Below are 56,391 nucleotides of genomic sequence, written 5' to 3' on the forward strand. Positions count from 1 at the left end.
GGTGAGCCAGGTGGCCTGATGCACGCCGTCCTTGAGGTAGGCCAGCACCATCAGGCCGACGATTACAGTGGGAATCGCCTCGATGACGAACATCCACTGCCAGCCTGCCCAGCCATGAAAACCTGCGAAGGTGCCCATGATATAGCCCGACAGCGGCCCGCCGATCATCCCGGACAATGGGATGGCGATGAACCACAGCACGGTCATGCGGGCACGGCGATAGGACGGGAACCAGTAAGTCAGATAAAGCAGCAGGCCCGGTGCCAGACCGGCTTCTGCGACGCCGAGCAGAAAGCGCAGTGCATAGAATTGCCAGGCGGTTTCGACGAAGGCGAAGAGGGCGGAGATGATGCCCCAGGAAATCATGATGCGTGCAATCCAACGCCGTGCGCCGACGCGATGCAGGATCAGATTGCTGGGCACTTCACAGAGGAAATAGCCGATGAAAAACATGCCGGCACCGAGGCCGTAGACGGCTTCGCTGAAGGCCAGGTCGTTCATCATGGTCAGCTTGGCGAACCCGACATTGACCCGGTCCAGATAGGCGCACAGGTAGCACAGCATCAGAAACGGCATCAACCGCCAGGCGGTCTTGCGGTAGGCGTTGGCACGGGCGGTCGAAACCGCGTCGAGGGGCATGGTGGTGATCATGATGGTCTGATCTCTTGTTTTTATAGACCGCCAGGCAAACCGGCCTGGCGTGTCATCGATCCAGAGCAAATACGGGCCGTAACAGGTCTGATCGGCCCGCCGATGGGCTATCAGTGAATCAGCATGCCGCCGTTTACATCCAGCGTAACGCCGGTCAGGTACGAAGACAGGTCGCTGGCCAGAAACAGCGCGGCATTGGCCACGTCCTGAGCCGCGCCCAGGCGACCCAGCGGGATGCCTTCGATGATCGCGTGGCGTCGCTCGTCCTGCATCAGCCCGCCGGTGATATCGGTATGGATCAGGCCTGGTGCGATGGAGTTGATGCGAATCTGGTCCGGCCCGAATTCCCGCGCCATCGCTTTGCCCAGGCCGAGCACGCCGGCTTTCGCGGCGCTGTAGTGCGGCCCGCCAAAAATGCCGCCACCGCGCTGGGCCGATACCGACGACATGCAAACGATGCTGCCCGACCCTTGGGCGCGCATGGTCGGAATGACCGCCTGCGACATCAGTAGCGTGCCGCGCAAGCTGACGTCCAGCACCTTGTCGTAATCGCCCGGGCGGATGTCCAGCGTCTTGATCGGTTGGGTGATGCCAGCGTTGTTGATCAGCACGTCGATGCGGCCGAAGTGTTCGATGATTTTGGCAATGGCCTGTTTGACTTGGGATTCATCGGCGACGTTGGCGGCCAGGCCCAGATGGCCTTCACCCAGCGCGGCAGCAGCGTCACGTGCGGCGGCTTCATCGAGGTCGAGAATCACGACGCGTGCGCCGTGTTGCGCGAAAGTGACAGCAGTGGCACGACCGATTCCGCGTTCGGAGGCGGCACCGGTGATGATTGCGATTTTGCCTTGAAGCAGCATGAGGGGAGTCCTCTGATTGTTTTTATGGGTTCGATTCAAGTGATCGATGGGTTCAGAGTGTTCCCGGTGCTACCTACGAGCAATAACGCAGCCATCACTGGTCGATGAAAAAAATTCACCTCTCGTCAATTCTGCTGACCAGTGCTTGAATGCCAAAATCTCAATCTGCCTGATGCTTCGGAGCCACCATGCGTGTCGATGACGATCCACATTCCAACCTGCCACCCCTGAAAGCCATTCAGGCCTTCGAGCAGACGGCACGTTTCGGTAACCTGGCCCGCGCAGCCGAAGTGCTGGACCTGACGCCCTCGGCGGTGAGTCATCAATTGGCCAAACTGGAAGCGATGATCGGACGGCAACTGTTCGTGCGTGCGGCACGCGGCGTCACGCTGACGCCCGTAGGTGAGCAGTACCTGAAGGAGGTCTCTGGTCTGCTGCACAGCCTGGCGGTAGCAACCGAGCGGGCGGCCAGCGATGTCAGCCTGGATTGCCTGCGCCTGCACTCGTCACCCAGTTTCGGGCTGCTGTGGCTGATGCCGCGTCTGGAAGCGTTCCGGCTCAGCCACCCGGATATCCAGATCAACCTGTCGTGCTCCTACGAATCGCTGCACTTCAGTCGCGACAAGATCGATGTCGATATCCGCCACGGCCGGCCCAACTGGCCGAGTTATGAAGTGCGCACTGTGCGTCACGAAACCTTCGCAGTGCTGGCGTCGCCGAAGCTGCTGGAGCGGTATCCGGTCAACGGCGCGGCAGACCTGCTCAAGGGCGAGCTGATTCTGTCCGAAGCCACGCTACTGAAGTGGCCGGAGCTTTTCGCTCAGCATGGGCTGGCCCGCCCGGAAAAACCCTACACGCTCAGCTTCGACCGTTCTTACATGACCCTTGAAGCTGCCAGCCACGGCCTGGGCTTTGCGCTGGAAAGCACGCTGCTGGCTCAGAAATACCTGGAGAGCGGCGCGCTGGTGGAAGTCGCGCCGCACCTCTTGAGTTCACCGGTCGCGGCGCACCATCTGGTGTTTCCCAAGGCCCACTCCAGCTTTCCGAGGGTCAGGCGCTTCTTGGAATGGATGGAAAGCGAATTGGGCCACGGGTTCGTGTTCTGAGCCGGGCGTCAGAGGGCGTGCAAGGCGTCCTCGTGATGCATCGCCAGATGCCCGGTCTTGTCGCTCTTGACTTCGTATTGCGGGCTGTCTTTCGAGGCGGGCCGGTGCTTGCTCATGAACTCCACGTCCTTGACATGCACCTTGGTGACCTTGCCCTTGATCTCGCCTGCTTCCGAGTTCCAGCGCACGGCATAGCCAACCTTGAATGAAGTGGTCATGGGGTTCTCCTCCGGCACGGTTTCTGATGTGCTACTTAGAGCCAGGTCCTTTGGGAGCGTTCACAAGATAGTGGTAGGCCCACCACGTCTTCGCCGTAGCGCTATCACGCAGCAAGGGCGGACGAGTCCGCTCCCACGTAGTTCAATTGAGGATCATCCTGCGCACGCGACCACATCACGCCGTGACCTGCCTGGCTGATGGAGCAATCGGGCCGATCAGTGCTTTCAAATGCGTCAGCAATGGTCCCTGTTCCGGTTCGTTGTACATCGAGCACAAATTCTTTTCGATGTTCTTGCACAGGTCCTCCATTCTGATCCGGTGCTGGCTATTGCCGAAGGGTGCCTGTAAATCCGTGCCGATGCGTTCCATCGCCAGCAGCATGCAGCCCACTACCGTGGAGATGATCGGGGTAAACCAGCCCAGGGTCGTCACCATACTCAGCGGCATGATCACGCAGAACAGGGCGCTGAACAGCCTGGGGAAATAAACGTAGGGGTAGGGCAGCGGCGTATTGGCGATGCGCTCCATGCCGCCCTGGCAGTTGGACAGATCGACCAGCGTGGTTTCAAGACGGGAAAACCGGATGCTGTCCAGCCGTCCCTGGGCAAACTCTTCGGCAATGATTGCCGCCGATCCGCTCAGGATGTCATTGGGAAAGTTATTGCTGTCACGCGCACGCTCGATTTCGACATCCGGGACCAGACCATCGAGCTCTGCTGTACTGACGTCGCCTTTCAAATGCGCACGCAGTGCGCGCAGGTAGGCCACATGCCGACGAAACAATAGCCCTTTAACCGGGTTTTCCCGGCGTGCGCCCTCACCGTCGATCAGGGTCAGGACCTGGCGGCCGTAACTGCGTGAGGTATTGACCATCGCGCCCCACAACGTCCGCGCTTCCCACCAGCGGTTATAGGCACTGCTGTTACGAAAACTGATCAGTACGATCAATGCCGAACACAGAAGCGTCAGCGGCATCAGCGGCAAATCGATGCCGATGCCGTCCATCAGCATGAAATCCGTGGTCACACCGATGTCCCACAACAGCAGCCACAACAGCGACCAGCCGACGTACGTCAGCGTCCGTTTGAAGCACTTCCATTTTTTTTCAAAAAGACCGGTCATGGCGACACTCCTGCCCAAGGTTGGAGAATGGCTGTTTACCGAGTTGTAACAAGCCGTGACACAAACCTACGCAATCCTCCTTAACACTTGCTTAATTGGCGTAATCATCCGGCGACTGCCGCGACGTTCTCCTTCATCCCTCGTGAAGCTCTCCTGCGCCCGCTCATTCGGGAACCGCGCGCTCATCCGGGACCACTCAGACGATGGCGATCTGTCCAGAGAGCAAGCCTTCACCTTGGGCGCTCGCCGCCTCATGTCTACCGCGCGTCGCCTGCCCTGGCTGACAACGGATTTTCGGGCGCATCCGCCCGGCAATTCGTCGCGCACCTTCATGCAAACGAAAAGGAAGATGTCATGGAAACGAGCTATGTGAGCCACCATTCTCCGATGCATCAAAGTATGCGTATCCACTCTGATCCCGAGTCCGAAGCCAGCAGCGCGGTGCAGGCCACGAGCCCGCCCTCACAGGCTCATGAGCGGGCAATGATCGACCACCTGAAAGGCTACTTTGACGTACACAAAATGCCTGCTACAGCGTCTTCTGCAGAGATCGGCATCGAGCAAATCCGGGCAAACCAGACGCATAACGAAGCAATCGATGCGCTGATCAGCAGCCGTGCCAGAGTTCTGCTGGCACAGGGAGAAACGCCTGCAACGATCGGCGATACCTTTGCCAAGGCAGAAAAGCTCGATCGACTGGCGACCACAGCGTCCAGCTCGTTAAGGGCGATGCCTTTCGCGGCGGCGTCCGTACTTCAGTACATGCAGCCGGCGATCAATAAGGGAGACTGGCTGCCAGCACCGCTCAAACCCCTCACACCGCTGATTTCCGGGGCGGTGTCCGGTGCAATGGACCAGGTTGGCACTGCCCTGATGAACAGGGCGACTGCTGATATTCACTACCTCAAGACGGCACCGGAGAATCTTCACGACGTCATGGCCGCGTCGGTTCAGCGCCATGCACCGGGGCTTGCCCGACAGACAGTGGATCTGGGCATCGCTGTGCAGACGTACACCGCGCGCAATGCAGTGCGTACTGTTCTGGCGCCTGCGCTGGCCTCCCATCCCCAGGTGCAGGGCGCGGTGGATATCAGCGTTTCGGCGGCGGGCGGTCTGGTGGCCAACGCAGGTCTGGGTAATCGCATGCTCAGCGTTCAGGCACGAGACCACCAGCGAGGTGCGGCGTTCGTGCTGGGCCTCAAGGACAAGCAGCCCAAGGCCACGCTGGATGAAGAAACCGACTGGCTTGCGGCCTATAACGCGATCAAGTCCGCCAGTTACTCCGGTGCAGCGCTCAACGCCGGCAAGCGTCTGGCCGGTCTGCCACTGGATGTGGCCACTGACGGCACGAAAGCGGTCGCCAGTTACATGACCGGGACCAGCCTGATGAAAAACGGTCTGGCGCTGGCCGGTGGCTTTGCCGCTGTCGGTAAGTTGCAGGAACTGGCGACCCAGAACATTAAAAATCCGGCGGCCAAAGCGTTTGTCAGTCAGGCGACCAACCTCGTTGGGTCCGCGCCGGTCTTTTCAGCCTGGACCACCGCCGACGTGGTGGGTGACACGGCAACGGATAAGGCCGAGGCGTTCATTCAGGACACGGTCAAGTCAGCCGTCTCAAGCGCAACAGGCCGTGTTGCCAGGCAAACTGCAGACCTGGCTAAAGGCTCGGCAGACGTGGCGATGGAGGGTATGCGCATGGGCGCAGAGGCTGTCACGACCACGGGCGCGAGGCTGCGTGAGCAGTTCGATACGTTGCGCCATCGCACGGTGCGCGCGCCAGATATCGAGGAAGGCGGCATTCCGAGCGGGCTGGCCTTGGAAACCAGGCGTTCTTGATGATTGCCAACGGTCAGTGATACAGGAGCGCACTTCGAAAAGTGCGCTCCTCGTTGCAGGCCGGGTTTTGTTCCGTGCTTAGAGCTCGGTGTGCTGGGTCGAGGCCTTGGTCTTGTCGTAGGCGTGTTTGACATCGGTCATGGCGATATTGCCGGTGGTCAGCTTGAGGTCTTCGCTGTCGCTTTTCACCAGGGCGAACTTGCCATGATTGGCGTCGATATTGTTTAGATCCAGCGCCATATCGCTGAACTGTTTGCCACCGTTGGTGCGGCATAGTGTGCCGAAATCGTCTGCTTTGAACCCGTCCACATGCAAGTGCGTGTTGGCGTTGAGCTGGATGATTTTGTCGTCGGCACCTTTGGCGCTGCTGTCAAGAATATTCAGGTTGGTGACTTTAGCCCCGCCTTCGCCTTTGACGGTAATCAAGTCTTCACCGACGTTGGCAGCATGAAGGTTTTGAATGGTCACAGGTTTGTCATTGGCGGCGTTGACGTGAATGCCATCTGCTTCATTCTCGCCCAGGTTGACGTTCTTCAATGTGGCCCCCTCGGCCAGCTCGAACAGCGGCTTCTGGTTTTCGCTCTGGTCCCCGTTGCCTAAGGCGCTGCCTGCGGTAAAGGTTTTGCCGCCACCGTCAAAGGTTTCGCCTGGGCCGACCTTGATGGTTTCGTTCACTACCACTGTCTCGCCGGAGGTTTTAGGCATGTGTACGGGGTTGACGCCTGATGTTGCACCTGTGCCTGAGGTGCTGCTCGGTCCGCTGGACGGGTTGGTGACTGAGGGTGAGTTGCCGTTCTCATTGCCGGTCGCTGAAGGCGTATCGCCACCTGCATCGCCCGTAAGTTCTCCTGTGCCGTCACCTCCGCCCGGGGCCTCAGGTATGCCACCACCATCACCGCCCGTGGCTTCAGGCGTGCCGCCGCCATCACCGCCCGTGGCTTCAGGCGTGCCGCCGCCATCACCGCCCGTGGCTTCAGGCGTGCCGCCGCTATCACCGCCCGTGGCTTCAGGCGTGCCACCACCGTCACCGCCGCCTGTTGGCTCAGACCCCAGTCCCCCGTCGTTCTGGAAGTCATTGGGGTCTTGGGTCGGGTCATTGGCGTTGTCTTGCTTGTTGAGCAGTTTCGCCAGCATTTGGAACAGGGATGAAATCGTATCCTTGAACTGCTGAAGCATATTCTTCAGATCGTCAGCGGATGTGCTGCCTTCCGGTGAGTCCAGAGGATGTGTTTCAGGTTTACCAAAGTCGACATTGCGCTGAGTGCCTGAGTTGAACAGCAAGGCGCCAGCGTCTATCGACGGGTCCTCATTCTGACCCGCCTGCGGACTGTGCTGGAGGCCGCTACCGTTCAGCGCCGAAAAGTCCAGCGCCTGGGGCGAGTAGGACTGGGATGAAAGACCGATGCTCATGATGCTTACCTCCTGGAGAACAGGTTCGCTGACTAACGTCCTGAATCCATCAGGCGCGAGTTCAGCGTCGTCGTTGTTTCAATCGCGATTGAGTGCGTAGGGTTGACGTTGCGACAGTGAGTGGCGCAGGGCGGATGAGGGGTTCCGTTTTGGCTGTGCCGTTGGGCAGTCAGTACGCGCGCGTGTGATTGACGATGGTTCGGCGAAAGCAGGGAACCGAACGCGTGCATTTGCGACTCAGTGCGCGCACGTCGGTATTCGGCTGGCGTCGCAGCAAACAAAATGAGAGGCCAGGCAATGGACAACTACGCCGCACAGTACACATCCCTTATTGATGAAATCTGCACGCTGAGCCTGATTGCATCACCCGAGCGGTTCTACGAATCTGCCAACTTCACCCTCGACGGTGTCGACTTCACCCTCCAGTATCAAGACCGCGATCAGGGCCGTGCCGTGTTGATCTACGGCGACATGGGCCCGCTGCCCGAGCGCAATCGTGATCAGGCACTGCTGTCCTTGATGGACATCAATTTCCACCTGTTTTCCGGGGCACATAGCCCTGCGTTCTCGTGGAACTCGCAAACCGCCCGGGTGCTGTTGATGGGCTCCGTCGCGCTGCAGATGGCGAATGCCGAAGGCGTTCTGCTGATGATGAGATCGTTTGCCAATCTGGCGAGGGAATGGCGTGAACATGGATTCGTCGGCAAGGCCGTTGGTGATGACGCGCGCGGCGGGGCCAGTGTCCCGCCATCAGAGCGGCGTGAGGTGCGTTCGGCGCAAGGAAGGGTCCAATGATCAATTCTCGGGTAGGAGGATCCGGCGAGATACAAATGGTTGCGCAGAGGAGCGAGGAGACTGACCCTTCCGTCACCTCGGCTCACCCGAATGCGGTAACCCCTAGCAGTAATCCTGCGCTTCTGTCCGGGCAAATAGGCCAACGTCTGGAGCCCTCTCTGGAGTCTCATGCGGCGCACATGGGTGTAGCGTTGCGCCACACTGAGCTGTTGGCGACTTTTCAGGTTCAGCAGGCGAGCATACGACAAACCAGCGGCCGCAAGGTCAGTGAGCATGCGGCGCTCTTGATTGGAGGCATGCTCGAACAGGCCAACGGTCACGCGTCTGAAAACGCAAAGGTGGGGTTTGAGGTCATGGCAGGGCGCTTGTGCGGGCCGCGCTTTGCGTTGGAAAGTTTCCAGTCCAGTGACGTCAAGTCAATGCTTGAGAAGCTCACCAACAAGGATGATGTGCCGGATAAGGATGAGGTCGGGCAAGTGCTCAAAGGCCATGCCGGTGCGATCGCCGATCAACTTGAGCACTTTCAACTGATGCACAACGCTTCCAGCGTGCACCTGGGGGAATGTTCGGCTCGCGACCGAAAGACCTTCGAGGTCAGCCAGGCGGCCTTGGGCGAATACGCTGGACATGCGAGCAAAGCGATTTCTAGTGTGTTGAGCGAAAAATCTACGGATCTGGACAAGCGACTGGCTGATCTGGACAAGCAGCTCAAGGGTATGGCTGATGGCGAGGAAAAGTCCGCGCTTTTAATCCACAAAGAAACCCTTGGCGAAGCCAAAGCCATGCTGGCCGGTATTCAGAGCGATTTTTCCAAGTCGCCTCAGGCAAAGCATTTGAAATCCGTGGCTGCCCATGCGCAATTCGATACGCAGCTCAAAGAACTGAACGAGGATCGTGCCGGGATCGGATTTCTGCAAGGCGCAGGCCGTATGACTGCCGCTGCGATTCCGCAATTTCTATCATCGATGACGCATTTGGGGTTTATCCGCTCGGCTACCAACGATGAGTTCAGAGCGGCAGTGCCGGGTTCAAGCAGCGACGCCAGCATGCTGGAAGCCACCGTGATAGGACTGGTCGCAGGGATTGCTCATGAAGGCGTTACCAACCTGGTGAAGCCGATGCTCCAATCCGGCTTGCAGGTATCAGGTCTTGATAAGCGTCTGGGCATGGCGCCGCTCAGAGGCGTCGATACCGAATCGGTGATTCCTGATCCGCTTGAGTACAAGTCGCAAGACGGTGTAATGGTCAAAAAGTCCGACGAGGAACTGGCTGCCGAGAAAGCGCAGGTCAAAGCGCAGCGCGCGGTGTTTGAACAGAAGAAGGTTCAAGTTTCTTCTACGCATCCGCTTGGCGAAATGATCCCTTACATGAGCTTTGGCGGCGGTCAGGCGATTCGCCAATTGCTGCATGATTTCCATCAAATCAACGGGCAGACGGTCACCGCCAGGGCGTTGACTTCGGGGATGGCTGGCGCAGTGTCGGCATCGGCTCAGGCGCTTTATCAGATGAAAGCCACCTACACCGATCCGCAGGGGCGAAATATTCCGGTGTTCACTACCGACAAGTCCACCAGTGAACTGGGCAAGGATCTGGCCAAGGGATTGGACCCGCGCGATGCCGCCGTTCGGACTTCGTTCTACAGCAAGGCGGTTTCGGGTATCCAGAGTGTTGCATTGACCGCAGAGCTGCCTGCCGTAGCGCAGGCAGGCATCAAAGGCGGGCTCAGTGCCGGCAGGATTGTGGGCAACATGGCGCTGGCCGCGTTGGGTTCTGTGTCGTACTTGTCCACGCTGTACGCCAATCAGTCGGTTACGGCTGAAGCAAAGGCTTTGAAGGCCGCTGGCGAGGGCGGAGCGACCCCGATTCTGGAGCGCACCGAAACCGCGTTCACCAACATTCGTCGTCCGAACAGAGACTCACTCCCGCATACGTTCTCTCCCGATCAGCTCGCAGGCTTGCCTCGTATGGCAGAGAACACCTACCACAGGGCCAGGGGCGTGTTGCAAGTACCGAGTCAGGTGGCTGTCGACGTGCTGCGCACCGTTGACGATGGCGTGCGCAGTAGCTTGTCGTCGTTGCAGGATAAACTTAAAAGCCAATTTCAACGCCAGACCGTGGCGACTCCGCGTCCAGACGAAGAGGCTGTCGAGAGCCCGGTCGTCACAGAGCCCGTTGTGCCGCCTGATACTCAGCTACGGCCAACTACGGTGAGCGTTGAGCGGCCAACAAGCGTTGCGATGGACGATGAGACTTTAAGGGCTCTTGAAGAGGGGCTTCTGCCGCAGGCAACACCGCAGCCACAGCGTGCCCCTCAACAATCTGTTCCTGTAACACCTTCATATGCACCCACGCTGGAGGCGATGGAGGAGGGCCTGTTGAAGCCTGACCAAAGCACGATTCCTTCACGTTGAACGCTTCCCCGCGCGTCGGTTACCCCGCACTGATGCGCGGTTTTTCCTGCACAAAGACCCCGTTAAAGGACGCTAACGATGAACAACTCACCGACTGATTTTTCCCGCCTCATCCACTCGCTGGGGGCGCAGCTTGGCACTTCGCTCACGGCACAGAATGGCGTCTGCGCCTTATACGACAGCCAGGACAATGAAGCGGCCGTGATCGAATTACCGGATCACAGCGAGATGGTCATTTTTCATTGCCGCGTGGGTCGCTGCCCGGATCGATCTGACGATTTGCAGAAACTGCTCAGCCTGAACTTCGACGTCGCGCGGATGCACGGCTGCTGGTTCGCGGTTGATAAAGGGGATGTCAGGCTGTGTGCCCAGCGTGAACTGGCGTTGCTGGATGAGCCTCAGTTTTGTGATGTGGCGCGTGGCTTCATCGTTCAGGCGCGCGAGGCGCGTGCGTTCCTGCAGGCTTGATCGTCTTGGGCATCAACAGAGCACCGCATAAACGCGGCGCTCTGTGCGTGCGTGTGGTCAGGTTTTCAGTTCGAAGCCTTGTTTCTTCAGCAGATCGGCCGCTTCCTTAAGTGACTCCGATGGCCGTGACAACTCCCCGTCAAACGTATAGCCAATCGGCGTGTCCTGATCTTCACCGTAGACAAAATTGATACGCCCCAGGACTTTGGTGATATTCAGCGACGTGCCGCTGTTGTAGCTGGCCAGTGGCGACGGCAGCGTGAAATTTTCAGCCTGGGTAGCCGTGTGGAATACCACCAGACGCTTGATGCGCATCTGGTTGCGGTCTTCGAGCAGCCCGGAGAGCTCTTTCTGGGTCATGTCGCCCTTGAGACTGCCTTCGTCGATCCTGTCGATCATCGAGTCCTTGGGCTCCAGGCGCACCCGTGCCAGCGTTCCGTCACTGGCCTGCATGGCGTTGAGCATGGCGCGGAGTTTGGGGTCCTTGCGCATGAAATCAGCCACCCTGGCTGCGTTCCCCGGGGCGCTGGCATCTCTGATGCTGCTCATGATTTTGGTGAGGATGCTTTCCGAGTCCAGTCCTGACAGGTCGGTCTTGCTGGTCTCGAAACGGGCGTTGTCCAGCACGCTGTGTTTCTTGAGCGATGCCTGGTGTTGAACGACTGCGCGCTTCAGATCACGCAAGGCCTTGTATTGCTTGTCGTTCTGCGAGCGATAGGTGTCGAAGAATGTCTTAAGCTCGGTGAGGCGTGTCTGAACCGCTTCCTCAGCGTTTGTGCCGGGTGTGGGGGTGGTCAGTCTGGCCAGTTCGGCGAGCCTGGTTTTGGTGGCTTTATCGTTGAAAGCAGCCCCCAGGCTGGTGGACAGCTTGTCCAGACTTTTGGCGGTCATCGGCGTGGCCACGTTATAGCGGAATTTGACCCGCTTGACGGTTCTCCTTTCCACCGACACGGTAACGTTGGCACCCACGTTATTGGCGGCCGACTGGGTGCCCGGTGTCGGGCCGGGGGCAGAGGCAGGCGTTGAGGTCGCATCGGTATGAGTGCCGCTCAGTTGCGCTCTTCCCTGGATGCCTGCGAGGAAACTGTTGAACCAGCGTGGACGGTTTTTTCCTCCCTCGCGCAATTCGGTCTTGTCGTTTTTCTGCGTCAGAGAGTAATCGGTGTAGGACAGCAGGTTGATGGTGACGTTGGCCGCGACCCCCAGACGCGCCACCGCAGACAGCGGCTTGCTGTCCTGTACGGAAAGGCCGAAGCCGATACGCATATCTGCCGTGCCGCCAGCGGTGATATCAAAATTGAATCGGCGAGCCTGATAGGTTTCATGGTCCACCGCCTTCTTCATGACTTGCAGAGGGTTCAGTGCGCCTTCGAAGAGATCGTCGACGAACTCGTCTATGTTCTCGTCCGCCACATTGAAGACCACGCCACTGCGTTGGCTGCCCGCAGCGGTGGCGACCAGCTCCCCTCCCAGGCGAAAGTTGGGGGTCATCCTGCGGTTGTTGCCGATGTTGACGCTGCGTGCCGGGTTATTTTCATCAACGAGTACCGGCCAGTAATCCTTGCCTGCGCCGACGCCGCCACTGAGGTTGCCGGCGGCTTCACTCAGCAGATACAAGGTGATGCCGCCCTCGGTACGCTCGGCATTGAGGATGTAGTTGCGGTTGCCCGTGGCACCAGCGGTGGGCCAGGGGCCTGTTCCCATGTCGGAAAGAACAGTGAGCGGGCTGGTCAGGTTGCCGCCATAACTGCGCGTCAGGCCTATTTCGTCATCGCCATGTTCAAGCTGTTTGAGCATGGACTTGAATTTGTCGGCCAGCTCGCTCTGGTCTTTGCTGCCGGTTGCCGCCCGCATGTTGACGCTGACAGCGTGGTCGGGTTTTTTGAAGACCTTCAGGAACGTCTTGACCGAATCATAGGAAGTTTCCAGTGCGCCGTTGTCGGTAAAGCCCATGTCGGTAACCAGCTTGATCGGGTTCTCGCCATAGGTCTTGTCGCGCAGCGCTGTAAGCTTTTTCTCCAGTACGGAAAGGTCGTTCTGTGGCGTGAGCAGTTCGGCCTGATCCAGCAATTTGCCCAGTTCATGGAGCGTCACCAGATCCAGCGCCAGGCGTGCCTTGCTAAGGCCCTGATCTTCGCCCGCGTCGCGACGTCGGCCCAAGGGGATGTCGATTTTCTGGTGGGATATTTTCACGCCGTTGTCTTTTAGCGTTTTGAGCAGTTCGGCGGTCGGGCAGTCAGGGGATGGGGCAATGATGGCGAGGGCATCATCCAGTTCCTTGACCAGATCATGGCCGGAACTCTTGAAGTTGAACGCTTCACCCAGTTGCGCAAGCTTTTTGCCCAGTTGCATGCGACTGGAAGCTTTTGCCAGTTCACCGTGCTGGTTGAGTACGCCGTCCTGCTGGCGAAGATTTTTGACACTGCCGTAGCTTTGACCGATGGCAATCAGCGCCGTGTGGCTGTGCTGTTCCAGTTCGTCGCGTAACGCCTCCAGCGCCTTGACGAAAGGTTCGCCTGCCGGCCCCAGGGTTGTCAGGCGCTCGATACGCGACTTCAGATCCCTGCCAGCTAAAGGAGGTGTACCTGCGGACTCATGGATCAGCTCCAGTTGCTTGAAGACGATCGATTCTCTGCTGTAAAGCTCTGCGAGCCCTTCGCGACCACGGTAGCGATGCTGAATGTGGTAGCCCGCGACCTTCATCCAGCGTGGCACTTCCAGCGTGTTCTTCCAGATATTGGCCCGTATGAATTCGCGGGTAGGGGCGCGATGGCTTTTCTCCATGCCGCCGCGCCCGCCTGTGTTGACGTCCACCTTCGCAGTCAGCCCGGAGAAGGGCAGCCGCCATGTGGTGTGCGCGCGCTTGATTCGTTGATGTGTGTCGTTCAGCCCGTTCTCTTCCACCGGCCGTTGGGTGAACGGCTGCCACTGGCCACCCTTGAGTCGCATCAGACCCTGATCCGCTGCGTCCTCGACTTGCGCACTCAGTACGTTGTCGTCGTTGCTGAACAGCGCTTTGATGGGTTGCCCGTTGGGCGTGGATACCGGGGTCCATTTGGCGTTCATGACATCTGCCAGCCGGGTGGATTGCCAGGATTGCCGAGGCATGCAGAACAACCCGCCGGTGTCGGTCAGTGCGTAGAGGTTGTGCTTCTCGTCCAGCGAGAGGGTCTTGATCTCGCCTTGCAGGCCCTCAAGCGCCAGGTTCGAGGGCTTGCCGTCTTTTCGGTGGGCAGTCAAGCGGTTCTGATCGTCAAGCGCAACGAACCGCTTTTCGCTGACCATCGCAAAGGCGGTGATGACCCGGCCTTCGAGCCCTTCGATTTCCTTGCCCAGTTCGACCTTGGTGGAGCGGGCCGTCTGAGCCAGTGATGTATGGGGCCCGAACGCGACATTGGGGTGCTCCGGGCTGACCTTCAGCGTGTGAAGTTTGCCGCCCTTGAGCGCATACGCGTTGCTGTCGGCGCCTCGTTGCAATTGTTCGACGTCCTTGATTCCAGCGTCTTTCCAGCACTGGGGCGTTGCATCCCAGCGCTGCAAGCTGCCGGCGCTGATCCCCACCAGTCCCGAGCGGTCAAGGTTCAGCCGCCCGGCGGCTTCGGGGGCAGCGACCGTTGGCAGGCCGGTGGTGTTGTCCAGTGCCAGTGCTTCGGTAAGGTTCCAGCCGCTCTCCATCTGCGAGCGTTGCGGGTCAAGCGCATGTGAATGCACCTCCCCCTGACGGTTCTTGACCAGTGCGTGTACGCGACCATCGTTTGCGCTGATAAATCCGGTGACACTGTGGTGTCCGCCGAGGGTTTGACCTTGGCGCTGATAGCGCGCTCGCTCCGGCTCAAGGCTCAGCTGTGGATCGTCGCCTTCCAGCACGGTTCTGGGTGTCGAATACAGCCTGCCTTGAGTGTCTGCGATGAAGAGATGGTCAGCGCTCAATCCCACCGACGCCGCCTGCGCATTGCCGTCGTCCAGTTTCAGCGTTTTCTGATGGCGCGGGCCGCCAGTGCCGGGGCTCATGTCTGCGATCAGAAGCGTTTGGGTGTCTGTACCACTCAGACAGGCAACGGTGCTGTCCGGCGCGACTGAAAAGGATTGAAGGTCGTCTACCTGCAGGTGGGGCATCTCGTTGCTTGAGAGGTCAACGACTACGTCATCGCTTTTCGCGTAGATCAAGCCATTGCCACCCGTCGTCAGGCTGTTGAAGGCGTTCTCTTCGTTCCCTTCCGGTATGTTCCAGCGCAGGCTGGCGGTATCGAAATGGTAGAGCCGGTCTTCATGAACGCGCAGTTGCTCGCCATTGGGATCACAGTGAACACCGGTGATGTGCGCGATGTGAGCCTTGCCGGGCAGCTCCAGTGTCGCGTTGTTACCATTGACGTTAACAAGGGCATGGCCCGCGTTCGCTTCCAGGTTTACGTCAGCGTGCCTGTCAGTGTCGGCTGCAGGCGTCTGTTGGCTGCTACGAATGACCGCCAGCGATACCGTGTTCTGTGTCATGTTCAGCAGGTGCCCGCTGGACTCCAATAGCAGGTGATCCTGATCGCCGGGTGGGCTGTGTACCGCCAGATAATGCTGTTCGGGCTTGCCAAGAATAGTGTCCAGCAGCGGCGCCATGCCAGGGGTCGAGAATGTCGAGAAGTCGGGTTTGCCGTTCGCATTCAGTGTGATTGACGGCTGTTCTGGTGTGTCACTTTCCAGGTTCGCGAGCTGTTCATCAAACCGTCCGGCATTGCTGCGTGTAAGACCGCTGGGCCGAGCTGCGGAAGCATCGCTTGAGGCGCTAGGGGAACTGCGGCTCTCATTGACCCCCGGTCGCCTGACTGACGGGCGCGGCGTGTTCGATGGCTGTTCCTGCCTGAGGCGTTCCAGATTCCCTGACTGGCGATCAAACCGTCCGGCGTTACTGCGTGTAAGGCCGGACGGCGGCGCTGCCGAGGTGTGGTGTGCCTCTCGCGTCGACGGGTTGCCGGAAGCGCTGCTCCCATCGGATCGAACTCGCATCGTTGCGGCATCCGGTCTGTCGGTGCCACGACTGCCGCTCGTGGCCAGTCGCCCGTCAGTCTGCCTGTTTGAGGTGGATCCGGGCGGCGTAGGGGTGACATTTTGGCGGGGAGATCTGTTTTTCTGAAACAACTTTCCGACGCCCTTGGCCATCCTTCTGCCAATGCTGCGCAGCGAATGAGATGCTCGCTGGCTCGGTTGTTCGCTGCGCTGCTGCAACTCGGCTGCGTGGGTTGAAGTCGCAGTTGTTTGAGTCGGTACGGCGATTCCGGTTGCCCGGTTGATGGGGGGTGTTTGCACGTTACATCTCCCTGTCCATGTGTCGGATCGCCCAGCGTTCTGGACGAATCCTGAAAATCCAAACTGATAACTGGGTGTCCGGACCTGACGGTCGGTTCCATTGCTTGTGTGACTGGCTGAAATGATTCACCCAAGGCTTTTATGCAACGCAAGGCACCTTTGCTGGGAACCGGAACGGCGGCTGCGCCACGTAGTGGGACACGCTCAGGACGTCGCCGCTCATGTCAGCCTTTCATCCATCCGCGAATCGCCGCTCGCTCTCCCGCTCGATTCAGATCGCTGTTCTGGCGTTCGGAACGGTGTGTGCAGGTTGTCAGTCCACGAACTACTCGCAGCCACAGGGCGTGCGCGGGCCGCGACTGGTCGGTGGATGGGGCTATGAGGCGCACGCCCCTGAAGCGAAACCACGGCGCGGTGAGACGATCAGTGATTTGCCTCCTTATAACGGTGACGACGTCTGGAGGCGGGTTGCCCAACGCTGCATCTTGCTCAAGGATCAGCAGGTCAATGAGCGGATCGCCCGGCAGCGCGACTGGTTGCTGAGTAACCGGGGCTTCCTGCGGGGGGCCAGCGAGCGAGCCAGCCCTTATCTGCATTTCATTGTCGAGCGTCTCGATGAGCGACAGATGCCGATGGAGCTGGCGCTGCTACCCATGATCGAGAGCGCCTATAACCCAATGGCCAACTCGTCGGCCGCGGCGGCCGGCCTGTGGCAGTTCATTCCGTCCACAGGACGAAACTTCAACCTTCATCAAAGCGCGTCCTACGATGCGCGTCGTGATGTGGTTGCGTCCAGCAAGGCGGCAATGGATTACCTGGAGCGGCTACATGGCCAGTTCGACAACGACTGGTTGCTGGCGCTGGCGGCCTACAACGCTGGGGAAGGCACCGTGGGGCGCGCGGTCGAGGCCAACAGACGCCGTGGCCTGCCAACCGACTACTGGCACCTGTCATTGCCCAGGGAAACCCAGGATTACGTTCCGCGGTTACTGGCCCTTTCGCTGTTGGTGCGTGATCCGGATGCCTACGGTGTGAAGCTCACTCCCGTGGCGAACACGCCTTATTTTGACGTAGTGGAACTCAACCATTCCGTTGACCTGACCCAACTCGCAGCGACGGCGGGGGTGGACGAAGGCCAGTTGCTTCGGCTGAACTCGGCCTTTGTGCGCAAAAAGACGCCTGAGGGGCCCGGGCACCTATTGATCCCCAAGACTCAGAGGCAGGTGCTGACGGCAGGCATCACGCGCATCACGGGCGAGGCTCCCGTCATTCCTGCCGTTCAGCAGGGCACACAGCGGCAAGTGGCTGAGCGCCTCCCACCAATCAGCACCGAACGCCCCGTACAGGTTGCCGAGCGAGTGCCTGTGATCAGGGCGGTTCAGCCCGAGCAGGTCAGCGAACGCAAGCCACCACCTGAAGCCTTGGCTGTCGGTGAGGCGTCTGCTGTTCAACCCAAACCGGCTGCTGTGCAACCGGTCCGCAACGACGAAACTGCTGTACAGCCTGAGGCGGGTGCGAGCGCGCCTGTCATCGCCCAGGCTTCTATAACAAAACCGACGCGCATCATTCAGACGTTTGAAGACCATTCGTCGCCTCGGAAACGTGACGACAGCGAATACCGCACGGGGCCACGTGAGCTTCCAACCGGTCCACGGGTTGTCGTGTTCGCCAGCGATCCACGCCAATAAGCGTTTGCCTCTCGCCTCGAAAAAATTGAAAAGTCCTGAAAATGCACTTTTTTGGTGCTTTTTCGCGTGTGCATCTCAAAAAAACCTATCTAAATCGATGTATTTTCATCCAATCGATCAGCTTTTATGTGGGCAGCGGATGGCAGGACGCCATATTTCTTTCTGGCAGGTTTCGTATTTTCTCTGAACTTTTGTAACCATGTGTAAATGAATATTTACAAATATTTAGAAACATTTTCAGTGATGTCCCGGTATCACCGGGCTTTATGGATCCGGATTGGGTATTGCCATTATCGGGATCGTTGGATTGTCCTACGCTGAATCATTTCCGCTGACTGTTTAATCCCTTTTTCGATGACTTTCGTCAAACAATCAGAGCGTCGTTCGGTTTGCCGAATGGGCTTTCAACCCGGCTTCAGTGCCAAAGAAGTCGAAAAATCGGGACCTCTAGGGGCCTTCTCGATCCTTCAATGCTGCAGCGTTCGGAAATCCGAACCGCGAGCAAAGCCTTATCGGGTTTTGGATGGGGATGTACTGTTACCGTAATTTTTTATCAAAAGTTAAAGAAAGTTGGTGTAAGTAGGGAGTCTCTGTTAGTTGTTTTTATACTGTTTAAGTGGAGCGGGTTGTTATAAATCTTCGTGGTGCGGCGTATGGCGGTGCCGTTATCACTGTGCGTGGAGTTAATGATTTTTAGTTGAGCTGTTTCCAATAATAGGAAAGGTGTTTGTTAAATAGGCTGCTCGCTTTTGGAGCGCCTGAACTGTCGGATTTTTCTCGGGTTTGCGGCGAGCCGGAAGTGCAGGTGTCTATTAACTGCATGAAAATAAAGGATTTTTATGATTTTATGGGTAGGGCTAGACAGGTTTATGGCCACGGAAGAATGCTGGCGATAATCATTCCTAAGAATGAAATTTTCTTCAATAAGCGCTGTTGTATGATGATGCTACTATGACAGTAATTCTCAAGTTTGTGATCTTTTTCTCATGTGTCGGGGAACTAAATTAGTCATTGTGTGCCTTGTAGTACGTGCTATTAATGTTCCACTTGGCATTCACGGTGAGAGTGATCGATGAACACTACAATTATTACAGATGTTCGAGAGCGTTTAGGCGTCACCACGCTGTCGGAGGGTCATCAAGTCGCCATGAATAGCGCATTTCTGGACATGGATCTGCTGTTGTGCGGGGAAACCGGCACGGGCAAAGACACCTTGGCCAATGCCGTTCACGAACTGTCCAGTCGCTCAGGGCCTTTCGTTGGCATGAACTGCGCAGCCATCCCCGAAAGCCTGGCCGAAAGCCAGCTTTTCGGCGTGTCCAATGGCGCCTTTACCGGCGTTTGCCGTTCGCGTCAGGGGTACATCGAGGCCTCCAGCGGCGGCACGCTTTACCTGGATGAGATCGACAGCATGCCGTTGAGCCTTCAGGCCAAGTTGCTGCATGTGCTCGAGAATCGAGGCGTCGAACGTCTCGGCTCGACCGAGTTTATCCCCGTGGATTTACGGGTGATTGCTTCTGCCCAGCGCCCGCTGGATGAACTGGTGGAACAAGGACTTTTCCGTCGCGACCTGTTTTTCAGGCTCAATGCATTGACGCTCCAGTTGCCCGCTCTGCGCATGCGTCGCGAACAGATCTTGCCGTTGTTCGACCAGTTCACCCAGGACATTGCCGCCGAGTTCGGTCGTAGCGCTCCCGTGCTGGACAGCAGGCGGGTGCAGATCTTGCTCAGCCATGACTGGTCCGGCAACATCCGCGAACTCAAGTCTGCCGCCAAGCGGTTCGTGCTGGGCTTCTCGTTGCTGGGTGCCGAGTTGCTCGAATCGGAACAGCTTGATACCTGTCTGCGTACCCAACTGCGAGTGATCGAAAAAAGGCTCATCCAGGATGCGCTCAAGCGGCATCGGCACAACGTCGACGCGGTGCTCCAGGAGCTTGAGCTGCCGCGGCGCACGTTGTATCACCGTATGAAAGAGTTGGGGGTTGCGGCGCAAATCGCCGTCGCTTCCTGATCGGATTCTCTTGTGTTTATGCACCACTGCTTTGTAGAGGCTATGGATGATTGTTCAAGATGGATTCGATGATGATCTGGACCACGAGCGTGTTCCAAATCTGGGAATCGTGGCCGAAAGTATTTCTCAACTGGGCATCGATGTGCTGCTGTCGGGGGAAACCGGCACCGGTAAAGACACCATTGCCAAACGCATCCACGGGTTGTCCGGTCGCAAAGGCCGTTTCGTTGCGATGAACTGCGCGGCCATTCCCGAGTCGTTGGCAGAGAGTGAGCTGTTCGGCGTAGTCAGCGGCGCGTACACCGGCGCTGATCGTTCCCGGGCGGGCTATATCGAAGCGGCACAGGGCGGTACGTTGTACCTGGATGAGATCGATAGCATGTCGCTCAGCCTGCAGGCCAAGCTGCTGCGTGTTCTGGAAACCCGGGCGCTGGAACGATTGGGGTCGACTGCCTCGATCAAGCTGGATGTCTGCGTGATCGCGTCGGCCCAACGCTCGCTGGACGACGCGGTGGAAGAGGGCGCCTTTCGTCGCGACCTGTACTTCCGCCTCAATGTGCTGACCCTGAAGTTGCCACCCCTGCGTGCTCAGCCGGAACGCGTCGTGCCTCTGTTTCTGCGTTTTGCAACGGCCGTTGCAAGGGAGCTGAATGTGCTGGTTCCCAAGCTTTGCCCACAGTTGCAGCAAGTGCTACTGGACCATGACTGGCCCGGAAACATTCGTGAGTTGAAGGCCGCAGCCAAACGGTTCGTGCTCGGTCTGCCGTTGCTTGGCGTCGGGCCTGCCGAGGAGGAGCGTCACGGGTGCGGGCTCAAGATGCAACTGCGTGCAATCGAAAAAGCGCTGATTCAGGAGGCTCTCAAGCGCCACCAGAACTGCGTCGACTCGGTGAGCCAGGAGCTGGATATGCCGCGCCGTACGCTGTACCGACGCCTCAAGGAATTGCAGATCTGATTTTTTTTGCAAGCACGCTGGAACCGATTCACTGGCCGTCGCCACCTAGCTGTACCAAGCAATTACGCTTGTTTAGACGAAGGGGCACAAGGTTATGACAGTCACTAGTTCACTTTCCGGCTTGGCAAACAAAGTCATCAACACTGGCGGTGGCGTGGCCCAAGGTATCAATAGCGGCAAAAGCGCCATTGATCGCAACGTCGCGCTGACAAAGAACACTGGCAGCACCGACAGCATCGACGCCACCCGCGACACCATCCGCAGCGGTGACAAGAAAAGCGCCGAACTGGACAGCACTGCTGACAGCGAAAACGGGCTGCTGCGTGAGACGAGCATGATGGCAGGTTTCGAGGACAAAAAAGAGGCACTTTCAAACCAGATCGTTGCGAGCAAGATCAGAAACTCTGTCGTTCAGTTCTGACTTTTGAGTGCCCCTTCGCAGTGAAGGGGCTGCTACCTTGAGGGGAATGTGATGCAGAGTCTAAGTCTTAACAGCTCGTTGCAGAGCCCGACCATGTCGCTTGTGTTGGTACGCCCTGAAGCAAGCGCAAGTACGTCCAGCAAGGCGTTACAGGATGTCATCGCGCAATTGGCTCATGAGCTGATGCAGAACGGTCAACTGGACCAAAGCTCGCCACTGGGCAAAATGCTCGCCAAGGCGATGGACGCGGATGGCACTGCTGGCGGCGGTCTTGAAGACATAAAAGCCGCGCTGGACAAGCTGATCCACGAAAAGCTGGGCGACAATTTTGGTGCCTCCGCGGACAGTCCTGCCGCAGGCGCCGGACAGCCCGACCTGATGACGCAAGTGCTGAACGGTTTGGCAAAGGCGGCACTTAACGATCTGTTGACCAAGCAGAGCAACGGAACGAGTTTTTCCGAAGATGATATGCCGATGCTGAAAAAGATCGCGCAATTCATGGATGACAACCCCGCCCAGTTTCCCGCTCCGGATGCAGGCTCATGGGCCAAGGAACTCACCGAAGACAATTTTCTGGACGGTGATGAAACCGCTCAGTTTCGCTCCGCCCTGGACATCATTGGTCAGCAATTGGGTAGCCAGCAGAACGAAGCCGGTGGCATGAGCGCAGGCGGTGGTCTGGGCAGCCCGACGGATTCGTTCCAGGATCCCGCGAGCGATTTGACGACCAGCTTCAATGGCGGTTCGTCGGGGGAAGGTGCTTCCAGCCTCGGCAAAATGGTGGGGGAAATGGTGGATTTGGGGTTGCAGTCGGTCTTGTCCGGCGGCGGTCTGGGCTCCTCGTCTTCCCCGGTCCGGCAGCCCGGCAGTCAACCCGACAGTGTGGCGACGGACTTCGACATGGGGCGGTTATTGGGCGGCCTGTTTGAAAAAGGGCTGGAAGTCTCGCTTCAGGGCAGCCTGGGCAGTAATGCAGGCGGTGATCTGAAGACCAGTGCCGCAGACATCGCAGGCATGCTCGTCCAAACCCTCATGCAAAACCGTCAGAACCAGGCTGTTGCCTGACTGATATCCGCCTGGAGAAGAATCACGTGACCATTTCCCATCTCAGTAAAGTCAAAAGCCTCTCGCCAGAGCTTGAGCAGGAGGTGCCCCAAGGTCTCGTTGCAGAGCCTGACCAGGCGGATGTCGATTTATTCAGCGCCGCCATGCGGCCCGATGCGGTGTCTAAAGGTGCCCCGCTTTCCGAGCATATCGCCAGTGCGATTTCCGGTGGGTTGGGCGAAACCGAAAAAATGTCTCAGCAAGCCATGCGGTCTATGAAAAAGGCAGCAGGCAGTGCCGATGCAATGGACATCGCGGCGATGACCCGAACACTCTCGCAATGCTCACTTCAGACTGCGTTCGCAACCAAGGTCGTAAGCAAGACCGCGCAAGCGGTCGATAAGCTGACCAACCTGCAGTAGAGGTTCTCCGTGAGATTTCTGAGTGCAGGGCTGCTGCTGTTGTGCATGCTGATGCTCGGCGGGTGCAGTGACGAAACCGATCTGTTCACCGGCATGTCCGAGCAGGATTCCAACGAGGTGGTCGCACGCCTCGCCGATCAGCACATCGATGCGCGCAAGCGTCTGGAGAAAGGCGGCGTTGTGGTGACGGTCGCAACCCAGGACATGAATCGGGCCGTACGCGTGCTCGATGCGGCGGGGTTACCCCGCCAGTCACGTACCAGTCTGGGGGAGATCTTCAAAAAAGAGGGGGTGATCTCCACCCCTCTTGAGGAGCGCGCACGTTACATCTATGCACTGTCTCAAGAGCTGGAAGCGACCTTGTCGCAGATTGACGGGGTGATCGTGGCCAGGGTTCACGTTGTCCTGCCTGAACGCATTGCGCCAGGGGAGCCGGTCCAGCCTGCATCCGCTGCGGTGTTCATCAAACACTCGACGGCCCTGGACCCCGACAGCGTGCGTGGACGAATCCAGCAAATGGTTGCCAGCAGTATTCCCGGCATGTCGACACAGGCTGCGGAGTCGAAGAAGTTCTCCATCGTCTTCGTGCCCGCGTCGGAATTTCAGGAAACCACCCAATGGGTCAGTTTTGGCCCGTTCAAGCTGGACAGCGTCAATCTGCCGTTCTGGAACCTCATGCTCTGGCTGGTGCCGGGGGCTGTCGCACTGGTGCTGTTGATCGTGGTCATGCTGTTGCGCGGTGACTGGCGCGCCGCTGTATTGCAGCGGGTTGGTCTGGGCCGGCGTGGCAGCTCGAATCTTCCGGCACGCACATGACGGGCTCTACCGCCCAGGATCTATGGGCCCACTGGTGGTGCAATCCGTGGCGGTGGGCCCATCCGTCCTGGCAGCAACGGTTCGCCGAGCAGCAGGGCATCCCGATGCAGGCGTGTGACTCACTGATGAGCAGTCGACACACGGTGTTTCTCAAAAGCGTGGGCATCGAGCCCAGCCAGCCGCCCGAACCGGTCGAGCCGTTGATGAGCTGGATTGCCTTGTCGCCTGCGCAGCGGGACAAAGCACTGGTGCTGGCCCAACTCATCTGTTTCTCCCGGACTCAAACCGAAGGTGTTGACGGGCAGTGGTGCTGGGGCTTGACCAAAGCATTGCGGCCCGGTGTCTGGCTGGCTCCCGAGGTGGTCGATATACGCACCGTGTTGGGCGCCTGGCTGGGCCACGCTTACTGGTCGCGGCTGCGCCTCGCCTGGCCGGCAGAAGCGGTCATCGACGACCTTTGCGAAGCACCGGATAACAAACTTCAAACGTTGTGGCAGGCCGTTATGTGGCGTGTCTCGGCGGCCTGAATTCGATTTTTTTCCTGAATCATCCGCGCCGGAGTTTCCCATGTTTGCCAAACGCAGTATTGCGCTGACGACCGCTGCGCTGTTGCCGGAACCGATCGTGCGCCGTGAAACCATCGCCGAGAGCCTGTTGGCCCAAGACATTCTGGCTGAGGCACAGGTACAGGTCCGAGAAATGATCACTCGCCAGCAGGCGCAATCAGACCGACTTCAGCAACAGGCACTGGCCGAGTTCTGGGTATCGGCCAATGTGTTTCTGGCTGATCTCAAGAGGCAGCGTGAAGCGCTGCAGCAACAGGCGATGGAAACGGTTGAGCAGTTATTGAGCGACTCACTGAAGCAGTTACTGGACCAAACCTCGCTCGCCGAGCGGGCCCGGGCACTGGCCAGAAATCTGGCGGCCAGCCAGCTCAATGACGCGGTGGCCACGTTGAGCGCGCATCCGGACATTGCCGATACGGTCGCCGAATGGTTGGCGGCCAGTCGGTTTGCCCAGCACTGGCAGCTCAAGCGCGATGCTGCGATTGCGGTCGAGAGTCTGCGTCTGAGCGACGCCAATGGTGCGTTCGACATCGAGTGGACGACGCTGCGCAATGGGTTGGCAGGTGAAGGGTCACCTGCCTGAAACCACTGTTGCAGCAAAATTGGAACCGCTCTAGGGGTTTGCTCCACTCAAGGTTTGAACCTTTTTGCTGGAGCATCCGTGCATGATCAGTTTCAAGTCATTGCAAAATAACCTCGACACCACCACGACCCGTGCCATGTCCCAAATCGATGACGTTCTGGGCGGGGGTAACGGACCTATCACTGCCGACGATATCGATGCGTTCAGCGAAGCCAGCCAGCAGGTGGCTGTCGCCTCCAACGTTGCTGACCAGTGCCAGCAAGCCAGCTACAAACTGACCAAAAATGTCATCGATGGATTTCAGTGATTTTGAGGCGGTCCTCGGGCAGTGGTGTGCTCAGCGTCCGCTGACCCCGCTGGACTGCTGGGTCGACGACGCCAACGTGCGCCTGGAAGTGCAGGGCGACGGCGTGCGCTGCAGCATCGAATTGCTCGATCCATTCGATGCCAACGATCCCCAGCGCATCGAGGCGTTACTCAGTCAAGGTGGCGCAAGCCTGGCTTGCGCCTGTGACGGCGCGCTCGCCATTGACCCGCAGACGGGTTGCATGGTTCTGGTCTGCTGGATTCCCAACCCGTGTGGCCTCGATGATCTGCTCAATTATCTGGAAAGCCTGGCCAACCAGCGTGCGGCCTTGCTCAGCCTGATGCATACCACCCTCGTCACTAACGTGTCCGCCTTTTCCGGGCGCACGACCCTCAATCACCGGCAACCGGGAGTGTGAAATGCGTAAGGCCTTGATGTGGTTGCCTTTGTTGTTGATCGGGATGGTCCCACCGACATGGGCGGCCATCCCCGATTCCTGGAAGCACACGGCCTACGCCTATGATGCTCGGGAAACTGAATTGAGTACGGCTTTGAGCGACTTTGCCAAAGAGTTCGGAATGGCGCTGGATATGGCACCGATTTCGGGGAAACTCGACGGCCGGATCCGCGCCCAAAACCCCCAGGAGTTTCTTGAGCGGCTCGCTCAGGAGTATCACTTCCAATGGTTTGTCTACAACGACACGCTGTACATCAGCCCGGCCAGTGAGCACACCTCGGCACGCATCGAAGTGTCCTCCGATGCCGTGGATGACCTGCAGACCGCCTTGACTGATGTGGGCCTGCTGGACAAGCGCTTCGGTTGGGGCTCGCTGCCCAACGAAGGGGTCGTGCTGGTTCGCGGCCCTGCGAAGTACGTCGACCTGGTGCGTGACTACAGTAAAAAAGTCGACTCGACCGACAAGGGCGAAAAGCAGGACGTGGTCGTGTTCCCGCTCAAGTATGCGAACGCCGCGGATCGCACCATTCGGTATCGTGATCAGCAACTGACCGTCGCCGGTGTGGCGAGCATTCTTCAGGAGTTGCTGGACACCCGTTCTCGCGGCGATTCCATCAACGGCGTCAACCTGTTGGGGCATGGTCGTCCAGGCGGTGGATTCTCGGAGGGCGGCGGTTCGGATGAACCCAATGTGCCTTACAACCTGAGTGCCAACGGCATCGACACCGGTGCCCTGCAGCAAGGCCTTGACCGGGTCTTGAGCTACGGCAGCAAGAAGTCTGGCAAAGGTAAAGCCGGGGGTGGTCGTGCGAACATCCGCGTCAGTGCCGACGTTCGTAACAACGCGGTTCTGATCTATGACTTGCCTGACCGCAAGGCCATGTACGAGAAGCTGATCAAAGAGCTGGACGTCCCGCGCAATTTGATTGAAATCGATGCGGTGATCCTGGACATCGACCGTAACGAACTGGCTGAGCTGGCCAGCCGCTGGAACTTCAAATCGGGCGGCGTCAATATGTTTGACGCGGGCACCACCTCGACACTGTTCATTCAGAATGCTGGCAAGTTCTCTGCCGAACTGCACGCGCTGGAAGGCAATGGCTCAGCGTCTGTGATCGGCAATCCGTCGATTCTGACGCTGGAAAACCAACCCGCCGTGATTGACTTCAGTCGAACCGAGTACATCACCGCGACGTCCGAGCGTGTGGCCAATATCGAGCCCATCACCGCTGGCACCAGCTTGCAGGTCATTCCACGCTCGCTGGATCACGATGGCAAACCTCAGGTGCAGCTGATTGTCGACATCGAGGACGGTCAAATCGATGTCTCGGACATCAATGCCGACCAGCCGAGCGTACGCAAAGGAAACGTCAGCACCCAGGCGGTCATCGCCGAGCATGGTTCACTGGTCGTCGGCGGATTTCATGGCCTTGAAGCCAATGACAAGGTTCACAAGATCCCGCTGCTGGGCGACATTCCCTACATCGGCAAACTGCTGTTTCAGTCGCGCAGCCGTGAAATCAATCACCGTGAGCGGTTGTTCATCCTGACGCCGCGACTGATTGGCGATCAGGTCAACCCGGCGCGCTACGTACAAAACGGTAACCCGCACGACATCGATGCCCAGATGAAAACCATCAAGGAGCGTCGTGACGGCGGAGACCTGCCTACCCGGAACGATGTTCAGAATGTCTTCACGCAAATGGTCGACGGTGTTGCGCCACCCGGTATGCATACGGGCGAAACCATGCCCTTCGAAACCGACAGCCTCTGCGATCCGGGCGAGGGGCTGACACTTGATCAGACGCGTTCGCAGTGGTTTGTCCAGAAAGGTTGGGGCGTTGCGGTAGTGGTGGCGCACAACAACACCAACAAGCCGGTGCGTATCGACGAAAGCCGATGCGGCGGTCGCTGGGTGATCGGCGTTACTGCTTGGCCTCATGCATGGGTACAGCCGGGTGAGGAAAGCGAAGTGTACATCGCTATGCGCCAGCCTCAGCTATCGAAAATGGCCAAGGAAAGCAGACCTTCGCTGCTCAGGAGAACCGCACCATGAAAAGCCGCAGTGTTGTCATATTGCTCGTTCTGCTCGCGACCCTGGCAGGATGCACGACCAATGGCTGCAAGGGTTACGCCTGTAAACGGCCTGACTCCACCAACCGTGAACTGGTGATCTGGTGGCCGCCAGACATGCGTCAGGGGGTGGATGAAAGCGATCACGAGCAGGACTATACCGTTGTGCAGTTAAGGGACTGAAGATGATTGAGGTAACGGAAAAAGTGGCGTTCTACAGTCAGGTCGCCGCTCAAAATCCTGCCGTATGGCCCGTGGCAAGTGGGGTGGCTTTCGTCAGCCGTCGTGAATACCACGACTGGGGAATTGCACTTCACATCGAAGGCCGGGCGCTGCGCCCCGAACAATTGCGAGAGGCACTGCAGCTCAGGTTTTCAGAGGCAGAGCGGTTTAATAACTACTTCCTGTTTCTGGATGTACAGCGTGATTTTGTGGTGTGGCATGCGGTCAGCGACGCGCCTGATTCAGTCACCAACCTGGATGACATCCGACGCAATGAGCTGATCCTGGCGGGACTTGTTCATTTGGCCTAGCCCCGTGAGGACGTCTGCTTGACTGAAAAATGACCGCTTCCGCCATGTGGAAGCGGTTTTTTTTGCATTGGCGTTCGCTGCGATAGCTTCGTCCGGTTGCCCCACGGTTTTGAGCCTGCCCGTAGGAGCTCACGGAGGTTACGACGGCAGCGATGGGGTGCGCATCAGACACTGGGTTTTAACTGACACACCGCGTGTACCGGTTTTGCTGCCGGTGCCCGGCAGATCGCGGGCAAGCGCGCTCCCACGGTTTTGAGCCTGCCCGTAGAAGCTCACGGAGGTTACGACGGCAGCGATGGGCTGCGCAGCGGACCCTTGTTTTTGTCTGACACACCGCGTGTACCGGTTTTGCTGCCGGTGCTCGGCAGATCGCGGGCAAGTCCGCTCCTACGGTATCGAGTCCGCCCGTAGGAACTCACGGAGGTTACGACGGCAGCGATAGGCTGCGCAGCAGCCTTGGGGGGGTATCGGATATACAGGCTGCGAGGTGGTTAAGGAGAAAGGATCTACAGCTCGACTTCGACCTGAATCACTTCATCGGTGACTTCGTCCAGTTGGCGAACCACTTTGTAAATGTGACCGACGGCCTGCAGGGCAGGGCGGGGGATGTATTTGCCGACCTGGACGCGGTACAGCGTGCGGGCCAGCCAGATGCTCTGAACCACTGGAATGCCGGCTCTCTTTGCCCGGGCGATCAAGTCCAGCGCGTCCTCGTCTTCGCCTTTGCAGTGAATCAACGGCAAAGGGGTTTCGCCCGGACGGTAATACAGGGCTACTGCGTAGTGCGTGGGGTTGACCAGCAGCATGTCGGCGTCTTCCACCGGTTTGGACGCAGCCGTGGGTTCCTGGTTGAGAATTTCGTGAGAAAGCTGGCGGCGATGGCCTTTGACGTGCGGATCACCCTCGGACTGTTTGTACTCTTTCTTGATGTCCTCATGACTCATGCGCAGCTTCTTGGCGTGGAAGTATTTCTGCAGCGCAAAGTCAGCCATTGCAATCACCAGCAACAGACCCAGGATGACCCTCAGAACATGCCTGAACAATTCGACCAAGGCATGCCAGTAAGTGACCAGATCGCTGTTGGCCAGGATGATCAGGGTGCCCAATGCCGGTTTTACCTGACTGTACAGCGTTGCCGCGATAGCGACGGCCTTGAGAATACTCAGCAGCAAAGTGGAAATGTTCTGTCCCGAGAACATCTGTTTGGCGTGGGAAAAGGGATTGATCTTGTTGATATCGATCTTCAAGGCTTTGGGCGCGAACAGAAAGCCGATCTGCGCCCAGCTGCTGATCAGGCGCATGAGCATCGCCAGGCCGACGCTGCACAAGGTGAAGCTGATGAGTACCGACAGACCTTCACTGGTCAGGTGTTCGACGGCCGACAGGAAGGAGCGGTCGATGCCTTTGAAGGACAGGGCCAGCAAGGCTTGCAGACGATTGACACTCTCATCGGCCAAGCCAAGTGTCACCTCGCTCACGGCCATCAGCACCAGCAGCTTGCCCAGGTCCTGACTCTGCCCGACCTGGCCCTTTTCCCTGGCATCACGTATCTGTTTGGGCGTGGCCTTTTCTGTTTTTTCGCTCACGGCACATGCACCAGCAGGCCGAACAGGGACTTAAGGTCTGCCAGCTTCAGCAACTGACCGGTGCCCAGTTCCAGCAGTGTCGGTAGGTAGACCAGAAGAAACGCCAGCCCGGCCATGCTCTTGGCCGGCATGGCGAGGATGGACACGTTCAACTGTTGTGCGTACAGGCCGACGATTGCAAACGCGGCTTCGATCAGCAGCAGCAGCGCAATGAAGGGCGCTGCATACAGCATCATGTGCTGCATGGTCTGATTCAACTGCTCAAGGAAAACATCCAGGCCTTCGGCGGTCATGCCCGGCAGCCAGGCGGTGGGTGGCCAGACGGTGTAGCTGTCCCAGATGACTTGAGTGATCAATGACAGCCCGCCGGTGAGAATCACCAGCATGATCATGGTTTCCTGGAACAACTCGCCCAAAGGCGTTGCATCCGGGCCCAGGCTTGGGTTGATCTGCCCACCGCTCAATGCGCCGCGCTGGCTGTCCAGCAATGCACCGACCGAGGCGAACATCCAGAAAGGCGCATACAGCAGCAACCCCATCAGCGTGCCCAACACCGATTCCTTGATGATCAGGCCACCGATTTCAAACCAGTTACCGTCCATCGAGCCCAGCGCACGGCTGATGGCGGGCGCAGGCACCATCGAGATCGCCGCCAGTATGGCGTAGCGAAGCGGGCCCTTGAGGTACTTGAAACAGAAGGCGGGCACCAACATCATGCAAGGCAACAGACGCGCCATTGCCAGCACCATGCCCATCATGAGCTCATAAATGTATTGCGCGTCGAAGGGCATCTAGTGACTGACCCCGGACCGTGCGATCAGGTCGAAGGCCATGTTGATGAACTGGATCAGTTCGACACCGATCCAGCGACCGGTCATGGCCAGCGTCAGTCCGACTGCGCCCAGTTTGATGCCGAACGGCAGTGTTTGATCCTGGATCTGCATCAACGCTTGCAGCAACGAGGTGATCACCCCCACCAGCACCGCCACAGCCAAAGGTGGGGCGGTGAGAATGACCACCAGAAACATGCCTTGTTTGAACAACGCCAACGCTTCCATGACTGCCTCACATGTACGAATAGAAGAGGCTGTCGAGCAGGCGGGACCAGCCCGACACCAGCACGAATAACAGCAGCTTGAGTGGCAGGGAAATGGTCATGGGTGAAACCATCTGCATGCCCAGCGCCAACAGCAGGTTGGAGACAATCAGATCGATGACGATGAACGGGATGTAGATCAGAAAGCCGATCTCGAAGCCTGCCTGCAACTCCGACATCACGAAGGCCGGGATTGCCAGAAGCAGATCGTCCTTGGTCGCCTGGTCTGCCATCTCTTTGGGCCACATGCGCTGGGTATTTTCCAGCAGGTGAGCCACCACGTCCGGGTCGGTGTTACGTGTCATGAAGCGTTGTAGCGGTTCGATTACGGTTCTCAGGCTGGCTTGCAGTTTGTCGGCGCTGCCCAGTTCCAGGGGATGATCGTGGACCCGTTGCTGAATGTCATGAGCGACCGGGGCCATGACGAACATCGTTGCGGCCAGCGCAATGCCGTACAGGGCCATGTTGGGCGGCACCTGCTGCACCCCTATGGCGTTGCGGGTGATCAGCAGTGTCATGGCAATCTTCAGAAAGGCCGTGCAGACAATCAGCAGAAACGGTATCAGCGACAGCGAACCCAGAAACAGCGCCAGCATGATCGGGTTCGTCCCGTCCATGATCATGGCTGGGTCACCATTCGGGTGATCTGCAAACCAAGCCTGCCGTCGACATCCACCAGTTCACCTTCGGCCACGACCCGTTCGCCGTGGCAGAGGGTGGCGTGTCCCGGCGCAATGCCTGCGACTTCAAGGATCGTTCCTGCGTCCAGGCGTCGAAGCGCGGCGAGGGTCAGCGTGAGCTCACCGCAGCGTAGCGTCAGGTCCAGCGTCAGGCTCTCGAATGCAGCCGGTTCGGTAACAGCCTGCGATTGTTCGTCATCAGCTGTTTCCGAGTTCTGCCAGGAATGTTCATTCAAGGGGGCGGCATGATCGTCTTCGCTGAACTCGCCTGCCGTCTCGTCATCGTCGTCCAGGTAGTCGACCTCTTCCTGGTAAAGATCCTCAGTACTCATCGTGACCATGCTCCTCGTGGCTGAGCCGCAGAAAAAGTTGTTGCGCCTGGCTGTCGACGTGCGCGGCCCATTGCCGTCCGCCCAGTGCCAGACGACCTTGTCCCGCGCTGTCGAACTGGCAACGGGCAGGCAACACCACGTCTCCAGGGCGCAGCGATGCCAGTTCATTGAGCGTGAGTACCAGCTCGCCGATAATCAGCGGCGTCGTCACTGGCCAGGTGTCATCCACAGGCTTGTATCGAGCCTGCCAGGGCGCTGAGTGCAACAGCCTGAGCAACGTGTGCGATGGGCTGTGCAGGTGCGCGTGGAGCGACTCCCCACCTAGACGAACCTGAACCCGGCAGCCAAACGAAGCGTCGTCGGGCGCATCGAGCAACGGTTCGAGCGGGGCCAGCACGTCGGCAATGGACGGGCTCAGACGCTGGTTGAAAAACTGCCAGTACCAGTCCTGATGTTCGCCGCCCAAGGTCAGTGGCGCATCGCCCAACAGGCTCAGCACAGCTTCGGCGTCGCTCAGGCACATGGGCCCTGCGGCGCTGTCGAGCCAGATGCCATTGGCGGGCGCTTCCTGCCCGTTCACCAGCGGCAGAAGCGTCAGCTCGCCGCGCTGGCCCTGTGCTTCGAAGGCGAGGGACTGCCCGGCACCCAGCGCACGCGTGGCTTGAGCGAGCAGCGGGTCAACCTTGCGCAGGTGCAGCGCGCTCATGCCTGGAGGTCTTCGTGAAAGTCGAGGTCGACGTCTTGGCCCAAGGCTTGCGACAACGCATCACGACAGGCCCGCGAGTGGCCGTTGACACGCTTGAGGACGTCACGACGGCTGAATCCCACCTGGATGCTCCAGCGATTGTCGGTCTTTTCGGCATTGACGCGGACCTTGCCCAGATTCTGCATCAGCAACGTGAAGTTGAGCGGACCCGGCGGTTGCTCAGGCAGACGCTGCGCCAGCTCATCAATCAGTTGTGTCGGCACCGGCTCGGTTTTTGCCGAAAGGTCCAGACTGCCGCCAGCAAAGCTCTGCGCGTCGGGCTCTTCGCCCACCGGCGGTATCAGCAATTGGGAAAAGAACAGACCGTCGGCGCTGATCGGGTCGTCTTCAAGGAATCTGCTTGATGATCGACCGGAGAGCGAATCGCCACGGCCGAGACCTCCCGAAGCCAGACGTTTTTCAACCGGCCCGGCAGGTACGCGACAGGACTGCACCGGGCGTCGTGGCGATACCGGTGCCTCGTGTACTTCAGTGTCCTGGCGTTGAGGCGTGGGCGGTGCTTTTGGTGCATGTTTGATCGCAGTGGACATCGGCGCTTAACCTTCTTCGTTGAGTGCCTCGCTCATGCAGGCCAGTTTTTCGACTGCACGCTGAGACGCCTTGGCTTGTCGCTGTCGCTCGTGTACCAGGGCTTGCTGTTCATCGATCCGCAGTTGCTGTTGCTGAATGTCCTGGCGGATGGCGGCCAGACAGTCGAGCATGGTGTTCTCGCGCGCATGCCATCGATCCACATCGTGACGGCTGATGGTTCTTTCCAGATGGGCTTGCGCCAGTGTTTCGCGTTGCTGCTTTTGCTGGTCACGTTCCCGGTCCAGCGACGCTCTGGTTACTGATAAGTGGTCGAGCATGGATTTCAGTTCCACCTGTGCCTGGCGTTGCGCCCGTTCTGCACTGGCCTGACGGTGTTGACGCAATGGAGTGAGCAGGCCGATCACCTGCTCGAATGCCGCCCGCTGCGGGTCTTCTTCAAGCGAGTCGTCCATCGTTTACTCCGGCAACTGTGAAGTGATCCTGAGCAACGCATTCAGCGTTTCCTCCAGCGGCACCGGTTCACGCAGGTCCTGGCGCAGGAAGGCATTGATGTCCTCGTTCAGCTTCACGGCGCAATCGGTGACGGGGTCTGAACCTGCCTGGTATTCGCCCAGACGCAGCAGCATTTCCACCTGTTTGTACGCCGCCAGCATTTGGCGCAGACGATTATTGGCGCGCTGATGCTCACGACCGGTCACGTTGCTGAGGATCCGACTGATGCTGGCGGAGACGTCGATGGCCGGGTAATGACCGCGCTCGGCCAGTTTGCGTGACAGCACGATGTGGCCGTCCAGCAGCGAACGCACTTCGTCCGCCACCGGGTCGTTCATCGAGTCTTGCTCAATCAGCACGGTATAGAGCGCAGTGATCGAACCGTTCTCGCTCATGCCGGCGCGTTCCACCAGGCGCGGCAGCAGGGTGTACACCGACGGCGGCAGGCCGCCGCGTCCCAACGGTTCGCCGGAGGCAATGCCAATCTCCCGTTGCGCGCGGGCAAATCGCGTCAGGGAGTCGAGCAGCAGCAACACTTTCTGGCCCCTTGCACGGAATGCCTCGGCGATAGCCGTGGCGGTGAAAGCGGCGCGTGCCCGCTCCATGCTGGAACGATCAGAGGTGGCACAGACCAGTACCGAGCGGCTGCGCAGGGTTTCATCCAACTCGTGGTCTAGAAACTCGCGCAGTTCCCGACCCCGTTCGCCGATCAGACCGAAGACGATCACATCGCAATCCATGTTGCGGGCCAGTTCGGCCATCAACGTGGTCTTGCCGCAGCCTGCTCCGGCGAACAGACCCACACGCTGGCCTTCGCCCAGCAGGATCGCGCTGTCAATGGCTCGCACACCGGTGGGCAAGGCTCTGCTGATACGCGGGCGTTGGGTCGGGGGAAGGGCGTCGGCAATGACGGGCAAGGTCGGGCGACGGTCGTCGGGGCCTGCAAAAGCGCCCAAGGCGTCGCCCAGCAGAGGGCGGCCAAAACCATCCAGCACGCAGCCCAACAGGCTGTCGTCGACGCCAATCCGGTGGGCGATGCCCAGCGGGCGAATGGTCGCGCCGACCTGAATCCCATCGGGAGCACCCAAGGCACTGAGCAGTGTGCAGTCGGGCGTGAAACCTACGATCTCGGCGAGCAAGAGGCTGCCATCGGCCTTGTTCACTTCGCACAGATCGCCCACTTTGGCAGCGGGCAGTTTGCACTCCAGCAAAATGCCCCGCACAGCACTCACACGGCCACTGACGCGCACCGCGCTATAGGTTGAAAGGCGTGCCGCCTGAACCGCTTTCCACTGGTCCAGTGCCGCGTTCACCACGTCACCTCGACATGGCGATCACCGTCGAACTGCAGGCGGTGCTCATCGATTCTGGACAGGCGCAAACCGTCCACATCATCGCCGACGTAAACGCGACGGCCGTCAGCGGTCACCAAGTGGGCGTGGGGGCCGGTCATGATCTGTACCACCACGAAGGGGAGTGTGTTGTGCGCACTGGACACGTTATCGAGCACTGTCACGGGCGAGTTATAGCGGTTCTTGAAGCGTTGCAGCATGCGCTGGTAAACCAGCAGGGCCTCGTCCTTGGCGTCACCATTGAGCACAAGGCCTTCCGGTGTTTCGTCAATGCTGATATGGCTGAGCATGCGGTCGCTGAGCATGGTGTTGAGCTGATGCCGCACGGCATCCGCATCGGCCAGACGGATGCGCGTGTCGGGCACCTCTCTGACGGATGTTGCAGGCGTGCCCGCAGGTTTTTCCGGCTCCTTTGCCGCAGTCTGCTTCAGCGCTGCAACCTGAGCGACTTCAGGATCAACGGCAGTGGGGCCGGGGCGGGTCAGGCTCCATGCGCTGCCGATAACGCCGATCAGTAAGCCTGCGATGATGCCGGTGGTACGGTTCAGCAGTTTTTGCGAGCGCGACGGTACTTTCTGCAGGGGGGCAGAGTGACGCACCGGGTCGGGCTCGGGCTTGGGGGGAATAACCGCAGGCACCTCGGGCCATTCATCGCCGGCGGGCGAGACGCACAGCCAGACCGAACCCAGCATGAAGGCACGATTGAGGGTCAGCTCGATGCTGGCCTGAACAGCGCCTTCTTCGTCGCACACCTGTCCTTCTTCTCCGTTCAGGACCCAGCTGTCGCCCAGGCGCTGCAGTTGACCGTGCAGGCTCTCGATACCTGGATCGTCCAGGGCCAGATCCTGCTGTGGGGCTGAACCAATCGACCATTGCTCACCGACCAGCGGCAGCGCAGCCCCCTGGTGATGACCGTTCAGTACGCGTAATTCAAACATCCGATTTTCTCCCTGTGCCCAAGCCCGTCAGGCTCAGGCCGCATGCTCGTTATCCAACGGCTCGAGATCATCTTCCAGGTCGAAACGACCCATGACTTTGACCTTGGCCGCATTGCTGATTTCGGCGAAAGACAACACCGGGACGTGGTAGAACTCTTCCTTGAGCAAGTTGCGCAGCGGGCTGCGCAAATCCTGCGCGACCAACAAAACAGCCTGCTCGGGCGCCCGCAAAGGGAACGCCATGTGCAGTTGTTGCACGAGCATCTGGCTGACTTCGTTGCCCAGCGCAAAAAAGGTTTCGGTCTGTGTCTGGCGCAAGCCGTCGCGCAGCAAGCCTTCACTTTCCGGCGTCAACAGCCAGACCAGCAGACCGTCGGTGCCGCAATATTGGTGGTAGATCTGCGACTTGAGGGCGATACGCACGTAGTCGGTCAGCACGCTGATATCGCGCTCGTGCTGGGCATGCTCGATCAGGGTTTCGGCGATCACCCGGATGGCGCGCAGCGGTACGCATTCCGCAGCCAAGCGTTGCAGGACAGCAGAGAATCGCGTCAGGGTCAGTACCCGCTGCATCTCCTGGGCCAGCTCCGGCTGCTCGTTCTCCAGCCAGCCGAGGATGGCCTTGGTTTCCTGCAAGCCGATGAACTGCGGCCCGCAAGCCTGCAACGCGCGCTCCATGCGTTCGATGATCAGCGTCATGGCGCTCACGCCATTGAGTGGGCTGTCTTGAAGTTCAGGCGCGTCGGCCGGTATCCAGATCCACTGTTCCTCTTGGCGGTCCGTGCTGCCGGGAATAGCGAAGGGCATGTTTTCGCCGTTCACCTGGCGAGCACTCACCGCTACGTGGCTCTGGCTGAAGGTGGCTTTAAGCAGCGGCACTTCATACACCGTGAAACGGAATTCGTCCGGTTGCAGATGCTGTGACTGTTCAATGATGAAAGAGGGCAGGGTGAGGCCGTAGTTGATCACCAGTCGATTGCGACGCTGTCTGATCTCGCTGACCAGCGCCTCGATCTGCTGCAGGTTCTGGCTCGGGTGAAACTGCAGGACAAACTGGCGGCTGGGTGCAAACGTGCGCAAGTCTTCCTTACCGTTCATCTCTGGGGCCACGGCCACCGCACCGTCCTGCGCTTTCTTGGGTTTGGCCCGTTGTAATTGCAGCAAACCACCCGCGCCGCAAATGATAGCGATGGTGATGAACACCCCGGTCGGCATACCGGGCAGCGCAGCAAAGCCGAGCATGGCCACGGAGGCGATAATCCAGGCTTTTGGCTGGCTGGTGATCTGCTCGGCGATTTCGCGGCCAATGTTCGCTTCCGCACCCGCGTCAGCGTTGGGGACGCGGGTAATGATCATGCCGCAGGTGACCGAGATCAGCAGCGCCGGGATCTGCGCGATGAGGCCGTCGCCGATGGTCAGTACGGTGTACAGCTGCAGCGCGTCGCCCGCCGTCATGCCGTGCTGCACCACGCCGATGGAGATACCGCCGATCATGTTGATCGCAACGATGATCAAGCCGGCGATGGCATCGCCGTTGACGAACTTCATCGCACCGTCCATTGCACCGAACAATTGGCTCTCTTTGTTCAGTTCGGCCCGACGTTTGCGCGCTTCCTGGACGCTGATCAGGTTGGCGCGCAAATCACTGTCGATGGACATCTGTTTGCCGGGCATCGCGTCCAGAGTGAAGCGCGCACCGACTTCAGCGACACGCTCGGAACCCTTGGTGATGACCAGGAAGTTGACCACGGTCAGGATCAGGAAGATCACCAGACCCACCGCAAGGTTGCCGCCCACCACGAACTGGCCGAAGGCTTCGACGATGTGTCCGGCATCCTGGTTGAGCAAAATCAGACGGGTCGTGGAGATCGACAGCGCCAGGCGAAACATGGTGGTCAGAAGTAGCACCGCCGGGAACGTCGAAAACGCCAGCGGCCTGGGCAGGTGCATCGCCAGCATGATGAGCAGGCAGGAGATGCAGATGTTCACGGCAATCAGCACGTCCACCAGGCCGGTTGGCAGGGGAGTGATCATCATGAACACGATGGCGATCACGAAGAACGCGCCGACCAGTTCCGAGCGGCGCATGGCTGCCAGCGCCACGCCGTTCAACAGATTGATGACTCTATTCATCAGGCGATTCCCTTGTACGTCTGCTTCTGTTCCTGTTGAGTGAGATCGCTCATCAGGACCAGCAGGTTATTCAGCGCGGTCTGACGGCTCTTCAGGTCTCGCCAGAGCAAGATGGGCAATTGCATGAGCATCGGGCGCAAACCGTTTAGAAAGGCCAGTTGGTGTTTGAGGTGCTCACCCCCGATATGCTGGGTCAGTTGCAGCGTCTGGTTCACATTCATGCCATTGGCCGTCAGGGTCAGCAGGTGTTTGAGAAACGCCGGAGGATCGACCTTCAGGTCGGGATTCTTGTTGCGCATCCGTCCCAGCAAGTGTTCGCACCCACGCAGCAAGGTGGCCACGTGACGTGCGGTAGTCAGGCCGTGCATCAACGTGCGCAGTTGTTCATGAGAGGTGGATGGCTTGATCGCCGACAGGTCGTCGGCAATCGCGATACGCATATCTCGAAGATTCAGGTCGAACTGTCCGGGTTCTTCCTGCTCGCTGATCAACGCTTCGATCAATCCGGTGATGTTCGGCTGGCCGCTGACCGCGACGCTGTACAGATTGCGCAGGGCTGTGCGGCGTTTGTTATCCGCGTTCTGGCGACCGAAGGCCTTGGCGGTATTGATGCCTGCCCGGGCATGCGTGCCAAACTTGCGTCGCAGCTGTTTAATCCTGTCAGTCAACATTTCGTATTCGTGCGGACTGCCTTCGGACTCAGCCTGCTTGCGTGCGGCCTGGAGCACGACGTACGCCTTGGCGGCGTCATCTTCGGAAAACTCCAGCACCTGCTCGATTTCAGACGAGTCGTCCTGCGCCAGCTTTTTGCGCAACCCCCTGGCGGCGTTATCGAGTCCGGTGTCCTCTTCATTCATCAGCAGTTGATAGAGCTCGCCCAGCTTGACGGCACGTGACTGCAGGGCGTTTCTGCTGGCGATCAGTTCCCGCTGGCGCAGGATCCGGCTCTGTTGCACCAATGCCGCCCTGAACCGCGAAACCTGTTGGGACGATGTCCCCTCGCTGTGAGATTCCGGGACAGGGATCGGCCGCGCAGCAGGCACCACAACACGGGTCGGGACGACCGGATGGGTTGGCAATATGGGCGGGGCAACGATTTTCATAGGAAGGTTCTGAGCCTGATCATGACCGCTGAGTGGGTCGTTGAGTCGGTTCAGTTCCGTGATCAGAAGAGGCACTTCAGTTGTGCCAAAAGCTGCTCTTGAAAACGTGGGGGTTGCGCAAAAAAATGTATTTCAAAGAGTTGCAAGATTTTTAAAGTCTATATAAATCAATTGGTTAATTTGTTTTTTTCGTGTGGCACGGTTATCGCTATAGGGGGTATACACCATTACTCAAGGGTAAGCCCCATGTTCCCACGCGTTGTGATTCTCGATAAGACTCAATCCCGCCAGTCTTCTTCTCACGCTGGTGTGCGACAGATGACCCAGGACCAGATTCAGATGCTCAGGGCCTTCATCCAGAAGCGCGTGATGAACCCTGACGATGTGGACGACATCCTGCAATGCGTCTTTCTCGAAGCTCTGCGCAGCGAACATAAGTTCCAGCATGCGAGCAAACCGCAAACCTGGTTGTGCGGCATCGCGCTGAATCTGATCCGCAATCACTTCCGCAAAATGTATCGCCAGCCTTATCAGGAGAGCTGGGAGGACGAGGTTCACTCCGAGCTGGAAGGGCACGGTGACGTTGGCCATCAGGTAGACGGGCATCGGCAATTGGCGCGGGTGATTCAGGCCATCGGCTGCCTGCCTTCGAACATGCAGAAGGTGCTAGAGGTCTCGCTGGAGATGGACGGCAATTACCAGGACACGGCAAGCACGCTGGGTGTGCCGATCGGAACGGTGCGTTCGCGGCTTTCACGCGCCCGCGTCCAGTTGAAACAGCACATCGACCCGTTTGCCTGAAAAGACACATCTAATGCGGGAGCTGGAACCGACCGGCGTCGTCAGCCACACAGTGATCAAACCCTTCACTTTTGGACGGCGACTTTCATGCGTATAACCGGTTCTTCCAGCTTCAGCGGTAATGTCTCCTCAATACCCACTGGTGAGCTGGCGGACGCGTCGCCGGTTGCCCGAAACCTTAGCACTCCGGGCGCAGGCGTGGAGTTTGGTCAGTCGGGTCAGAGCCTTTCGGACCTGCTCACCAGTGCCGACGATACCGCCTCATCCGTCGCCTCACTCTTCTCTCCAGGCGGTGCGTCTGCCAACAGCGACGTCGGCTCCTTCTCTGATTTCTCAGACATCTCACGCTCCAGCTCGTTTTCGTCGGTCGACAGCACCACCAGCAGCGAAGCCTCTGATTCGGCCAATGCCCCCAAAGCCGATGACGCGGCCTTTCTTGATAACTCCAGATTCTCCTCCCCTGAAGCGCTCGAGCGCTGGGCCCCGATGGTTGCCCACTTGCCCCCGGAGCAGCGCGAGCAAGCGGCCAAGGAGCTGAATCGGCCTATCGCCGCCGCATGGATGGCCAGAGAGGACGGCCCTGATGCGGCGAAAGCGATGGAGTTCATCAACGACAATCCGGCGCTCAAGACCGCAGTGGACACCGCGCAGGGCGGCACGGCCGATGGCAAGATCACCAACAAGGACCTGAAAACCTTCGCCAAGAATATGGAGAAGGCTGCCAAAAGTGCTGACAAGGACGTGGAGAACTACCAGAAGGACAATCCGGACGCGGATCCGCAATCCCTGGAAATGGTGCGTAATGCCGCCGTGATGCGCGCCAACATGCCGCTGGCCCAGGCTGCCGATCCTCACAATGAGCTGGGTGTCGAGGGTCAGACCAAGGTCGATGACAACGTGGGGGCCGACGACCTGAAGAATCTGGCCGCCAATAATCCCGGGCTTTCCGGGGCGCTCAAACAGTCGTGCAGCACCTGGTCGCAAGCGGGCTTTCTTGGCCAGCTCGATGAGGCGGGAATGAAGGGCCGTGCCAAGGCTGCACACAGCCCCGATAAACTGTTCAACGCAAAAAACCTGAGTGAGTGGATCAAGAAAAGCGCCCCCACCAACGGCGGCCAGTTCGCGAGCATGCTCAGTGACGCCGCCACGCTCAACTCGGTGGATGGTATCGACATCAGCAAGCTGAACGCGAACGTGTTTGATAATCCGACAGCGTACACCGGCGCTCAGAAAGCGGCGGTGATGATCAAGCTGCAACAGACACAGCAAAGCGTGATTGCAGGGCGCGAGTTGCGCGATACGGAAAATACCGAGCAGGGGCTTACGGATCGGATTGCGCAGTTGCAGGCTGATCCTGATGTGCAGGCCTTCCTTAATGACAGCGTTCCCGAGGAGGAGCGCAGGCTGGTAAGCAGCGATTCAGCGCTTAAGGACGCGGTCGTCAAGCAGGCTGATAGCGTCAACAGCGGTCAGGCGTTACAGACCGATATGGCAACCGCCGACAAGGCCGTCAACAAGCATAACCCCAACCCCGATTACAGCAGCGCCATCAGTGGCCTGTCCGCCCAGTTGCAGTTACAGCATGACCTTTTCCCCGACACGCAGGTGCCGAACCCTCGTGACGTCGTCAGCAAAAATCCTCAGTTGGAGTCGACGATCAAAGACTCCTACACGAACAACTTTGCAAACGGTGGCGCACTCAAGCAGCTGCTTGGCCAGAAAAAAGTCGATGGCGAACAGGCGATGCAAATGATGGCTGGCCAGAAGGCGGCCTACGACAGTGTGTTGTCCAGCGACGTCACCGACAGTGTGAAAGAGGATTACGCCAACTCCACGGTTCGCGAACTGCAGGACTCCAAGAAAGGGCGCAAGCTGCTGGAAGGCAAGACCGACGAGAGCCAGGCATCCGCTCTGGCGAGCGAACTTCTCGCAGGTGGCGGGCCGAAAATGCTCAGGTCTGTCATGGGATTTATGTCCGTAAAGGACATGCTCGCCCACGGCGACAAATTGGGTGCGGCGCAAGCGATCTACGACAGCACCAAATACGGCGCGGAGGCAATCAAGGGCGGAGTCGACGCCGGTGCCAAGTTGCTGGGCCGCGAAGCCTCGGTCGGGCTTGGTCGCATGGCTGGGCAGATGGTTGGACGTGCAGTGGGCATGGTGGCGGGCGAAGCCGCCGGTATGGCTGCCGGCATGGCCGTCGGTGCATCGATCCCCGTCATCGGCTGGGCGGTCGACGGCGCGATGGCGCTGGGCTTCGGGATTTCAATGATTATCGATGCCGTCAAAAAGCACAAAGCGCAGAAAGCGTTCGACCATAACGTGGATCCGGTGCTGGATCAGTTCGGGATTGCTAAGGCGCATTGATCCGCTGAAAAATCAGAGGCCGAGTCGAATGACGCTGGCCTCTGAAGGACTCACTGTCGCGCCAGATTTCACTCGGATGAAACGTAGAAAACGTCAGTGCCATGCTCAAAAAATGGCACTTTCAACACGTGAAGGCACCCTGAAGCGCACCGGGAAAATCAGGTCTGATGTAGCGAGCAGAAGTTATATTCATCACAGTCAGTTTGTGGTCTCAACCTCACATTAGGTCGCAACGCATTCAGCCGTAGCCTTCCAGGCGAACGATCTTGCCGAACAGGCCCGTTTGGGCGAGAGCTGGCACACGTTCAGCCCTGATCCTACAAAAAACGCTTGCAAGGATAATAAGCTGCCTGCCAATCGGGTCACCGAGTTGGTGGGAAATGGCAAGGCCCTCAATGAATATCTAAAAAGGCAGTCAGATGCCTGACTAAAGGTCTATCTGGCCATGCAGACCGATGGCGATCGACGCCCTGGTCAAGTGTCTTCCAGGTACAGTTTCACGACGCTTCTGGAGGCGGCCAAAGAGGTTGGACTGCGCGTCGGCACTTTGTCAGCGGTAGACGCCCGCCAATCATGATCGAGCGACGTATAACCTCTTTATGAAGAAAAAGCTACAGGGCATGGAGGAACTGGTTTTACCGATCTCGCCACTGACAATCGGGACTGAAAAATGAGGTGACCCTATGCTTACTCCAGCACAACGCGGTTTTACCGCCAATCTATCAAATCTGCAGCATTTGGGCCCGGATGACCGGGTTGCGATGAACGATGTTCTTGAACCCGGCAAGTCCGCCCATGCTTCCAAGTACGTTCCAGTATCGGCGCGGGAAATGACAGCTTTGAAAGCCGCCAACCAAGCCATCAATGACACTTGGGAGGTATTGAACTTTGGCTCCGGTAATCAAAGTGGGCATGTGCGATCTTCGCAAGGTGAGTCCTATAAGCGCACGAACATGTCTTATGGCATTCAGAACGGGACGCATCCTAAATGGGGGATGAATACCGGGCATTCGGATCCTTTGCATCACATGGCGTTTGTAGCCGCCTCTGTTCAAGCGGGTAATTGTGATCAGATGGCAGACGTTAACCTGCTGTTGTTGTCTGCGTCGAATGTCCATACCCGAGTTGCGCTCATGGGCGCAAATGACGTTGGACACGCCTACGTAAGAGTTGGCGATGCTCGAGAGAGCAGCAAGTTTGTGATTTCAGACGCATGGCCTGAATTTGGTCGAGCCCTTCGGGCAAAGGATTTTGCGCTTGGCGGAAGACATCCCAATGTAGTTCGTGAGTACGATGCCAGTTATAACCCCAGTATGCGTCAAGAATTGCTCAACGCTCCAACGTGGTCACAGGCGCAAATCAACGAACACTTTGAAGAGACGCATCCACACTATGGTCATCTTCAGGGAGCGGCATTGGCAGACGCGTTACTGCGCCCCGATTCGGGCCTGAAATTCTATAAGCAGGTGCACGCTTCAAAGAATCTGGGTGCCGTTTATCATGACTCTTCTTCGCAAACGGTGGACCAGTCGTTGTCCATGCGTCAATTCAATGAGCGACTTGTCAAGTCGTCACATCCCCCCGTTGTGCCCGCACAGCCTTCATGGGCTAACCAGGACGTGGAGATGTCTGACGCTCAGTTTTCCAATTCGCTGGACGATATGGACAACATGGACGTCGACAGCTATTTCAATAACGACCCTTACGGCCACGGGTGGTGATGAACAAGACAATTAATCCACGACAGTGAATCATATTTTTCAATCACCTGCTTTTTGAGGTAATGGAGGACGTATGGAAAATCGACTCAAGCTACTTTTGATGCCTGTCTTCAAACTTTTGGCTTTGCCTGTAGATAATCTGGAGGCTTCCGACAGCTATGTCGTCACGCTTGAAGGCGGTCTTGCGATTGAGTTGAAGCAGTCGCCTAATGACTTTCTCACCGTCAGTTGCCTGATTCCGATATCCGCTGAGCGCTTTAAAGACCTTGAAACGCTAGGGATCCTGCTGCAGACAAACTTGCTGGGGCTTGAGCATCCGCCCATCCTGACGGGCGCCATCGTCGAACAACAAAAAGTGATCCTGTGGACGCGACAGGCTTTTTTGCTGCTTGATCAGGCGGCAATCATCCACCTGTTCAAACGTTTCGCCGAGCAAGCTCAAAAGATGCAAGGATGGCTCGCAGTACCCTTGAAAGAGAACGTTGAGAAAGTGCCGCAGTCGTCTTTATCTTCATCGGTAAAAAGCAGCCTCAGCACGGGTTTGAAAGAGGTGCTGGTTTAACGCGGCTTATTGTTGTCTTGGGCGCTAGCCTCGTTCGCACCTGACCGTTGGAAGCGTCTTGCTCTGGTCGAGTGTTAAATATTGATGCATATAGGGGGATCGTTATTCGACTGAAAAAGCGCTATGTGGGACAAGACGGTCTTGGCAATGGGTCAGTTGGCCTCGTGCCTGCGCTGCTGTTGGCTTTCTACAGACGAAAAAAAGGACCTTGAATTTCAAGGTCTTTTTTTAATTCCTGTATTGGTAATGGTATTCGCAGATGGCTGAAAGGGTAGGTTCGGTGTGAACTTGCCGCTTCAGCCCGTTATGTAACCCTACATCGGTGGAACAAGATCCATGCCCCGAGCGGAAGGTATGGCTAGACGTGATTGAACAGGTTGCTCATAGTCTTTTTCGATTAGGCCAACGCCTCGTCTTCCATCCGAGGCGCCACAGACAGCATGTCTAGCATTGCAATCACCGACCTAACAGTGCCTTGGGACGCTGACAGTGTTTCGCGACCCGTTGTGGCATTAAGTGCCACCTCGGTAACAAAGGACTGGGAAACTGCGAGGCATCAGCACCGCAAGGCACAACTGATCTACTCCCTACGCGGCATTCTCAATTGCGAATTGAAGACGGTGTCTGGATCGTGCTGCCGCAGTGCGCCCTATGGATACCGGGAGATCTGACTCCGGATCCACGAAGCTGAGCTATTTCCTGTTGCGGCGGTAACGATGATAAAAACCTTTTGGCGTCATGGTGGAGAAGACCCCGTCACGGCGCACCCAGGCATGCATGAGTGCAGCGCCAAGATGCATCAGCACGACGGCGAACAGGAACCAGGCCAGCAGGCCGTGGGCGTCACGCAGTATCGCGTACCAGACCGGATGGACAGGTGCGATGGGCGGCAGCATGACACCCGGGAACATCGTCACAGGCCATCCGCCCGCCGAGCGCACACCCCAGCCGAGCAGCGGCAGCGAGAACATCAGCGCATACAGCACCCAGTGCGATGCTTCGGCTGATATCACTTGCCAACGTGGAATGTCGGCGGGCAGTTCTGGTGCTCTGTGACGAAGCCGGTTGACCAGGCGCACGATCGCCAAAAGCAAGATGGCGATGCCCAGCGGTTGATGAAGATCGAGCAGCTCCGGCCGCCAGGTCAGTGACGTCATCATGGCCACGCCGATGAACAGCATCGCCAGAATGGCTGCTGCCATCGTCCAATGCAGCAGTTGCGCCATCAGATTGAACCGTTCTGGCTGGCCAGCTTTATTGCTTTGTGGCGTTTTTGTTACGGGGCGGGTTTCGGTCTTCATTGTGCTGTCTTCTTTCCAACCGCATCGGTGGCCTTGCCATAGCCGATTTCGTGCAGCCGTGAGTTGTATGAGTGGGCATAAATACCTGCCCTGGTGGCCAATACCGGATCGTTCGACAACGCCATACCCGCCGGTATCAAGGTGGGATCGAAATTAACGTCGCGACAAACGCCGTCAGTCTGATCAAAGACCCGCTGTACCTCCAACGTCCCGGCGACTAATTGTTGGCGAGTTTCCGGCCAAGGCTGCGATGGATCGTCCACCGGATCACCTGGCGCGGCCAGTTGCATCACCATATCCCAATATAAGGGCGCCTTTGTCAGGCGTTGCGCTACATCCTGGAACAAGGCGTCATGACTGGCCCGCGCACGCTCCTCATCACTCCAGGAGGTGAATGTTGCGTGCGGCCGCATCCACCAGCGCATGGCTTGTCGTTGCCCATCCTCGGTGAGCAGAAAGTAGGCATGGATGGCGTAGAACGTCGCACCGGCAAAGCTACTGGTCCAAGGTTTTACGGCATCCGCCTCCATGTATTTGCGCGCCTCCGGATAATCCGCGAGGAAGGCGGCCACGTGCTCGGGGACGGGTTTTCCGGTACTCGGATCAGGCGCAGTGGCTTTCAGCATCGCGAGGAAGCCGGGTGCATCGCGGGTGGCGAAATACGGCTCGTTGTTCATCTTCATGCGCCACTGCTGTCCGTTATCGGCAGTGAGCATCATCGCCATGCTTACGGTGCTCGTGGAGTTGTCCGCAGCATAAGGGCTCATGTTCCCAATCGAGAAGCGTCCTATGGCCCTTGTTTCCGGCTGAGCGAAAACTCTGGCATGGGAGTACTTTGCCACCTCACCGCTTGCACGAAACACGCCTTCGAAACACATTCCCTTACCATGTGCCCTACGGTAGCCGGCAGGAAAGTCGTGCTGCGTGTCTTCCAGGAACGTCATATTGGTCACCCGCTGACCGAGCAAACCGGCGGTCCAGGCGAAGGCTGCGGCCAGCACGGCGATGATCGCGCCGATGCCGGCCAAGGCTGGCCAGCTCCGTTTCAAATCAATATCGCTGATTTTCATGGGCGACCTCCGTTGCCGCGTCCGTTGGTGGACTGGGCGAATGGGGGGCTGGAGGTGCTGCTCATCATGACTCCCTGAGTAGATAGGATGGCTCACAAAAATCTGCGGGTGCGCCAACACCGAACATTCTTTGCAGTTGAATTTCGTACCGTTAATGCGATGCTGTCTTTGAAAACGCGTTCATCACGATCACTCCCGTCACAATGAAAACGATGCCGATGATTGCTGGAAGATCCAGTCTTTGCTTAAAGGCAACGACTCCGACCTGCGTGATCAGGACGATGACCAAACCGGCCCATATGACGTAAGCAATCCCGAGTGGCAAACCTTTCAGTGCCTAGGCAAGCCCGTAGAATGCAGAGCCGTAAAAAACAACCACCAGCCCGGTTGGCCATCATCGTTTCGCAGGAACGATTTTTACAATACGATCGTATCGTACATCATTTTTACGTTGTAGAATCCACTCATGACTTCAAAAGCGCACACCTCCCGGCCTCCGAAACAACCTGACCAGGTCAAAAGGAGGCTTTTTCACGCCGCCACTGTGTTGTTAAGTTCTGGTCAGCCTGTTTCGATCGGATCAATTGCCACTGCAGCCGGTGTCAGCAAGGGTGCTGTACAGCATCATTTCGGCACGAAAGAACAGCTGCTCTCTGCGCTTTTCGATCTCTACATGGATCAATTCAACGAAGCACTGGCGCTGGAAGATGCGTCGGCGCCACCAGCCTTGCGCTACGCACGTATGTCGCTCAATGCCACGTCGTATGAGGACACCGAGGGATGGCGCGCAATGGTAGTGGCCACCGTCATAGATCGCGGACTCGCGGCACGGTGGAGCGAACGGGCAGAAATCGAACGATCTACAGACCGAACTCCGTCTGCGAATGCCTTGCTTGTTCGTTTGGCGGCAGACGGGTTATGGCTATCGGATTTGCTGTCTACCTATAAGGTCGACACCAAAGAGCGCGAGGAACTTGATGTATTGATGCAAGAACTGCTCAAGAATCCTTGATCATGCACTGCTGAACAGCTCACTGGTCCGGTCGGTCAACGCTTTCATCGCCGGGAGCCGAAATCGAGTCGGCCTTGTGCGCGGCTCTGCGCGCTTAATCCTTGTATCCCAAGGTCAGTTATTTCTCTCAGGATGCAAGCAGCGATACAGGGACGCTGGGGCGGACAGCCAGGCACAAAAAAACCGGCTCAAGTGGCCGGTTTCTTTAGTGCTGAGAGTCTGGTAGAGACTTTCAGATATTGCTATGTGGTGCCCCGAGGGGGAATCTTAATACGCCGTATAGAAAATTGCTTTAGGTTGCATATCGCTGCAACTACTTGTTTATCATGATTTTTACCTTAATTTGCATGTGCAGATAGGGGCATATAGTTGCATTGGCGTGATAGGCTTTACGCCAAATTTACGCCAAAGGGGACCGACGTGGCGTCGTATCGAAAGCGCAGCGGGGGGTGGCGAGCTGAGGTAGTCAAGCTTGGGATCCGCGACTCGCACACCTTTGCGACAAAAGCAGCTGCCGTTGCATGGGCAACGCATCGTGAAGCAGGGATCCTAGCAGGAAGTGGGAAGCCAAAAGCTGGCAATCAAATGACGTTATCGGACGCGTTGAGACGATACAAGCGCGACGTATCGACTACGAAGGCTGGTCAGCGCTGGGAAGAGCTGCGCCTGGATAAGATGGACAATGAGCTAACGTTCGTTGGTGAGATGATTGGCAACGTCACCGCTGACCAAATTGCTGAGTGGCGCGATCTTAGGCTGAGGAAGGTATCCGGTCCTTCTGTCCGGCGCGATATGACTTTGCTCTCGTCTGTTTTCGAAATAGCCAAGCGGGAGTGGAAATGCTGTACAAGCAATCCCGTACGTGAGGTCAAGCGACCTAGCAATGGTAGGCCAAGAGATCGTCGCGTCTCCGAGTCTGAAGAGAGCGCTCTCATTGGCCGATTAGGGTTCATTGAGGGTGTTGCTCCGGCTACTTTGCATCAAGAGCTTGCCTATGTTTTTCTATTAGCGCTTGAAACTGCGATGAGGCAGGGGGAGATTTTAGGTTTGATCGTTGACGACGTGCGGCTTAAGGATCGATATGTCCGTTTGCGAATGACCAAGAACGGTGAAAGCAGAAATGTGCCGCTTACAAGGCGAGCCGGAGAGCTACTGCAAAAGCTGGTGGGTGACCGCGCTGGAGACAGCAAAGTTTTCAGGCTCGGTTCTGCTTCCGCCGACGCTATGTTCCGAAAAGTCAGGGATGAGCTTGGCATCAACGATCTGCACTTCCATGACACCAGGCACGAAGCGACTACTCGACTCGCTCGAAAAGTCGACATGTTGGACCTCGCACGGATTACAGGTCATAAAGATCCGCGATCATTGATGGTGTATTACAACGCAACCGCCCCTGAAATGGCGCAGAGGCTCGACTGAATGCCGAGATTCATCCAGTCTTTTCAGGAAAGGGCAACAGCTCTAGGCGTGCTTCTCGGCAGAGCGCATAGCTGACGGCTGCAAAAAGGTGACAGGGTGTGGATGCGATTCCTGTCTCAATAGGATGATTCAAGACACATTCCAGAGGTGAGCTTGGCCGAACGACAACGGAAAGGATGGTAAGGCTCGCCGTACCGATCATGGTAAAGCTAGAATGATGATGGAGATCCGTTCCGCGGGAGTGCTTTCCCTAAGGTTTTCGGTAGTCGCTGTGGCGTGCAGGGATACGCATAAGGAGATGTTGATGGCGAAGCAGCAGACTAAAATGGGTAAGGTTATGTCAATATTGAACATGAAGGGTGGGGTTGGAAAAACAACTTTGACCGCCCATGTATTCAGAGAGTTTTACAAAACACATGAAAAAAATGTGTTACTCATTGATATCGACCCCCAGTTCAATCTTACCCAGACTATTTTTCCTGAGGCGCTTTATGAGAAGGTAAAGAACGCTCGTCGCACAATGTTGTCTGTGATGGAATCCCCTGAAGACGTATCGCTATACAGTGTTCATGAACAAAACGGTGACGTACCGCAAGTTGATGACGTGAAATTTTCGATGTATAGCCTCAAAAACGGCATAAGATTTGACCTGATTCCCGGCGATTTTAGTTTGTGCAAGTATTCCCTCATGAGCGATAAGTCTATTTTGGATGTCGCAGCCGCGAGGTTCGCTAAATTCGTCGAGCAAGCTCGCGAGCATTACGATCTTATATGCATTGATTGCAATCCGAGCTCGTCGTTCTTGACAGTATGCGCGCTGAAATCTTCCACGCACTTGCTTGTTCCTGTAAGACCTGACCGTTACTCGATGTTGGGGTTGCGTATGCTTGATGATTTCATAAGCGGTTTTAGGGGACTCGAAGCTCAATTAAAAAAAATCATCATTTTGAATGGGATTCCAACGTCGAAATATGATCCGACCGTCGAGAATGAATTGCGCAGCGATCCAACCTATGGCCGAATAACGCTAGCTGCGTCTATGCATATGACGCGGCTTTTGGAAGCTAGTCCGACGCGTACGGGTTTCGCGACCGATCGAAAAGCGCCTCATTCGAAGGCTTTGAAAGATAGGATTGCGCGAATTAACAAAGAACTGGCCGTAGCACTGGGATTAAAATGAAAAGTCCAGATGTCTCACGAATGTTGCAGTTGATGGTCGTTGCTGGTTGGTCGAGGCGAGATATAGTCCGTCTTTGTAATGAGCTGTCCTCTTTACCATTAGAAGTGGTAGAGGATGCTGTGGAAGAAAGTTTCCAGGTGCAAAAGGTCATAAGTGGTAGCCTTGATGCTCGTTACTCTAACTATCATCATGCTAGTGACTATATCAGTCCATCCCTTGAGTCCTATGATATGGGGTCTCACTATTCGAGTCAAAGTATGAATAGTGAGCTAAATTTTAAGGTTAGACAGCTTCTGGTTGACGAGTTGGGGCTATCTTCAGAAGAGATAGTACATCTTATGGCTGAGCACTTAAAGCGATTTTATGTCCCGCCACTATCGAAAAAATCTTTGTCCAATTGGCTTGATAGGCTGAGTGTGCATGTCCCTCCTTCTGAGGTGCTGTACGCGGCAACCTCTGTTTTTAATAAATTTAAAGATAAAAAGGGGTTGGATTGGAATGTGCGCCGCTAAAAAGAGTATTCATGAAAAACAACGCTTCGAGCTAATTAAATCAGTTTCTGGGTTTTCCGATGCTGATGGTTTAATGATATTGGAGGAATTTCAAGCGTCGTCAAAGTTGCTGCTCGTTTGGGTAGAAGCATTGCGCAGATATTTCTTAACTAAAGTTGCTGATGAGTTGTTGCATGCGGTAGCGTCCAGTATTAGAGAGGCTGCCGCCTTCGCCGCATTAGGATTAGTAAGGCCTTCGCTTTTCGCACTTCGAGCTCAGCTAGATTTGATGCTAAGTTGGTTGTATTTTAAAGACCACCCCGTAGAGTACAAGAGTCTATGCCGAACGGGAGATGGTTTTGTTTTGAAAAAAGAAGCGCTGCGATATTTTACTGAAAATTATACTGGGTTTGGTGAAAAATTTGGTCTTCTTTCTGCGCTCAACTCCGATAAATTCGATGTTTACAGGCTCCTGTCAGCGCACGTTCACTCTCAGAGTCCGTTCGTAATTTCAGAAGTTGTCAGCTTGAAAGATGTTGTACGTGAGGCAAGGTTGCTGAGGCAGTGTGTTACTTTGCAAGGCGATGTTGCTCAGTATCTCAGTGATATTCTTTTCTCGCTCGGAATAATTAGTAATCTAGGGTTGCCAGCTGCAGTTACCGAAAATTTGACTTCAAGGCTAACAACGGACAAGCAGAAAAATATCATTTTTCAGTAAGATATGAGTGTTAGAGCGGCGTTAGATTGGTGAGTAGTAAGTTTTTTTTAAATGCAGGCGGCATGAAGAGTTAGTCCAGTCCCATGCAAGAAGCACTCTAATGATAAATTTAGATGAATGTTATTCCTGTTTCGTATTTCAGCCCGTCATGCTACCCTTCGAGTGTTCCGTGATATTGGAAGTTTGGCTCGATTCTGGCGTGCCCATTTAATCACCTCTCCTCCAAACCAGCGTTTCACAGCTTTAGACCCTTTGCTGCTCGCACAGGGTTGTAACGGTTCTGGAAAATCGGGTTGGACAACAACGCGCCTTTCTACGGTATATTGAGAAAGCTTTAAGTACGTTGCTATGTCGTCAAAGGTCCACAGCTCGTCTTCAATTGAGACCCTAGACGCCCTCAATTCGGTCACCAATGCTCTAAGAGTTATTAGCAGCTCCGCGCTTTCAGAGTTTACGATTAGTTCCTTCATGATTGCTGCTCCATCAGCTCGTCTGCAGTAGTCTCGAAGCATTGGGCGTGACGGTACAGAGGCTCAATCTTGAAACCTCGCTGTTTTGCTGCCAAGGCGGTTTCATGCCCCCTCACGGTTTTGCACCAGCTTCCACGACTGGATAGCACATCCCACGCGATTGGTTGGCTCGGCTTATTGACCCTGTGAAAGGCCGATGTCTGTACAGTCGGATTGGTGCCCCGTAGGTGCAGCATCATGGCAAAGTTCACAATAGCCTCGAAGTTGTCAAAATTGCTTCTGGAAAGATGCCCTACCCGAAGGTCGGCCAGTTGCTCGCCCCGTGCCGCCGCCTCACTCCAGCCTTGACGGCCTTTAGCACGGGCGTTGGCTAGCTTGGCTTTCATTGCCGCGGCGAACGTGTCCACAGCTCGGTTATCGAGGTGTTGAGCCGCTTGCTGGGGAAAGGGACGTTTCCAAAACGCATCCAGATCTGCCAGGTACTGAGCTACCTCGGGGGTATCAAGATGGCTGATCAGCGCGCTGGACCTACTCAGCAGGAGTACACAATCGTTCAACACTTTCACGGTTTCGGCGAGCTGTCTTCGGGCTACGTCGCGTGCTTTTGTACGGCTCATGCTGCCTCCCGTGCTGCATCGTCCGTGGCAACCGCAGGCCTTTCAGCGAGACGAGTCTTCGCATGAATGCGATGTGCGATGCTTTCCAAGTGGATAAGCTGGGAAGCAGCCCGCACTCGCCAAGGTTCCGTGCCTTTCATTGGCACCCACGTCCTGTGAGCCAGATTGAGCGTTGTCGCGGTGTCCAGCAGCACTTGCATGTCTGCTTGAGTCAGCAGGCAGGTAGGGTTGTTCGTCAGACGTGTTTCAAGGTCCCTGATCGTCAGGTTTTTGATTTCAATGGACTGGAGAAAACCTCTGCGCTCGCGCTCACGACGGCGGGCGAGCATGGCGATGTCCGCGTTCAATGCGTCCAAGCGTGCGCTGCTATCAGCTATGCCTGCTGATTTTCCCGCCCAGTACGACCTGCGCAGTGCCCGTTTGAATGCTCTCTCGACGAATACGGTGAGGAGCAGAAAGCATACGACCAGGCCGGTCAAAATGATGATGTGCTGTGCTTGCATGTGCTGTGTCCTTGGGTAGGCCCGTCGCCGGATCGGTGGTGAGAGGACGGCGGCGGGCTGAGGCGTGTTGAGGGTTAAGCCAGGGTGAAATTGCCGATGGTCAGATCAGTTGACTCGCCGACTTCCAGCGCTACGACCTGCTTGAACTCTTGGGCAAGGTCTTCGCGCAGCTGCGCCTCGCCGATCCAGCGCAGTCGGAGCACGGGCTGATCGCCGCCGGTGAGCACAGCGACGCGTAACTGGATGGTCCGAGCCTGCAGACCTTCGTAGGGGATGACGCTGAACAGCAGCTCAGCAGGGAGGCCGTCTGCCGACTTAGCTTCGATCTGCTCCATCGCCGAACGAGAGGCGCTCATGTCGCCGACGACGTGTTCGCTTTTGCGTGCCTGTTCAATGGTGATGGAGCGAATTGCCCCGGCAGCTCGGCGCAGTTCAATCTCTGTTCCGTCCTGAGTCAGCGCCTGAAGGTTCGGTGCCCAGTCTTCAATGAAGTCGCTCAGCTCTTTTTGAGCGTGTTTGGACCCGGCTGCGCGCTCCAAAGCGACAAATGCAGCAGTCTTCTTCAAGGTGAGTTTGGCGCGGAAGTCCCCGTGGCCTGGATTGTCCTGATCGCCGAGGTTGAAAAAGACGGTACACGTCATGTCATCACTGTCCACAAAGCCCGACGTGCTGCCGTCGGCCTGGGCTTGCACGTATTCACTAAAATCTTTGAGTGAGGACGTCTCAAGCGCCCCTCGGAATCGGCTGCGGCTCTGCTGAAACTTCTCCAGACTGACCACCGTGACGGTCGCGGGGAGGGCGATTGAGGGCGTGAAGGTGTCCAGCGCCTTGGCATTCGCGAGTACGGCGGTGTCTTGGATCAACTGGATTGCTTTGGCTTCCATGAATCATTTCCTGCTGTGGTGAGAGGTATGAAAAAACGTTGTGTTACGACCTGCTTGGGATAGGGGCGGCTTTGCGATCAAACATCTGTTCTGCTGCAGGCGTTTCTGGAAACAGCGTCAGACGACCGCCTTCGCCTACATACATCGGCGTGTCGAGTGTGGTGTCCTCGGTACGACTGCCGCGTTTGGTGGGCACTTTGTAGGCCAGCTTGTGGTTGACGGTGACCTGGTGGCTGTCGGCAATTTGCTTGAGCGAAAACGTCAGTGTCACGGTGCCGACTTTCTTGTTGTCGACCACGCCTGCAGCCACTTCCGAGAGCGCGTGACCGATTTGGTCTGCAAAGACGCCTGCGTTGAGTTCGCCGATGAACTCGGCTGTGTCCGTGGGTTTCATGTCCTGTGCCTCTGGTTGATGTCACTGGGAGGCAGTGACCACCTTTGAATCAGGCCGCTTTGGACTTAGCCTGTGCATCGAGGTAAGCAGCCAGATCGTGCAGGTAGACCACTGGCTGGCCCTTGTTCGATCCTCCCAGCCGGGTCACCTTGAGATTGATACGACCTGCGTTGATCTTGCGAAGCAGGTATCGATCACTCGAGATGTGCGAGAAGTAGCGTTCCCGCACGGTGCTCAGGGTGGGGCAGGGCGTGGCGAATTGATCGCGGAGCTGGTTTAGCGTTTCGCTCACGCAGCATCCTCCCCGTGCCCCTCCTCTTGGGGCACCAACTGAAGGCGGATCAACTCCGCCAGTCCCTCCTTGGATTTGCCCGTGGCGGTGGCGCACAGCCGTCCCTTTGCATCTGCCACCACTGCACCGTATGGGCGCTCTGGACAGCGGGTGGGGGTGACATACGCGACTTGGCCTTCAAGCAGAACGGATTCGACCATGCGAAACACCTCTGCAAGTTCAGCGGTCACCGGCGGTAGGTCTTCCAGCATGCTCAAGGCTTCTGTCGTCGCGCCGATCAGCGTGGAGCGGCTGACAATGGTGGGATGGTTCAGGTGCATAGGAACCATTTTCAGGGCGCCTACGGCGTGAGTGATTGCGTTCAAAGTCATGCTGCTGCGTCCTTTGTCGTGGAGGTGATGCCCAGTTGTTCGGCAAGCCAGGTGACGCCCGGCCCCTTGACCATCACAACGGCATAGTGGCTGTAGGCGTGGATGTTTTTGTTCCAGCGGCTGCGCGGCTCCACATACAGATAGCCTCGGTCGTGGTGCTTGAGCGCAAGCTCACCGGCCTGGGTCAATACGCCGAGTTCGCGCAACTTGGTCCGAAATGCACGTGGCTTGAGGCCAAGCATTGCTGCTGTCGCGTCCAGAGTTCTGTTCATGAGTGCTGCCTCAGGCCACTGCCAGCAAGCCGCGTGAGCGGATGACGTGGTACAGCTCGTCCAGCATGCCCAACAGTTCCTGCACGCCGCTTTCGTTGGGCAGGATCAAGTCGTCCGGGTGGATTGAGACGCCCGCTTCGCTGATGTGCGGATTAACTTCGGCTGCGTCGGGGCGTGACAGGTGGATGACTGTTCCCCCGCGCTTGCGGATGAAGTCGGCCTCGTTTTCGAAGCGCACGTCGCTTACGACAAAGCCCGGCACGTTGTCGAACACTGCGCTTAGGCAGTCGAGGTTTTGTTCGGCAAGGTCAATCCAGAGATTGGCGCTGATCATGTGGCGGCCCCACTCGGTGCCGAGCAGTTGCATCAATTGGCGGGGTGACCGACCCAGCCAGGCAATCGGTTCTTCTTTCTTATCTCCGTCAAGGTCCTCGGGGCTGAGGTTGAAGATGGCCATGATGCCGTCACGCAAAGGGTCTGCGAACGCATAGCACTCCAGGCCATGCTCGCGGGCCAAATGATTGGCCGCGGTGGTTTTGCCAGAGCGGGCAGGGCCGGTGAGGCCGATCAGGAGCTGCTTCATGCTGCATCACCTCCCCAAGGGCCAAGCTCATCGGCTGCCTTCGCAGCAGCGATTTCCTCCAACGCGCAGAATTTTGGGTGCACAACCACGATGAGGCCGGTATGGCTCTGGATGGCTGCTATAGCTTTGGGATTGGAGGCGGCTGCCGGGTGGAGGAACACCTGGCAGCGGGTGCTGTGCTGTGTCGTTTGCATTGCTCGTACTCTGTGGTGAGAGGGGGTACGAGCCCAGATTACAATCTAGTTTGTAATTTAGTCAACAGTATTGCTTGTATTTTGCGGATGCGTCGTTTCTGCATGCAGACA

At 57.5% G+C, this 56,391-nt stretch carries 57 protein-coding genes and 1 pseudogene (1 of these 58 cut by a window edge); 29 read left to right on the top strand and 29 right to left on the bottom strand.

Translation table 11 applies throughout. The features are described 5' to 3' along the window. Both ALP40_RS13895 and ALP40_RS13900 read right to left on the bottom strand, forming a co-directional pair. Window positions 1-651 carry the 5' portion of an MFS transporter gene (locus tag ALP40_RS13895; protein ID WP_122208832.1) on the bottom strand. Its footprint begins 651 nt before the window's first position, so only the first 651 of its 1,302 coding nucleotides appear in the window; the start codon lies at window positions 649-651; the stop codon falls past the left edge of the window. 110 nt (window positions 652-761) lie between these two features. Continuing rightward, window positions 762-1,511 (bottom strand): SDR family NAD(P)-dependent oxidoreductase, encoded by a 750-nt coding sequence (locus ALP40_RS13900; protein ID WP_122208833.1) that lies wholly within the window; start codon window positions 1,509-1,511, stop codon window positions 762-764. A gap of 188 nt (window positions 1,512-1,699) precedes the next feature. Between ALP40_RS13900 and ALP40_RS13905 the strand changes: the two genes are divergently transcribed. Then, window positions 1,700-2,617: a LysR substrate-binding domain-containing protein gene (locus tag ALP40_RS13905; RefSeq protein WP_122208834.1), complete on the top strand. Its 918-nt coding sequence runs from the start codon at window positions 1,700-1,702 to the stop codon at window positions 2,615-2,617. Between the two features lie 8 nt (window positions 2,618-2,625). On the opposite strand, the gene ALP40_RS13910 is transcribed toward ALP40_RS13905, so the two are convergent. Together ALP40_RS13910 and ALP40_RS13915 are read right to left on the bottom strand one after the other, a co-directional pair. Next, the gene (locus ALP40_RS13910; RefSeq protein WP_122208835.1) at window positions 2,626-2,835 is read right to left on the bottom strand and encodes a DUF2945 domain-containing protein; all 210 of its coding nucleotides are present in this window, start codon (window positions 2,833-2,835) and stop codon (window positions 2,626-2,628) included. Window positions 2,836-3,010: 175 nt separating this feature from the next. After that, the gene (locus ALP40_RS13915; RefSeq protein WP_122208836.1) at window positions 3,011-3,958 is read right to left on the bottom strand and encodes a bestrophin family protein; all 948 of its coding nucleotides are present in this window, start codon (window positions 3,956-3,958) and stop codon (window positions 3,011-3,013) included. Between the two features lie 441 nt (window positions 3,959-4,399). Here ALP40_RS13915 and ALP40_RS13920 point away from each other — a divergent pair, with 441 nt between their 5' ends. Beyond that, on the top strand, window positions 4,400-5,794 hold the full coding sequence (locus ALP40_RS13920; protein ID WP_183136045.1) for a type III effector: 1,395 nt from the start codon (window positions 4,400-4,402) through the stop codon (window positions 5,792-5,794). Between the two features lie 78 nt (window positions 5,795-5,872). Here the strand turns inward: ALP40_RS13920 and ALP40_RS13925 are convergent, their stop codons facing one another. After that, window positions 5,873-7,204 carry a pectate lyase gene (locus tag ALP40_RS13925; RefSeq protein ID WP_122208838.1) on the bottom strand — a complete coding sequence of 444 codons (1,332 nt, stop codon included), beginning with the start codon at window positions 7,202-7,204 and terminating at the stop codon, window positions 5,873-5,875. 297 nt (window positions 7,205-7,501) lie between these two features. Between ALP40_RS13925 and ALP40_RS13930 the strand changes: the two genes are divergently transcribed. The 3 genes from ALP40_RS13930 to ALP40_RS13940 all read left to right on the top strand — a co-directional run bounded on the left by ALP40_RS13930 (window position 7,502) and on the right by ALP40_RS13940 (window position 10,878). Then, entirely contained in the window at window positions 7,502-7,999 is a 498-nt protein-coding gene (locus ALP40_RS13930; RefSeq protein WP_122208839.1) for a CesT family type III secretion system chaperone, read from the top strand. Next, complete coding sequence (locus ALP40_RS13935; protein ID WP_259640707.1) at window positions 7,996-10,410, top strand: restriction endonuclease; 2,415 nt, start codon at window positions 7,996-7,998, stop codon at window positions 10,408-10,410. The genes ALP40_RS13930 and ALP40_RS13935 overlap by 4 nt, the downstream gene beginning before the upstream one ends. A gap of 78 nt (window positions 10,411-10,488) precedes the next feature. Then, on the top strand, window positions 10,489-10,878 hold the full coding sequence (locus ALP40_RS13940; protein WP_122208840.1) for a type III secretion system chaperone: 390 nt from the start codon (window positions 10,489-10,491) through the stop codon (window positions 10,876-10,878). 57 nt (window positions 10,879-10,935) lie between these two features. Here the strand turns inward: ALP40_RS13940 and ALP40_RS13945 are convergent, their stop codons facing one another. Beyond that, window positions 10,936-16,173 (bottom strand): AvrE-family type 3 secretion system effector, encoded by a 5,238-nt coding sequence (locus ALP40_RS13945; protein ID WP_122208841.1) that lies wholly within the window; start codon window positions 16,171-16,173, stop codon window positions 10,936-10,938. 221 nt (window positions 16,174-16,394) lie between these two features. Between ALP40_RS13945 and ALP40_RS13950 the strand changes: the two genes are divergently transcribed. From ALP40_RS13950 to ALP40_RS14020, 14 genes are all read left to right on the top strand, one after another. Further along, on the top strand, window positions 16,395-17,861 hold the full coding sequence (locus ALP40_RS13950; protein ID WP_122208842.1) for a transglycosylase SLT domain-containing protein: 1,467 nt from the start codon (window positions 16,395-16,397) through the stop codon (window positions 17,859-17,861). 1,072 nt (window positions 17,862-18,933) lie between these two features. Further along, on the top strand, window positions 18,934-19,872 hold the full coding sequence (locus ALP40_RS13960; RefSeq protein ID WP_122208844.1) for a sigma 54-interacting transcriptional regulator: 939 nt from the start codon (window positions 18,934-18,936) through the stop codon (window positions 19,870-19,872). Window positions 19,873-19,918: 46 nt separating this feature from the next. After that, window positions 19,919-20,827 (top strand): sigma 54-interacting transcriptional regulator, encoded by a 909-nt coding sequence (locus tag ALP40_RS13965; protein ID WP_122208845.1) that lies wholly within the window; start codon window positions 19,919-19,921, stop codon window positions 20,825-20,827. Between the two features lie 94 nt (window positions 20,828-20,921). Beyond that, on the top strand, window positions 20,922-21,248 hold the full coding sequence (locus ALP40_RS13970) for a hypothetical protein (protein ID WP_122208846.1): 327 nt from the start codon (window positions 20,922-20,924) through the stop codon (window positions 21,246-21,248). Between the two features lie 51 nt (window positions 21,249-21,299). Next, on the top strand, window positions 21,300-22,313 hold the full coding sequence (hrpZ, locus tag ALP40_RS13975; RefSeq protein WP_122208847.1) for a type III secretion system effector HrpZ: 1,014 nt from the start codon (window positions 21,300-21,302) through the stop codon (window positions 22,311-22,313). Window positions 22,314-22,339: 26 nt separating this feature from the next. Further along, window positions 22,340-22,714: a type III secretion system inner rod subunit SctI gene (sctI, locus tag ALP40_RS13980; RefSeq protein WP_122208848.1), complete on the top strand. Its 375-nt coding sequence runs from the start codon at window positions 22,340-22,342 to the stop codon at window positions 22,712-22,714. 9 nt (window positions 22,715-22,723) lie between these two features. Continuing rightward, entirely contained in the window at window positions 22,724-23,530 is an 807-nt protein-coding gene (gene sctJ, locus ALP40_RS13985) for a type III secretion system inner membrane ring lipoprotein SctJ (protein WP_122208849.1), read from the top strand. Next, window positions 23,527-24,057, top strand: coding sequence for a type III secretion protein (locus tag ALP40_RS13990; protein ID WP_122208850.1), 531 nt, complete (start codon window positions 23,527-23,529; stop codon window positions 24,055-24,057). Before sctJ ends, ALP40_RS13990 begins: the two co-directional genes overlap by 4 nt. Before the next feature lie 40 nt (window positions 24,058-24,097). Next, window positions 24,098-24,679: a type III secretion system stator protein SctL gene (gene sctL, locus ALP40_RS13995; RefSeq protein ID WP_122208851.1), complete on the top strand. Its 582-nt coding sequence runs from the start codon at window positions 24,098-24,100 to the stop codon at window positions 24,677-24,679. An 82-nt stretch (window positions 24,680-24,761) separates the two neighbouring features. Next, window positions 24,762-24,986 carry a type III secretion protein gene (locus tag ALP40_RS14000; RefSeq protein WP_057409085.1) on the top strand — a complete coding sequence of 75 codons (225 nt, stop codon included), beginning with the start codon at window positions 24,762-24,764 and terminating at the stop codon, window positions 24,984-24,986. Then, window positions 24,973-25,404, top strand: coding sequence for a type III secretion protein (locus tag ALP40_RS14005; protein WP_181113703.1), 432 nt, complete (start codon window positions 24,973-24,975; stop codon window positions 25,402-25,404). Before ALP40_RS14000 ends, ALP40_RS14005 begins: the two co-directional genes overlap by 14 nt. A gap of 1 nt (window position 25,405) precedes the next feature. Beyond that, window positions 25,406-27,499 (top strand): type III secretion system outer membrane ring subunit SctC, encoded by a 2,094-nt coding sequence (gene sctC / locus ALP40_RS14010; RefSeq protein WP_122208853.1) that lies wholly within the window; start codon window positions 25,406-25,408, stop codon window positions 27,497-27,499. Beyond that, window positions 27,496-27,699, top strand: a complete 204-nt coding sequence (hrpT, locus tag ALP40_RS14015; RefSeq protein ID WP_122208854.1) for an HrpT family type III secretion system protein — start codon at window positions 27,496-27,498, stop codon at window positions 27,697-27,699. The genes sctC and hrpT overlap by 4 nt, the downstream gene beginning before the upstream one ends. A gap of 2 nt (window positions 27,700-27,701) precedes the next feature. Continuing rightward, window positions 27,702-28,049, top strand: a complete 348-nt coding sequence (locus ALP40_RS14020) for a hypothetical protein (RefSeq protein WP_057409081.1) — start codon at window positions 27,702-27,704, stop codon at window positions 28,047-28,049. Window positions 28,050-28,555: 506 nt separating this feature from the next. Here ALP40_RS14020 and sctU read toward each other — a convergent pair. The 12 genes from sctU to sctW are packed head-to-tail and all read right to left on the bottom strand — an operon-like array spanning window position 28,556 to window position 39,058. Then, window positions 28,556-29,635, bottom strand: coding sequence for a type III secretion system export apparatus subunit SctU (gene sctU, locus ALP40_RS14025; RefSeq protein ID WP_122208855.1), 1,080 nt, complete (start codon window positions 29,633-29,635; stop codon window positions 28,556-28,558). Continuing rightward, window positions 29,632-30,426, bottom strand: a complete 795-nt coding sequence (sctT, locus tag ALP40_RS14030; RefSeq protein ID WP_122208856.1) for a type III secretion system export apparatus subunit SctT — start codon at window positions 30,424-30,426, stop codon at window positions 29,632-29,634. Before sctT ends, sctU begins: the two co-directional genes overlap by 4 nt. Continuing rightward, window positions 30,427-30,693: a type III secretion system export apparatus subunit SctS gene (gene sctS, locus ALP40_RS14035; RefSeq protein WP_007248486.1), complete on the bottom strand. Its 267-nt coding sequence runs from the start codon at window positions 30,691-30,693 to the stop codon at window positions 30,427-30,429. It abuts the gene before it with no gap. A gap of 7 nt (window positions 30,694-30,700) precedes the next feature. Then, window positions 30,701-31,354 carry a type III secretion system export apparatus subunit SctR gene (gene sctR, locus ALP40_RS14040; protein ID WP_057409078.1) on the bottom strand — a complete coding sequence of 218 codons (654 nt, stop codon included), beginning with the start codon at window positions 31,352-31,354 and terminating at the stop codon, window positions 30,701-30,703. Further along, entirely contained in the window at window positions 31,351-31,743 is a 393-nt protein-coding gene (locus tag ALP40_RS14045; protein WP_122208857.1) for a FliM/FliN family flagellar motor switch protein, read from the bottom strand. The genes sctR and ALP40_RS14045 overlap by 4 nt, the downstream gene beginning before the upstream one ends. Then, complete coding sequence (locus tag ALP40_RS14050) at window positions 31,733-32,449, bottom strand: type III secretion system protein (protein WP_122208858.1); 717 nt, start codon at window positions 32,447-32,449, stop codon at window positions 31,733-31,735. The genes ALP40_RS14045 and ALP40_RS14050 overlap by 11 nt, the downstream gene beginning before the upstream one ends. Beyond that, window positions 32,446-33,039 (bottom strand): type III secretion system HrpP C-terminal domain-containing protein, encoded by a 594-nt coding sequence (locus tag ALP40_RS14055; protein ID WP_122208859.1) that lies wholly within the window; start codon window positions 33,037-33,039, stop codon window positions 32,446-32,448. The genes ALP40_RS14050 and ALP40_RS14055 overlap by 4 nt, the downstream gene beginning before the upstream one ends. A gap of 6 nt (window positions 33,040-33,045) precedes the next feature. Continuing rightward, window positions 33,046-33,492 (bottom strand): type III secretion protein, encoded by a 447-nt coding sequence (locus tag ALP40_RS14060; protein ID WP_122208860.1) that lies wholly within the window; start codon window positions 33,490-33,492, stop codon window positions 33,046-33,048. A 3-nt stretch (window positions 33,493-33,495) separates the two neighbouring features. Beyond that, on the bottom strand, window positions 33,496-34,845 hold the full coding sequence (locus tag ALP40_RS14065; protein ID WP_122208861.1) for a FliI/YscN family ATPase: 1,350 nt from the start codon (window positions 34,843-34,845) through the stop codon (window positions 33,496-33,498). Continuing rightward, entirely contained in the window at window positions 34,842-35,822 is a 981-nt protein-coding gene (locus tag ALP40_RS14070) for an FHA domain-containing protein (RefSeq protein ID WP_122208862.1), read from the bottom strand. The genes ALP40_RS14065 and ALP40_RS14070 overlap by 4 nt, the downstream gene beginning before the upstream one ends. A 33-nt stretch (window positions 35,823-35,855) precedes the next feature. After that, window positions 35,856-37,955 carry a type III secretion system export apparatus subunit SctV gene (gene sctV, locus ALP40_RS14075; RefSeq protein WP_122208863.1) on the bottom strand — a complete coding sequence of 700 codons (2,100 nt, stop codon included), beginning with the start codon at window positions 37,953-37,955 and terminating at the stop codon, window positions 35,856-35,858. Then, window positions 37,955-39,058, bottom strand: coding sequence for a type III secretion system gatekeeper subunit SctW (gene sctW / locus ALP40_RS14080; RefSeq protein ID WP_122208947.1), 1,104 nt, complete (start codon window positions 39,056-39,058; stop codon window positions 37,955-37,957). Before sctW ends, sctV begins: the two co-directional genes overlap by 1 nt. Before the next feature lie 246 nt (window positions 39,059-39,304). Here sctW and ALP40_RS14085 point away from each other — a divergent pair, with 246 nt between their 5' ends. From ALP40_RS14085 to ALP40_RS25860, 5 genes and pseudogenes are all read left to right on the top strand, one after another. Further along, entirely contained in the window at window positions 39,305-39,859 is a 555-nt protein-coding gene (locus tag ALP40_RS14085) for an RNA polymerase sigma factor (protein ID WP_122208864.1), read from the top strand. An 87-nt stretch (window positions 39,860-39,946) separates the two neighbouring features. Further along, on the top strand, window positions 39,947-42,226 hold the full coding sequence (locus ALP40_RS14090) for an HrpF/NolX family T3SS translocon protein (protein WP_122208865.1): 2,280 nt from the start codon (window positions 39,947-39,949) through the stop codon (window positions 42,224-42,226). 683 nt (window positions 42,227-42,909) lie between these two features. Beyond that, complete coding sequence (locus ALP40_RS14095) at window positions 42,910-43,947, top strand: Hrp-dependent type III effector protein (protein WP_258197806.1); 1,038 nt, start codon at window positions 42,910-42,912, stop codon at window positions 43,945-43,947. A 73-nt stretch (window positions 43,948-44,020) separates the two neighbouring features. After that, the gene (locus ALP40_RS14100; protein WP_122208866.1) at window positions 44,021-44,509 is read left to right on the top strand and encodes a CesT family type III secretion system chaperone; all 489 of its coding nucleotides are present in this window, start codon (window positions 44,021-44,023) and stop codon (window positions 44,507-44,509) included. A gap of 440 nt (window positions 44,510-44,949) precedes the next feature. Beyond that, window positions 44,950-45,179 (top strand): annotated as a pseudogene (locus tag ALP40_RS25860) (AraC family transcriptional regulator); the annotation flags it as partial. Window positions 45,180-45,201: 22 nt separating this feature from the next. On the opposite strand, the gene ALP40_RS14110 reads toward ALP40_RS25860, so the two are convergent. From ALP40_RS14110 to ALP40_RS14120, 3 genes are all read right to left on the bottom strand, one after another. Further along, window positions 45,202-45,810: a cytochrome b gene (locus ALP40_RS14110; protein ID WP_122208867.1), complete on the bottom strand. Its 609-nt coding sequence runs from the start codon at window positions 45,808-45,810 to the stop codon at window positions 45,202-45,204. Next, window positions 45,807-46,880, bottom strand: a complete 1,074-nt coding sequence (locus tag ALP40_RS14115; RefSeq protein ID WP_122208868.1) for a catalase family peroxidase — start codon at window positions 46,878-46,880, stop codon at window positions 45,807-45,809. The genes ALP40_RS14110 and ALP40_RS14115 overlap by 4 nt, the downstream gene beginning before the upstream one ends. Window positions 46,881-47,031: 151 nt before the next feature. After that, window positions 47,032-47,205, bottom strand: coding sequence for an SMR family transporter (locus ALP40_RS14120; protein ID WP_259640708.1), 174 nt, complete (start codon window positions 47,203-47,205; stop codon window positions 47,032-47,034). Window positions 47,206-47,346: 141 nt separating this feature from the next. Here ALP40_RS14120 and ALP40_RS14125 point away from each other — a divergent pair, with 141 nt between their 5' ends. The 5 genes from ALP40_RS14125 (at window position 47,347) to ALP40_RS14145 (ending at window position 51,700) form a co-directional block, all read left to right on the top strand. Further along, on the top strand, window positions 47,347-47,892 hold the full coding sequence (locus ALP40_RS14125; RefSeq protein WP_122208869.1) for a TetR/AcrR family transcriptional regulator: 546 nt from the start codon (window positions 47,347-47,349) through the stop codon (window positions 47,890-47,892). A 585-nt stretch (window positions 47,893-48,477) separates the two neighbouring features. Continuing rightward, a complete protein-coding gene (locus ALP40_RS14130; protein WP_122208870.1) occupies window positions 48,478-49,311 on the top strand; it encodes a site-specific integrase in 834 nt (277 codons plus the stop codon). A 304-nt stretch (window positions 49,312-49,615) separates the two neighbouring features. Next, complete coding sequence (locus tag ALP40_RS14135) at window positions 49,616-50,491, top strand: ParA family protein (RefSeq protein ID WP_163023469.1); 876 nt, start codon at window positions 49,616-49,618, stop codon at window positions 50,489-50,491. 20 nt (window positions 50,492-50,511) lie between these two features. Next, complete coding sequence (locus ALP40_RS14140; protein ID WP_122208872.1) at window positions 50,512-51,003, top strand: hypothetical protein; 492 nt, start codon at window positions 50,512-50,514, stop codon at window positions 51,001-51,003. Further along, window positions 50,990-51,700 carry a hypothetical protein gene (locus ALP40_RS14145; protein ID WP_122208873.1) on the top strand — a complete coding sequence of 237 codons (711 nt, stop codon included), beginning with the start codon at window positions 50,990-50,992 and terminating at the stop codon, window positions 51,698-51,700. Before ALP40_RS14140 ends, ALP40_RS14145 begins: the two co-directional genes overlap by 14 nt. 466 nt (window positions 51,701-52,166) lie before the next feature. On the opposite strand, the gene ALP40_RS14155 is transcribed toward ALP40_RS14145, so the two are convergent. From ALP40_RS14155 to ALP40_RS14190, 8 genes are all read right to left on the bottom strand, one after another. Further along, window positions 52,167-52,787, bottom strand: coding sequence for a hypothetical protein (locus ALP40_RS14155; protein WP_183136043.1), 621 nt, complete (start codon window positions 52,785-52,787; stop codon window positions 52,167-52,169). Further along, complete coding sequence (locus ALP40_RS14160; protein WP_122208875.1) at window positions 52,784-53,290, bottom strand: hypothetical protein; 507 nt, start codon at window positions 53,288-53,290, stop codon at window positions 52,784-52,786. The genes ALP40_RS14155 and ALP40_RS14160 overlap by 4 nt, the downstream gene beginning before the upstream one ends. 74 nt (window positions 53,291-53,364) lie before the next feature. Next, entirely contained in the window at window positions 53,365-54,174 is an 810-nt protein-coding gene (locus ALP40_RS14165; protein WP_122208876.1) for a DUF2303 family protein, read from the bottom strand. Window positions 54,175-54,217: 43 nt separating this feature from the next. Beyond that, window positions 54,218-54,568, bottom strand: coding sequence for a hypothetical protein (locus ALP40_RS14170; RefSeq protein ID WP_122208877.1), 351 nt, complete (start codon window positions 54,566-54,568; stop codon window positions 54,218-54,220). A gap of 49 nt (window positions 54,569-54,617) precedes the next feature. Beyond that, window positions 54,618-54,860, bottom strand: a complete 243-nt coding sequence (locus ALP40_RS14175; RefSeq protein WP_122208878.1) for a pyocin activator PrtN family protein — start codon at window positions 54,858-54,860, stop codon at window positions 54,618-54,620. Further along, on the bottom strand, window positions 54,857-55,231 hold the full coding sequence (locus ALP40_RS14180) for a hypothetical protein (protein ID WP_122208879.1): 375 nt from the start codon (window positions 55,229-55,231) through the stop codon (window positions 54,857-54,859). Before ALP40_RS14180 ends, ALP40_RS14175 begins: the two co-directional genes overlap by 4 nt. After that, entirely contained in the window at window positions 55,228-55,503 is a 276-nt protein-coding gene (locus tag ALP40_RS14185; protein WP_122208880.1) for a hypothetical protein, read from the bottom strand. The genes ALP40_RS14180 and ALP40_RS14185 overlap by 4 nt, the downstream gene beginning before the upstream one ends. Before the next feature lie 10 nt (window positions 55,504-55,513). Beyond that, window positions 55,514-56,086: a deoxynucleotide monophosphate kinase gene (locus ALP40_RS14190; protein ID WP_122208881.1), complete on the bottom strand. Its 573-nt coding sequence runs from the start codon at window positions 56,084-56,086 to the stop codon at window positions 55,514-55,516. Between the last annotated feature and the right edge of the window lie 305 nt (window positions 56,087-56,391).

The organism is Pseudomonas viridiflava, assembly GCF_003702045.1.
GTDB classification, from domain to species: Bacteria; Pseudomonadota; Gammaproteobacteria; order Pseudomonadales; family Pseudomonadaceae; genus Aquipseudomonas; species Aquipseudomonas viridiflava_C.

Bases quoted from the DNA above. Each gene is read 5' to 3' on its own strand.
- ALP40_RS13900 (WP_122208833.1), bottom strand. From the start codon at position 1,511: ATGCTGCTTCAAGGCAAAATCGCAATCATCACCGGTGCCGCCTCCGAA.
- ALP40_RS13905 (WP_122208834.1), top strand. From the start codon at position 1,700: ATGCGTGTCGATGACGATCCACATTCCAACCTGCCACCCCTGAAAGCC.
- ALP40_RS13910 (WP_122208835.1), bottom strand. From the start codon at position 2,835: ATGACCACTTCATTCAAGGTTGGCTATGCCGTGCGCTGGAACTCGGAA.
- ALP40_RS13915 (WP_122208836.1), bottom strand. From the start codon at position 3,958: ATGACCGGTCTTTTTGAAAAAAAATGGAAGTGCTTCAAACGGACGCTG.
- ALP40_RS13925 (WP_122208838.1), bottom strand. From the start codon at position 7,204: ATGAGCATCGGTCTTTCATCCCAGTCCTACTCGCCCCAGGCGCTGGAC.
- ALP40_RS13930 (WP_122208839.1), top strand. From the start codon at position 7,502: ATGGACAACTACGCCGCACAGTACACATCCCTTATTGATGAAATCTGC.
- ALP40_RS13935 (WP_259640707.1), top strand. From the start codon at position 7,996: ATGATCAATTCTCGGGTAGGAGGATCCGGCGAGATACAAATGGTTGCG.
- ALP40_RS13940 (WP_122208840.1), top strand. From the start codon at position 10,489: ATGAACAACTCACCGACTGATTTTTCCCGCCTCATCCACTCGCTGGGG.
- ALP40_RS13950 (WP_122208842.1), top strand. From the start codon at position 16,395: ATGTCAGCCTTTCATCCATCCGCGAATCGCCGCTCGCTCTCCCGCTCG.
- ALP40_RS13960 (WP_122208844.1), top strand. From the start codon at position 18,934: ATGAACACTACAATTATTACAGATGTTCGAGAGCGTTTAGGCGTCACC.
- ALP40_RS13965 (WP_122208845.1), top strand. From the start codon at position 19,919: ATGATTGTTCAAGATGGATTCGATGATGATCTGGACCACGAGCGTGTT.
- ALP40_RS13970 (WP_122208846.1), top strand. From the start codon at position 20,922: ATGACAGTCACTAGTTCACTTTCCGGCTTGGCAAACAAAGTCATCAAC.
- hrpZ (WP_122208847.1), top strand. From the start codon at position 21,300: ATGCAGAGTCTAAGTCTTAACAGCTCGTTGCAGAGCCCGACCATGTCG.
- ALP40_RS13990 (WP_122208850.1), top strand. From the start codon at position 23,527: ATGACGGGCTCTACCGCCCAGGATCTATGGGCCCACTGGTGGTGCAAT.
- sctL (WP_122208851.1), top strand. From the start codon at position 24,098: ATGTTTGCCAAACGCAGTATTGCGCTGACGACCGCTGCGCTGTTGCCG.
- ALP40_RS14000 (WP_057409085.1), top strand. From the start codon at position 24,762: ATGATCAGTTTCAAGTCATTGCAAAATAACCTCGACACCACCACGACC.
- ALP40_RS14005 (WP_181113703.1), top strand. From the start codon at position 24,973: ATGGATTTCAGTGATTTTGAGGCGGTCCTCGGGCAGTGGTGTGCTCAG.
- sctC (WP_122208853.1), top strand. From the start codon at position 25,406: ATGCGTAAGGCCTTGATGTGGTTGCCTTTGTTGTTGATCGGGATGGTC.
- hrpT (WP_122208854.1), top strand. From the start codon at position 27,496: ATGAAAAGCCGCAGTGTTGTCATATTGCTCGTTCTGCTCGCGACCCTG.
- ALP40_RS14020 (WP_057409081.1), top strand. From the start codon at position 27,702: ATGATTGAGGTAACGGAAAAAGTGGCGTTCTACAGTCAGGTCGCCGCT.
- sctT (WP_122208856.1), bottom strand. From the start codon at position 30,426: ATGCCCTTCGACGCGCAATACATTTATGAGCTCATGATGGGCATGGTG.
- sctS (WP_007248486.1), bottom strand. From the start codon at position 30,693: ATGGAAGCGTTGGCGTTGTTCAAACAAGGCATGTTTCTGGTGGTCATT.
- sctR (WP_057409078.1), bottom strand. From the start codon at position 31,354: ATGATCATGGACGGGACGAACCCGATCATGCTGGCGCTGTTTCTGGGT.
- ALP40_RS14045 (WP_122208857.1), bottom strand. From the start codon at position 31,743: ATGAGTACTGAGGATCTTTACCAGGAAGAGGTCGACTACCTGGACGAC.
- ALP40_RS14050 (WP_122208858.1), bottom strand. From the start codon at position 32,449: ATGAGCGCGCTGCACCTGCGCAAGGTTGACCCGCTGCTCGCTCAAGCC.
- ALP40_RS14055 (WP_122208859.1), bottom strand. From the start codon at position 33,039: ATGTCCACTGCGATCAAACATGCACCAAAAGCACCGCCCACGCCTCAA.
- ALP40_RS14060 (WP_122208860.1), bottom strand. From the start codon at position 33,492: ATGGACGACTCGCTTGAAGAAGACCCGCAGCGGGCGGCATTCGAGCAG.
- ALP40_RS14070 (WP_122208862.1), bottom strand. From the start codon at position 35,822: ATGTTTGAATTACGCGTACTGAACGGTCATCACCAGGGGGCTGCGCTG.
- sctV (WP_122208863.1), bottom strand. From the start codon at position 37,955: ATGAATAGAGTCATCAATCTGTTGAACGGCGTGGCGCTGGCAGCCATG.
- sctW (WP_122208947.1), bottom strand. From the start codon at position 39,058: ATGAAAATCGTTGCCCCGCCCATATTGCCAACCCATCCGGTCGTCCCG.
- ALP40_RS14085 (WP_122208864.1), top strand. From the start codon at position 39,305: ATGTTCCCACGCGTTGTGATTCTCGATAAGACTCAATCCCGCCAGTCT.
- ALP40_RS14090 (WP_122208865.1), top strand. From the start codon at position 39,947: ATGCGTATAACCGGTTCTTCCAGCTTCAGCGGTAATGTCTCCTCAATA.
- ALP40_RS14095 (WP_258197806.1), top strand. From the start codon at position 42,910: ATGCTTACTCCAGCACAACGCGGTTTTACCGCCAATCTATCAAATCTG.
- ALP40_RS14100 (WP_122208866.1), top strand. From the start codon at position 44,021: ATGGAAAATCGACTCAAGCTACTTTTGATGCCTGTCTTCAAACTTTTG.
- ALP40_RS14110 (WP_122208867.1), bottom strand. From the start codon at position 45,810: ATGAAGACCGAAACCCGCCCCGTAACAAAAACGCCACAAAGCAATAAA.
- ALP40_RS14115 (WP_122208868.1), bottom strand. From the start codon at position 46,880: ATGAAAATCAGCGATATTGATTTGAAACGGAGCTGGCCAGCCTTGGCC.
- ALP40_RS14125 (WP_122208869.1), top strand. From the start codon at position 47,347: ATGACTTCAAAAGCGCACACCTCCCGGCCTCCGAAACAACCTGACCAG.
- ALP40_RS14130 (WP_122208870.1), top strand. From the start codon at position 48,478: ATGACGTTATCGGACGCGTTGAGACGATACAAGCGCGACGTATCGACT.
- ALP40_RS14135 (WP_163023469.1), top strand. From the start codon at position 49,616: ATGGCGAAGCAGCAGACTAAAATGGGTAAGGTTATGTCAATATTGAAC.
- ALP40_RS14140 (WP_122208872.1), top strand. From the start codon at position 50,512: ATGTTGCAGTTGATGGTCGTTGCTGGTTGGTCGAGGCGAGATATAGTC.
- ALP40_RS14145 (WP_122208873.1), top strand. From the start codon at position 50,990: ATGTGCGCCGCTAAAAAGAGTATTCATGAAAAACAACGCTTCGAGCTA.
- ALP40_RS14155 (WP_183136043.1), bottom strand. From the start codon at position 52,787: ATGAGCCGTACAAAAGCACGCGACGTAGCCCGAAGACAGCTCGCCGAA.
- ALP40_RS14160 (WP_122208875.1), bottom strand. From the start codon at position 53,290: ATGCAAGCACAGCACATCATCATTTTGACCGGCCTGGTCGTATGCTTT.
- ALP40_RS14165 (WP_122208876.1), bottom strand. From the start codon at position 54,174: ATGGAAGCCAAAGCAATCCAGTTGATCCAAGACACCGCCGTACTCGCG.
- ALP40_RS14170 (WP_122208877.1), bottom strand. From the start codon at position 54,568: ATGAAACCCACGGACACAGCCGAGTTCATCGGCGAACTCAACGCAGGC.
- ALP40_RS14180 (WP_122208879.1), bottom strand. From the start codon at position 55,231: ATGACTTTGAACGCAATCACTCACGCCGTAGGCGCCCTGAAAATGGTT.
- ALP40_RS14185 (WP_122208880.1), bottom strand. From the start codon at position 55,503: ATGAACAGAACTCTGGACGCGACAGCAGCAATGCTTGGCCTCAAGCCA.
- ALP40_RS14190 (WP_122208881.1), bottom strand. From the start codon at position 56,086: ATGAAGCAGCTCCTGATCGGCCTCACCGGCCCTGCCCGCTCTGGCAAA.